The organism is Nonomuraea typhae (assembly GCF_009760925.1).
In the GTDB taxonomy this organism is placed as follows: Bacteria; Actinomycetota; Actinomycetes; order Streptosporangiales; family Streptosporangiaceae; genus Nonomuraea; species Nonomuraea typhae.
In genome coordinates this window covers 226,086-283,756 of the sequence record NZ_VRLV01000009.1, presented here as the reverse complement: position 1 = coordinate 283,756, position 57,671 = coordinate 226,086, and the positions used below count along the sequence as shown (strand labels likewise).

Genomic DNA, 57,671 nt, shown 5'->3' with positions numbered 1-57,671 from the left:
CGGCCGTCGGCTCCAAGTCTCACAAGCGGTGGATGGCGATGGGCCAGATGCAGTTCGAGTATCTGGTGGAACACGGCCTCCAGCCCGAACATCGCATGCTGGAGATCGGCTGCGGCAACCTGCGGGCGGGACACTGGTTCATCGCCTATCTGGAACCCGGCCACTACCACGGTCTCGACATCTCCCCCGACATCCTCATGGCCGCCCAGGACACGCTCACCACCTACAAACTGCAGGACCGCCTGCCGTACCTGACGCCCGTGCGCGACCTGCGCCTGGCCTTCCTGCCGGACGGCCACTTCGACGTGGTGCACGCGCACAGCGTCTTCTCGCATTCCCCGCTCGAGGTCATCGACGAGTGCCTGGCGCACGTGGGCCGGGTGCTGAAGGCGGACGGATGGTTCGACTTCACCTTCGACCGCACCGACGGCAAGGAACACCAGGTGCTGCGGGAGGACTTCTACTACCGCACCGAGACCCTCGTCGCCATGGCCGACCGGCACGGCCTGGACGCCGTCTTCATGACCGACTGGGAGCACCTGCCCCACAAGCAGTCGAAGATCCGGGTGACCCGCCGCTGCTAGCCGTCGTCGGCTTCCTTCGGAGGCGGGGGCTGCCGGCCGGAGACCTTGAGGGTGAGCGCGTGAACCTCGCGGTCGAGTCCTTCGAGCTTGTCCAGCCGTCGTTCCACATGATCGAAGCGGGTCCGCAGCTCGCCATGGTCCAGATCTGCGCCATGGTCATCATGGTGAAGCCCTCTCCATCCGCCTGTCATCGGCCGATGACTGACTGTGACAGACGGAAGGAGGGGCGAGAGGAATCGAACGAGGTTCTGGGGATACCTCAGGGCGGACGACCCAGGTCTGTGGACAGGGTCAGGTCAGCCGGCGGGCCAGCGTGAGCCGCGTGCGGGCGAAGAGCCCGGACAGCGATGCCGCGATCAACGGCAGGACGAGCACCACCACGGCCAGCAGTTCCCACGGGATGACGATCGGACCCGTCACCGCGGGGCCCAGCTTCCAGTCCCCCTGGTACCGGTATCGGTCCATCAGCGACCAGGCGACGGCGACCCCGGTGACCAGGCCCACCACCAGCCCGACCAGTGAGCCCAGCACCGTGATGTACCCGGCCTGCGCAGCGATGACCAAGCGCCTGGTCGCCGCGGGCGCCCCCACGGCCGACATGGTGTCCAGGTCGCGGCGCATGTCGGCGGCGGCCAGGCCGGTGGCGGCCAAGGTGCCGCCCAGGACCAGGACGAGTGCCGCCACGATCAGCGCGTAGACCAGGGGCGAGCTCCTGTCGGTGTAGCCGGTCTCCGCCTCGACGTTGACCCCCCACGACAGCGTCGCCATCTCCTCGTCGAAGGCGATCGGGTCCTCGACGTCGTGGGCGGCGAAGAGGCTGCGGGTCTCGAGCCGGTACCCGGCCGCGGTGAGCGGGCCGGGCGGGAGCAGGACGCCGCTGAGCACGGGGTCGGCGGCACGCGCCTCGACGGCGGGCAGCCGCAGGGGTTTCTCTTCGGTGGTACCGCTGCTGTCCGCGTCGAACACCACCTCCACATGGCCGCCCCGGACGTAGCCGGGCCCGAAGGCGATCGCCTTGCCCGCTGCCAGGGCCGCCTGCGCCTGGGGATCCTTCTTGCCGAGGAACAGCTCGAGCAGATCCGCCCCGCCGATCCGCAGGTCGTAGAAGAAGCGGCCCGGGATGACGCACCCGTCGCAGAAGAGCGGGTGTTGCGCGGTACTGAACCGGCCGATGCGCCCGTCCTTGTCGCGCGCGTTGAGCGCGGGGACGAAGCGAAGCCCCGGCAGCCGGGCGGCCGCGGCGGCGCGCAGGCCGGCCCAGTTCCGTTCGTCCATGGTGGGCGCCGCCAAGGAGATGGTGCCCCTGGGCAGAGGGGCGCGGTATTCCGCCCGCGCCTTGGCTTCCGAACTGGCGGCCCCGACGCCCACGGCGACCAGCATGGCGGTCACCGCCATGACGGCCGCGGCGGCGGAAGCCGTACGGACGCGGTGGCGGGTGGCGTCGCGGACGGACAGGCGCAGCGGGAGCGGCAGCCGTCCGGCCAGGTCCGCGGTGCGGCTGACTAGCCAGGGCATGAGCGCGACCGAGCCGAGCACGGTCAGGACGGCCGCGGTCATGAGCAGTGCGAGGTCCGTCTGGACCGCCAGATAGGTGGCGGCCAGGCCCACGGCGATGAGTAGCCCGCCGAGCAGCGGTTTGCCGGCCCGTTCGCGGGCGCCGTAGCCGTCGTCGCGGCCGGCGAGCACCTCGGCGGGCGCCTGGCGGGCCGCGCGGAACGCGGGGGCCAGCGCGGCGATGACCCCACTGGCCAGGCCGAGCAGCGCGATGCCCGCCACGTACAGCCACGGCACGTCCAGGGGGCCGACGGGGTTGCCGGCCAGCGGAGCCAGGAGCGAGGGGCCCACCGCGCCCCCGACGAGCCCCAGGATCACGCCGATCGCGGCGGCGAGCCCGCCCAGCAGCAGGCCGTCGGCCAGGACGATCGCCCGCAGATGGTACGGCGAGGCGCCCTGGGCGGCGAGGACCGCCAGTTCCCTGCGGCGGCGGCGCAGGGACACCGCGAAGGCGGGGCCGGCCAGCAGGACGGTCTCCAGCACGATCATGACGATGGCGGCGGCGATGCCCACGGTGTTGGTCACCGCCGCCTGCCTGCCGGAGGAGAACATGGAGTCGTAGGGCAGGTCGGCGGGCGGATCGCTGATGACGGCCCGCGAGGCCACGGCGAGGCGCGCCCGGTTCAGTTTCTCCACCTCGGACCACAGGACCGGCCTGCCTGCGTCGAGGAGCCATCCGGCGCCCTTGCCGTCACTGCGGTCGAAGAGGATCGTGCCCGGCTGGGCGGCCACCATCTCGCTCAACCCGGGTTGGAAGGGATGGGCGAGCACGCCGACGACCTTGACCGGCCGGAGCTCGCGGCTGACGGCCAGCGTGTCGCCCAGCCGTACGCCGTCCTCGGCCATTCCGGCGGAGACCGCGACCTCGCCGGGCGCGGCCGGGAAGCGGCCCGCGACCAGCTCGCGCATGCCGCGCGTCATGGGGTCGCGCAGATCCAGCTCCATCGCGCTCACCGTGTGGTAGGAGGCGCCGATGCGGACGGAGACCGAGCCGTTGTCGTAGGGGATCACCCGGCCTTCGGCCAGCGCGGCTATCTGCTCGGCCGACCGAGGGGCGACCCGCTTCTGGGGTTCCGTGACGGCCCCGTAGCCGGCGGCGTTCTGCTGGACGGGCCCGTCGTGGGTGATGAGCTGGGCGTCGGCGGCGCCCAGCCGGGCGATCAGCCCTTCGCGGAAGCTCACGTTGCTCGTCTCGGACCCGGTCAGTAACCCGGTGAAGACGAACACCGGCAGCGCGATCATCAAGATGACCAGCGCGCTGCGGCCCTTGAACCGCAGGGCGTCGCGGCGCGCGACGCGCAGGGCGGCGCGGAAGGCGCTCACCGGGCACTCTCCAGCGGAACCGCGGTCGAGTCGGCGATCTCCCCGTCGCGTAGGAAGACCACCTGGTCGGCCCAGGCCGCGTACCGGGGTTCGTGGGTGACGAGGAGTACGGCGGCGCCCGCGTCGCAGCGGCTGCGCAGGAGCTGGAGGATGTCGTCACCGGTGGCGGTGTCGACGGCGCCGGTGGGCTCGTCGGCCAGCAGCAGGCGGCGCTCGCCGACGAGGGCGCGGGCGATGGCCACCCGCTGGCGCTGGCCGCCGGAGAGCTCTCCGGGGAAGCGTTCGGCGATGTGGTCGAGGCCGACCTCGGCCAGGACGGCGAGGGCTTCTTCCCTGGCGGCCGGCGCGCGGACGCCATCGAGCTCCCGGGGGAGCATGACGTTCTCGGCGGCCGTGAGCGACGGGATGAGGTTGAGGTCCTGGAAGACGTAGCCGACGCTGCGGCGCCGCAGCGCGGCCAGGTCGGACACCTCGGCCAGGTCGCGGCCCTCGATCTCGACCCGGCCCGAGGTGGCCCGGTCGAGGCCGCCGGCGAGGTTGAGCAGGGTGGATTTGCCGGAGCCCGACGGGCCCATCACCGCGACCAGTTCGCCGGCGGAGACCTCGAGGCTCACCCCCTTGAGCGCGTGCACGCCGTCGTGCACGCGGGTCACGTTCTGCAGACTCACCACGGTCATGCCTTCTTCTCCTTGAGCACGGCCTCGCAGTGGTCCAGCCAGCGCTGTTCCGCCTCGGCCTTGAAGATCGTCGAATCGAGCACGAGCCGCTGCGCCAGCCCGTCGGTCTGGGCGCGTTTGGCCCTGGTCAGGTCCTGGAGGGCGCGCATGGTCGCGGTGCGCTGGGCCACGATGACCCTGGCCACGTCCACGTCCTGCGCGGCGACCGCCATCGCCAGTTTGATCACGAGTTCGTCCCGAGGCCGGTCGGACTGGTCGACGGGGGTGCTGAACCATCGCTCCAGCTCCTCCCGACCGGCCTCGGTGATCGTGTAGACGGCCCGGCCCTGGTCGTCGGCGCCGCCGGGTTCCACCAGGCCGTCACGTTCCATGCGCGAGAGCGTCGTGTAGACCTGGCCGATGTTCAGGGGCCAGGTCGCCCCCGTCGACGCCTCGAACTCCTGCTTGAGCTGGTAGCCGTAGCGGGGCCCCCAGCTGAGGAGTGCCAGCATTCCATGTCTGATGGACATAAATACTGAGTATGCATACTCAGTATGTGATCCACAAGAGATACGCGTATTCTGGACAGGAAACGCCTCCCAGGCCGATACTCAGGGAATGAGCTCGACGCATCCCCCGTTCCGCGCGTCCGACGGGGAACGTGATCGCGCGATCGACGAGCTCCGCGACCGCGCCGTCGAGGGACGAATCTCCCACGACACCTTTGTGGGCAGGGTGGATCAGGCGTTGCGCGCCCAGAACCGCTACGAGCTCGACGAACTGGTCGCCGACCTCCCGCGCAAGCCGACCCTCCGGCAGCGGCTGACCGACGTGGTCTCGGCCGTCTCCGACTTCACCACCCGCGTGCAGGCCGCCTGGCGCCGCCCCCGGCTGCCCCGGCTGGCGCTGCCGGACGACGAGCGCGTCCGCTACGTGGTGGGCCGCGGCTCGGCCTGCGACCTGGTGCTCTCCGACCTCACCGTCTCACGGGTGCACGCCGAGTTGCGGCGCGAGGACGACGGCGCGTGGATGCTGGTGGACCTGGGCTCGCTCAACGGCACCCGGCTGAACGGCTGGCGGCTCGTGGGCCCGGCCAAGGTACGCTCGGGCGACGAGATCTCCTTCGGTGACTGCGGCTTCCTGGTGACGTCCGGTCAGCCCACGGTCTAGCCTCCGCCCAATCTCCGCGAAATACGGATATTTGCGGATTGCAGGACCCGTCCGCTGGTCGATGATCCCAACGAGTCCCCCAGCTCTCTTGGAGATCATATGCGGCGCACCTCCGCCTCCCTCGTCGCTGGCGCGCTCGTCGCGGCCGTTGCGTGGGCGTCCACCCCGACCTCACCGGCCACCGCGCTCGACCCCGCCGTGGGCGTGGCCGACCTGGCCACCGACATCAACAAGATCCTCGCCGACTCGCGCCTCACCATCGCCCGCGCGGGCGTCGTGGTGAAGAGCGCCGCCAACGGCGAGGAGTTGTACGCCACCGACGCCGGCAAGCTCCTCACCCCCGCCTCGAACACCAAGTTGTTCACCGCCGCGGCCGCCGCGGAGACGCTCGGCCTGGACTACCGCTTCACCACCGCGGCCCTGCAGTCCGGGCGCAGGGCGGGCGGGGTGCTCCACGGCGACCTGGTCCTGCGCGGCACCGGCGACCCGACCGCGCTCGCCGAGGACTACGACAAACTGGCCGCCGACGTGGCCGCCAAGGGCGTCAAGCTCGTCACCGGCAAACTCGTCACCGACGACACCTGGTTCGACGGCCAGCGCCTGGGCAACGACTGGTCCTGGGACGACGAGACCGCCTACTACGCCGCGCCCATCTCCGCCCTGACCGCCTCCCCGGACCGCGACTACGACGCCGGCTCGATCATCGTCTCCGTGGCCGCCGCGGGCTCCTCCGTCAAGGTCACCACGACCCCGGAAACCGACTACTTCACGATCGTCAACCGGGCGACGGTAGGCAGCGAGACCGACGTCCTCATCGAACGCCGGCACGGCACCAGAACCGTCGTCATCACCGGCACCGTCGCCGACCCCTACGACGAGTGGGTGGCCGTGGACGACCCCACGAACTACGTGGCCACCCTCTTCCGCAAGTCGCTGGCCAAGCACGGCGTGAAGGTCCTCGGCCCGACGACCGCCGCCGCCACCCCCTCCGGCGCCACCGAGCTGGCCAAGCGCGAGTCGATGCCGCTGCGCGAACTGCTCGTGCCGTTCATGAAGCTCAGCAACAACATCCACGCCGAGATCCTCACCAAGGCGATGGGCCGCAAGGCCGCCGGACAGGGCACCTGGTCGGCGGGCCTCAAGGTCATCACCGACTACGCCAGAGCCAACGGCGCCCAGGTGATCAACGTACGCGACGGCTCCGGTCTCTCCCGCCGCGACGGCTTCAGCCCCGCCTCGATCGCCCAGTTCCTGACCTCGGTGCGCGGCAAGCCCTGGTTCCAGGCGTACTACGACTCCCTGCCCGTCGCCGGCGAGCCCGACCGCCTGGTGGGCGGCACCCTGCGCAGCCGCATGCGCGCCACCCCGGCCGCGGGCAACGTCCGCGCCAAGACCGGCTCCCTGACCGGCGTCACCGCCCTGTCGGGCTACGTCACCAGCGCCGACGGCGAACCGCTGGTCTTCGCCATCATGCTGAACCAGTACCTGTCCGGCTCGCCCAAGGACATCGAGGACAAGATCGCCGTCCGGCTGGCCCAGTTCTCCCGCACCACGGCCACGACCACCGACCTGCGCGCCGCGGCCCCGCCTTCCGGCGGTCCCGCCCAGGACCTCGAGTGCTCCTGGCTCAAGCCCGCCACCTGCTGACTCTCCTTCCTGTACGGCGAGCCGCCCGCTTCTCTGTACGGCGAGGCGCCCACTTCTCTGTACGGCGAGCCGCCCGCTTCCCTGTACGGCGAAGCCGTCGGCTTGCCGTACAGAAATCCGGGGCGAAGCTACACGAAGCCCCGGCTAGGGTTGTTCCGCATGACTCACACCGAGATCGAGATCACCGCGGAGCTGGTGCGGGATCTGCTGCGTGACCAGCACCCCGACCTGGCCGATCACCCTGTGCGGCTCGGCGCGCGGGGGTGGGCCAACCAGCTCTGGCGGCTCGGCGACGACCTCGCCGTGCGGTTGCCCTGGGTGGGGGAGATCGCGGATGAGCTGCTGCTCAAGGAGCACACCTGGGTGCCCGCCCTCGCCCCGCGCCTTCCCCTGCCGGTCCCGGTCCCGCAACGCCTCGGCGAGCCCTCGCCGCGCTTTCCCCGGCCCTGGATCGTCACCACCTGGGTGCCGGGCGAGCCCGCCGACCTCGCCCCCGTCACCCGCGGCGCGGACGCCGCCGACGCCCTGGCCGCCTTCCTGACCGCGCTGCACCAGCCCGCCCCCGAAGGGGTGGACACCGACAGCCAAGGCCGCGGAGGGACGCTGGCCGGCTCCTCCACGTGGGTCGCCCAGCAGCTCGCCTCGGCCACCGAACTGGGGCTCGTCCCCGACCCGGACGCCGTCCGCGCGGTCTGGGAAGACGCCGTCGCCGCGCCTGTCTGGGCAGGCCCGGCGCTGTGGCTCCACGGCGACCTGCATCCGGCCAACGTCCTGACCGCGGACGGCACCCTCTGCGGCGTGGTCGACTTCGGTGCCCTGTTCGCCGGCGATCCGGCCTGCGACCTGTCCGCCGCCTGGACGTTGCTGCCGGACGGCGCCGCCGACCGCTTCTACGCCGCCTACCAGCCGGCCCCGGACGCCGCGACCCTGCGGCGCGCCCGCGGATGGGCCGTGATCCGCGCCCTCGTCGGCCTCCACGTCGGCGACGCCGGTGTCCGCGGCCGCCCGGGCGGCAAGGCCACCTGGGGACCACCCGCCGCCGCCACCCTGCGACGCCTCATCGCAACAGCCCCGCCTCACCCCTCTGACCGGCCCCTCTAACCGGCCCCTCTAGCAAGGCCCTCTGACCGGTCCCTCTGACCGGCCCCTCTAGCAAGGCCCTCTGACCGGTCCCTCTGACCGGGCCTTCTAGCCAGCCCTTCTGACCGGCCCTTCTAGCCAGCCCCCCTGCCCAGCTCCCCTGGCCAGCCCCTCTAGCCAGCCCCCCTGGCCAGCCCTCTGACCAGCCCCCTTGGGCCAGCCCCTAGTCAGCCCTTCTGGCCGACCCCCTAACCGGCCCCTAGTCAGCCCTTCTAGCCGGCCCTCTAACCCGCCCTTCTAGCCGGGCGCGGCGGGCCGTTGCGGCGGGTCGTGTGTCCGGCGTGAGAAGCGACCCCCACGATCGGCGCCCGCCCACGGCGGCGGGTGGCGTGGGGGCGGCTTCGCCGTACTGGAGGGGGCTCGGACAGGGCCGTGCGGACGGTCACGACGCGCAGCAGCCTTTGGAGGTTTACGCAGGTGCGAGGGACCTTTGTTACGAATGGGACACCTGGGACTCCAGGTAGTAGGGGATTTTTCGGGACATGCCCGATGTGTGCACACCAGAATGCGGGTTCGAAGCAGCGTCTAACCCCATCGGAGGACAACGTGCGCAGACAGCTCCAGGCACTCGCCTGCCTAGGGAGTCTGGCGGCATTGAGCATCCCCGTCACCGCCGCCCACGCCGCCACCACACCCCGCGACCTGTGCCAGGTCATCGCGGACCGGCCGTACGTGGACGACCAGGGCATGGTTCGCGGTGCTGCCGCGCGCAAGGGCTGCGACGACCCCGCCCGTCTGCGGGTCCGGCTCATGCAGGCCAGGCCGGGCCCCGACCGCGCCCTCAAGAGCGGCTCCAAGGTCATCACCAACGGCCAGCTCGTGGCCGGTCTCCGCTGCACCACCACCCCCCGCACCTTCTACGTGACCGCCGTCGACTCCTCCGGCGAGACCAGCCGGTCGAGGCCCGCCAGGCTGTCCTGCTCGACCAAACCGACCCCCACCCCCACCCCCACCACTCCGACCCCCACTCCGACCGGGTCGCCCACGGCCACGCCGACGCCCACCCCCACGGCCACGCAGCCGGGCGGCGGAGTCGGATCGGCCGTCGAGGAAGAGGTCGTCAGGCTCACCAACGCCGAGCGCACGGCCGGCGGCTGCAAGCCCCTCACCCACGACCCCAAGCTGAACGCCGCAGCCCGCGGCCACTCCAACGACATGGCCGCCAAGAACTACTTCAGCCACACCTCCCAGGACGGCCGTTCCCCCGGTGACCGGATCAAGGCCGCCGGGTTCTCCCCGATCAGCACCTGGGGCGAGAACATCGCCAAGGGCCAGCCCACGGCCGCCTCGGTGGTGAAGGGCTGGATGAACAGCCCCGGCCACAAGGCCAACATCATGAACTGCAACTTCACCCTCATCGGTGTCGGCCACGACGCCAAGGGCCCCATCTGGACCCAGGTCTTCGCCCGTCACTGACCCGTCGGCGCCCTTCGGATCCGAGGGCGCCCCACCACCCCGGCCAAGGGAGCGCCGGGCCTCCTCCTGGCGCTCTGCGCCGGAATCCCACCTCGCCCCGGTGCTCCCCTCCCTGCGGGCCCGCCCTCCGTCCCTACCGCACAGGGACCGGGGGCGGGCCCGCTCGCGCGGTCCGCGTCCCGGACGACCTGCCGCCCTCTCCCCCCTCGGGCGGTACGGCCGGCGGCGCGGACCGCCCCCCTCCCCGCCGTCGAGGCTTGACCCTCACACCGTGGCAGGTCGTTGACTGGCCGGCATGGTGACCTATGCCGGATCCGGCCCGTATTGCTACAGCCACTCCCTGGCGATGATGCTCGGCGCCGCCGCGCCGCCCGTCGGCGTGATCGAGACCCTGACCGGATCGCCCTTCGGCGCCCAGCTCATCGGCGGTACGACCCCCTTCTTCGACCCCTACGCCTGGGACCCGGAGATCGGCCTGGCCGACGCCGCCGAGGCCCTGGGCTGGAGGTGTTCGCGTACCTCGGGCGGCACCCCGGAGGAGGCCCTGGCCCGGCTGTCGGCCCTGGACGGCCCCGCCCTGGCCGGTCCGGTGGACATGCCGCTGCTGGCCTACTCGCCGGAGGAAGGCGGCGACCACTACGTCGTGGTGCTGGGCGTGCGGGACGGCGTCGTCCTGATCCACGATCCCGAGGGCTTCCCCTACGCCACCCTGCCCGTCGCGGACTTCCTCAGGGCTTGGCGGGCTGAGGCGGTCTTCTACGAGCAGGAGGGCTTCGTCCTGCGCACCAATTTCACGAAATTTCGTGATGTAACGTATCGAGACGCCTTGGAGGACTCGTTGCCCGGCGCCGCACGCTGGCTGGCCGGGCGCGACGACCTCCCCGTGCCCCCGGGCACCCTCGGCGGCGCCGAAGCCGTGCACACCCTGGCCGACCAGGTGGAACACGGCCTTGACCGGGCCGTGCGCGGTCTGCTGACCGGGTTCGCCGTCCGCCTCGGCGCCCGGCGCCTGTCCGACGCCGCCACCTGCCTGGACCTGCTCGGCCGGGGCCCGGCGGCGGCCGTCGCCCGCGAGCAGGCCCGCCTGCTGGGCGCCGTCCAGCACCCGCTGAACGCCGGCGACAACCCGGCCGCGGCACGGGCCCTGCGCCTCCTGGCCCCCACCTACGAGCGCCTGCGCGGGGCACTGACCTAACCCATCAACGCCAGCAGATCCCGCAGCAGGACCGACAGCCGCTCCCGATCGGCGGGCGGCAACTGCTCGAACACCTCCCGCTGCGCCGCCAGCCCGGCCGTGACCGCCTCCTCGATCACCTCGAACCCACGCGGCGTGAGCGTGATGACCAGGCCACGCCGGTCGTCGGGGTCGGGTGAGCGGGTGACCAGCCCGGCCTTCTCCAGCCGGTCGAGCCGCCCGGTCATCCCCCCGGAGGTCAACATGAGCGAGGCGGCCAGCGCCTTGGGCGACAGCTGGTACGGCCGGCCCGCCCGCCTCAGCGTGGCCAGCACGTCGAACTCCCCCCGGGTGATCCCGAACCCGTTCTGCACCTTCTCCTGGCGTGCGCCCATGATGTGCGCGATGCGATAGATCCGGCCGAAGGCCGCCATGGCAGGGGTTTCCAGGTCGGGCCGTTCGCGGGCCCACTGCTCGATGATGCGGTCGACGTCGTCCACGGTCCCGATGATAGCTTGCATATAACTAGCTTACAGCTAAGCTACTTACTCATGAGAGACCTTCGCTTCGTCGCGCCCAGCGCGATCGCCCCCATGCTCTGGGGCACCACCTACCTGGTGACCACCGAGTTCCTCCCCGCCGGCCGCCCCCTGCTGGCCGCGGCCGTGCGCGCGCTGCCCGCCGGGCTCCTCCTGATCGCCACCGTGGCCCTGCTCGCCGGACGGCTGGCCGTACCCCGAGGCGCGTGGTGGTGGCGTTCGGCCGTGCTCGGCCTGCTGAACATCGGATTGTTCTTCGCCCTGTTGTTCATCGGCGCCTACCGGCTGCCCGGCGGCGTCGCCGCGGTGCTGGGCGCGCTCGGGCCGTTCGTGGTGGCCGGGCTGGCGTTCGTGCTGTTGCGCGACCGGCCGAGCGGACGGGCGATGATCGGCGCGGTCATCGGCGTGGCCGGAGTCGCCTTGCTCGTGTTGCGTTCGACGGTGGTGCTCGACCCGATCGGCCTGGCCGCCGCCGCGGGCGGCACGCTCGTCATGTCGCTGGGCACCGTGCTCGGCCGCCGCTGGGGCACCCCCGAGGGCTTCGACCGCAAGCCCACCGCCCTGCTCGCCCTCACCGGCTGGCAACTGACCGCCGGCGGGCTCGCGCTGCTGCCGTTCACCTTCCTGGTCGAGGGCGCGCTGCCCGCCTTCACGCTCACGAACCTCGCCGGATACGGCTACCTGACCCTGTTCGGCACCGCTCTGGCCTACTTCCTGTGGTTCCGCGGCGTGACCACGCTCGCGCCCACCCGGATCACCGTGCTGGCGCTGCTCAGCCCGGTGGTGGCCGCCGTTCTCGGCTGGGCCGCCCTGGGGCAGTCGCTGTCGGCGGGCCAGCTCGCCGGCGCCGTCGCGGTTCTGGGAGCCGTCCTCCTGGGAGCCTCGCAGCCCCGGCGCCGCCGCAAGGCCGAGGAGCCGGTCGCGCGTTCAGCCGAGGTCGAGCCTGTTTAGCTCTCTCCGGGAGGAGATGCCCAGCTTGGGATACGCCTTGTACAGGTGGTATTCGATGGTCCGCGGGCTCAGGAACAACTTGGCGCCGATCTCCCTGCTGCTCGCCCCCTCGGCCGCCAGCCGTACCACCTGGAGCTCCTGCGGGGTCAGCCGGTCGAGCAGGGCCGCGGCCGCGGGGGCGCTCGCGGAACCGCCGGCGGCGCGCAGTTCGGCGCGCGCCCGCTCCGCCCATGGGCGGGCACGCAGCCGGTCGAAGGTCTCCAGGGCCGCCTTGAGCAGGTCCCGCGCGTCCGCCCGGCGGCGCGCCCGCCGCAGCCACTCGCCATACAGCAGCTCGGTCCTGGCCCGTTCGAACGGACGGCTCGTCCCCTCGTGCAGGCGTACGGCCCGCGCGAAGTGCGCCTCGTCCTCGGTCAGCAACGCCAGGCAGCGCTCGGCCATCGACAACGCCCACGGCTGCCCACCGGCCGCCGCCCACGCGCGGAACCTGCGCAGCGGCTCGGCGGCCTGCTCCCGCTCATCCGCCCTGACCGCGGCCTCCACCAGATCGCCGGTCGCGCCCATGAGCACCCCGGCATGCCCGCCCGGCCCGCGCCAGGCCGTCAGCAGCCGCTCGAGCGCCTTCTCCGGGCGCCCGAGGCCGAGGTCGAGCAGGGCCACCATCGTGTCCGCGGCGACCCGGCCGGTGCCGGTGGACAGGCCGGTCAGCTCGAGGCAGCGCTCCTCGTCCCCCTCGACGGCGGCGATCCTGGCCACGACCGTGTCGAGCTGCCAGGCTCGCTGCCGCGCACCGGTGTCGCGGGCGATCGCCGCCGCCTCGGCCACCGACGCCTCCGCGTCCCGGTGCGCCCCGGCCACGACCTGCACCTGCGCCAGCACCTGCAGGACGTCGGGCAGCGCGCCCACGAGACCGTAACGGCGGCAGCGCGCCACCTCCTCGCTCGCCCGCGCCAGCGTCGCCGCGTCGTCGCCCATGATCCATCCGTGGTGGACCGCCCGCATGCGCAGCCCGCCGTCCTCGGGCGCCGACTGCCTGAGCAGGCCGACGCCCGTCGCGTAGTCACCGGCGATGAGCGCGGCCAGCCCGCGCACGCCCGGATCCGGCTCGCCCAGCGCGTCCAGGCGCTCCGCGGCCGCCGTCACCGCGTCGGGGACCGCGGCGAACCAGGCGTACTCGGCCGCCGTCCGCAACATGCCCGCCGCCTCTTCACGGGGCAGCCCGCCGGTGGCCGCGTCCACCAGGATGGCCGCCGCGTCCGCCGGGTCCCCTCGCTCGAACTCCACCGCCGCCCGCACCCGCGCCGCCGCGGCCAGCGGCATCCGGGCCGCTGTGGACACGCGGACCTGATCGGCCAGGTCGGCGGCACGATCCACCTCACCGCCCGACAACGCGAGGGCCGCCGCCTCCGCCAGGCGGGCGGCGCGGGCGCCGGGATCCGGGGTGAGCCGGGCGGCCTGGCCGTACAGGGACCCGGCGGTGGCGCAGGCGGTCCGCCGCCTGGCCCGCTCGCCGGCGGCGACCAGTTCCCCGGCGACCGCCTCGTCCGGGGTGAGCGTCATCAGCGGGAGGTGCAGCGCGCGGGTGTCGGGGTCGGTCGCCGTCTCGGCCAGCGCACGGTGCACCGACACCCGCTGGGCCATGGGCATGCCCCGGTAGGCGGCCGTGGCGATCAGCGGATGCCGGAAGGCGATCCCGGTGTCGCTCACCCGGATCAGCCCCGCCCGCTCAGCGGGCTGCAGGTCGCCCAGCCCGACGCCCAGCACCTCCCCCGCGGCCAGGACGGCCCGCGTCCCCGACCCGGCCGACGCGGCGGCCAGCAGAAGCATCGTCTGCGTACGCTCCGGCAACTCCGCGATCCGCTCCAGGAACGCGGCCAGCACCCGATCGGCCACCGGCAACGGCTCGACGCCGCTCCCCTCCCTCGCCACGGCGGCGAACTCCCGCAGGGCCAGCGGATTGCCCTCCGCCTCGGCCAGCACCCTCTCGCGTACGGCCGGCGCCACGCCGTACTCACCCAGCAGGCGCGCCGCGTCGTCCTCGCCCAGCCGGGCCGGCCGTACCTCGGTCAGCCCCGGCGCGGCGAAGCCCTCCTCGCGCCCGGCGAAGACCACGGCCACCCCGTCGGCCCCGAGCCGCCTGGCGGCGAACGTGAGCGCGTCCGCGCTGGCCCGATCCAGCCACTGGGCGTCGTCCACCAGGCAGTACACCGGCTGCTCCTCGGCCAGGTCCGCCAGCAGCGTCAGCACCGCCAGCCCGATCTTGAACCGGTCGGTGGGGTCGTCGGCGGCGGGCCCGCCCAGAACCGACCGCAACGCGAGCGCCTGCGGCTCGGGCAGCCGATCCAGCCGCGCCTGCAGCGGCCACAACAACCCCGCCAGCCCGGCGAAGGCCAGATCGGCCTCCGCCTCGATCCCGGTCACCCTGACCACTCGGAGCCCGGCGGCAGCCGCCCGCTCGGCGGCCCACTCCAGCAGCGCGGACTTCCCGATGCCGGCCTCGCCCCGCACCACCAGCGCGCCGCTGCGCCCCGCCAGCGCCTCCTCGACGAGCTCCGCGAGCGCCGTCTGCTCGGCGCTTCTCCCGTGGAGCACGTGCACCCTCCCAGTACCGGTAGCAGGACCAGAAAACCTACTGATTCGCGGCACGTAACCCCTTCCTACGGTGGTGACCAGCCGTTTGTAAGGAGTTTGACCGTGACTGAAACGCGCGGGCCGAGCCTGGCCCTGCTGGCGTTCGCCAACCTGATCACCAGCCTTGACTTCACCATTGTCTACGTCGCCTTGCCGGACATCGCGAGGGAGGTCGGCTTCACCCCGCATTCCCTGCAGTGGGTGGTCAGCGCCTACGCGGTGCTGTTCGGCGGCTTCCTGCTGCTCGGCGGCCGCCTGGCCGACCTGATCGGCCGCCGCCGGATGTTCGTGGCCGGCATGACCCTGTACGGCGTGGGCTCCCTGCTGGGCGGCCTGGCGCCCTCCCCCGCCCTGCTCATCGTGGCCAGAATGATCCAGGGCCTGGGCGGGGCCATCCTCGCACCGGCCACTCTCTCCCTGGTCAACACCATGTTCCCGGTCGGCAGAGCCCGTACCAGAGCCCTGACCGTCTGGGCCACCGGCGGTGCGGCCGGCCTGAGCCTCGGCTCTCTGCTGGGCGGCGCGCTGACCAACTGGCTGGGCTGGGAATGGGTCTTCTTCGTCAACGTCCCGCTGGCCGCCATCGGCCTCGCCCTCGCCCCCGCCCTGCTGATCGCCGACGGCGCCCGCGCACGCGGCCAGAGCTTCGACCTCCCCGGCGCCCTCACCGGTACGGCCGGCGTCACGCTCCTGGTCTTCGCCATCGCCCAGGGCCCGGAGGCCGGCTGGACCTCCGCCCCGGTGCTCGTCTCCACGCTGCTGGCCGTGATCCTGCTGGGTGTCTTCCTGACCGTGGAGAAGCGCAGCCCCAGCCCCCTGATGCCGCTGCGCCTGTTCGGCAACCGGAGCCTGAGCGCCGCCGCCGTGGTCATCCTGGTGTTCGGGCTCAGCCTGCAGGCGATCCCCTACTTCCTCACCCTGTACTTCCAGGGCGTCCTCGGCTTCACCGCCCTGCAGACGGGCATCGCCTTCCTCGGCCCCACGCTCTCGATCACGCTGGGCAACACCGTCAGCGAGCGCATGATCGGCCGGCTCGGCACCCGTACCACGCTGATCACCGGCCTGCTCGCCGGCGCCGCCGGCAGCGCCCTGCTGGCGCCCGGCATGACCGCGACCGGTTCCTACGTGAGCGTGCTGGCCGGCATCGTCGTCGTCGGCCTCGGCATGGGGCTGATCTACCCGGCCATGTTCAACGCCGCCGGCAGCGGCGTCGCCGGGGCCGAACAGGGCACCGCCTCGGGCATCGCCAACACCGCCCTGCAGGTGGGCTCGGGCGCGGGCCTGGCCGTCCTGGTCGCGGTGGCCAACGCCGGATTGGGCGGGCTGTCGGGCGAGGCGCTGCGCGTGGCCACGGCCGACGGGCTGGGCGTGGCCGCCTACGTCGCGGCCGCCGGGGCGCTGCTCGGCGTGCTCCCGGCCCTCCGCCTGCCCGGCCTCGCCAAGCCGGTGCCCGCCCTGCAGGAGTGATCAGCTGCCTGACCCGAGGCTCCAGGCCCGCGCGGTCTGGTCCCTGCTGCCGCTGACGGCCACCGGGCGGCCGTCGACCAGACCGGCCGCCACCGACCAGATCGCGTCGGAGTGCTTCGCGAACGGCGCGCCCATGGCCTTCCCGGTCGCCAGATCCCACGTCCGCGCCGTCTTGTCCTCACTGCCGCTGACCGCCACGGCCCTGCCGTTCAGGTTGGTCATCGCCACGGACCAGACGGCGCCGGTGTGCCCGGCCAGCGGCGCGCCGGCCTGCGTCCTGGTGGTCAGGTCCCAGACCCGGACGGTCATGTCCTCGCCGCCGGTGACGGCCACGGGCCTGCCCTCCAGGGTGCCCATCGCCACGGAACGCACCCAGCCCGTGTGCCCGGTCATCGGCTCCCCGATGGCTTTGCCCGTGCCCAGGTCCCAGAGCCGCACGGTGCCGTCGTCCCCGGCGGTGACCGCGATCGGCGCGCCGCCGACCTGGCCGGCGGCCACCGCCCACACTGCGGCGGTGTGCCCGGTGAGCGGGGAGCCGACCGGTTTGCCCGTCCGCAGATCCCAGACCCGCGCCGTGCGATCGGCGGAGGCGGTGACCGCGACGTGCAGCCCCCCGATCCGGCCGGTCGCGATCGCCTTGACGTCGCCGGTGTGGCCACGCAGAGTGCGGGAACCTCCGCCGCCGCCGAGGTCCCAGACCCGGGCGGTGTCGTCGTCACTGGCGGTGAGCGCGACCGGCACGCCGTCGAGCTGGTCGAGTACGACCCCGCGCACCCACTCCGTGTGGCCGATCAGCGGCTTGCCCATGGGCTGGGACGTGCGCAGATCCCAGACCCGGGCCGTCTCGTCGTCCGAACCCGTGAGGGCGGCGGGGACGCCGTTGAGCACTCCGATCGCCGCCGCCCGCACGTCGTTGGCGTGCCCGGCCAGCGGACGCCCGATCTCCACCCCGCTGCCGGCGAGCCCGGACCCCGTCACGGGACCCGTCGCGGTGCCGGTCGCGAGGCCCGTCCTCGCCGCTTCAGGACCGCCGCGCGGCTCACCCCTCGGCCACACCACCACCGCCGCACCGACCGCGACGGCCACCACCACCGCCAGGATCGCCCGGAGCGGTACCCGCACTCTCGCCGCCGGCTCCGCGACCTCGAGCGTGCGCGTGCCCCCGCCGGTCAGGGTACGCACCAGGTCGTCGGCCGCGGGCCGCCGCTCCGGCCTCTTGTCCAGGCAGGCCGCCACCAGCGACCGCAAAGGCTCCGGCACCCCGGTCAAGTCCGGCTCTTCGTACAAAAGCGCGTGAATAACCGACGGAACCGACGCCCCGCCGAACGGCCGCCGCCCCGTGGCCGCGAACACCATCGTGGCCGCCCAGCTGAACACGTCCGCCGCCGGCCCCGCCTGATCTCCGCTCAGCTGCTCAGGCGCCACATACCCCGGCGTCCCCAGAGCCCCCGACTGGGTGGGCACATGATCGAGCACCCGCGAAATCCCGAAATCGATCACCACCGGCCCCTCGGGACCCAGGATGACGTTGGCCGGCTTGAAGTCCCGATGCACCACCCCGGCCCGATGGATGGCCGTCAGGGCCGTCGCCGTCGCAACGGCCAGCCTGTCCAGCCCGCCGCCGGCCCGCGGCCCGTCCTGCCTGACGGCCCGCTCCAGGGACTCGCCCCGCACGTACTCACTGACGATGTACGGCCGGTCGTCGTGCATCCCCATGTCCAGCACCCGGGCGGTACAGAACGGCGCCACCCGCCTGGCGAGGTCGACCTGGCGGAAGAACCGGCGGCGCTCCTCCGCATCGTCGGACATCCGGTCGTTGAGCACCTTGACGGCCACCTCGTGACCAGAGGCGTCCTCCGCACGGTAAACGGTCCCCTGCCCACCCTGCCCCAGCACTCCCGTGAGGCGGTACCCGGAGATCCTGCCCAGCTCTTCCCCGGAATTCGGACGCGCCACGGTCCACCTTCTTCACGCCAGCAGGGACCCTACCCAGGGATACTACGATCCGGCCATGCCCGCTGGATGCCTGCTTCAGCGGTCGAACCAGCGCGCCGCAGATGGTGACCACCCGCAACCACCTCGACGGCGACGGCGCCCCAGCGCACGAACGCCCTTCGTGACGACCAGCGGGACAGCAACCAGCCCAGCGGCTTGCACAGTCGCCCGCATGCGCTCGGACTGGATGACCTCTGTCACACGATCATTCTGCTACGTGGCGGATCTTTGCGGCATCCCAGAGCGGATCGCGGAGCGTCCTCGCCGGGCTGTGGACAGCATGTGGCCCAGGGTCAGGGTGCTGAGGCCGAACATCAGGACGCCCAGGGGGACATGCAGCGAGCTCAGGCCCGCGATGCCCAGCGCGACCTGCGCCGAGGCCAGGACGAGGAAACCGGTGGCGTGCAGGATCGGGCGGGGTGTGCCGCCGCCCGGGCGCCAGGCCAGGATGGCGGCGAGCACGTACAGCGCCGTCGATCCCCACATCACGCGTGACCCGAGGTGGTGCAGGTCCGCTCCGAGGGAGGAGGACAGCAGCATCCCGGCGGTGGCCGCCTGGAAGAAGATGCTCAGGGTCTGCGCGGCGACCGCGATCTTCAAGAAGGTGCGGCCGCCGCGCGCTGCCGTCGTCTGGCCGGTCATGGGGTGTGCTCTCCTCGGTGCAGGGTGTGACAGCAGATGAGACGGTGGTCGGGGTTCTTCATCGCAGGGTGAGCGGAGTCTCGGAGGCGACGCGGGTCAGCTTCTCGGGGTTGCGGACGTAATAGAGGCCGGTGATGCGGGCGTCCTCGGCACGGATCGCCAGCACACCGTCGAACTCTCCGTCCAGGCACACGAGGAGTGCCGGGTTGCCGTTGACCACGACGGCCTCGCAGGTGATCGCCGCTTGCACCGTGCCGGAGCGGCCGAGGTAGAAGCCGACCACCTTCTCGGCGCCGACGACCGGCCGCGGCGCGGCCCGCTTCACGCCACCGCCGTCGCTGACCAGGACGACCTCGGGGGCGAGCACATCAAGCAGGCCCTGCAGGTCCCTGGTTTCGAGCGCGCGCCGGAACCTCTGCAGAGCCGCCCGGGCCTGGCCCGGGGAGACCGCCTCGCGTGGGCGGCGGGCATCGACGTGCCGGCGGGCGCGGTGCGCGATCTGGCGGACGGCCACAGTGCTCTTGTCGACGGCGGCGGCGATCTCCTCGTAGCCGACGTCGAAGACCTCGCGCAGCACGAAGACGGCGCGCTCGGTCGGCGAGAGGCTCTCCAGGACGAGCATCAACGCCATCGACACGCTCTCGGCCAGTTCGGCGTCCTCGGCCACGTCCGGCGTGGTGAGCAGCGGCTCAGGCAGCCAGGAGCCGACGTACGTCTCCTTGCGGCGTTTCATCGCGCGCAGCCGGTTGAGCGACTGCCGGGTGGTGATCCGGACGAGGTAGGCACGCCGATCGGACACCTGCCCCAGGTCGACCTCGACCCAGCGCAGCCAGGTTTCCTGCAGGACGTCCTCGGCGTCGGCGGCCGAGCCGAGCATCTCGTAGGCGACGGTGAACAGCAGGTTGCGGTGAGAGACGAACGCCTCGGTGGCGGCGTCCATCCGCCCATCCCCCGGGGGCTGCCCGACGGGGCCCGTCGTCACCTCGCTGTGCTCACTCATCGCCGGCTCCTGCTTGGTTCGCTTCCCACCCTGCTCCGCGCACAAGACACCGGCCCCCGCCGTCGTGTGACACCTGTAGCGGGTGGCATACATCACATCGCCGCGCCGGCACAGAGTCCGGACCGCCGACGCGGGACCTCATGAGGGCGCCCCACCGGATCCCCGGCTCGGCTGAAGACACGGTCTTACCCCCACGCGCGTGGGGGTAAGAGCATGCTTTTAACCCTTCAGCCAGCTCATCATCGGGCGCAGCGTGGCCCCCGTCTTCTCGATCGGGTGCTCGGCCAGTTCCTCGCGGTGGCGGCCGAACTCCTTCTGGCCGCCGTCGAACTCCTCGACCAGCTGCCGGGCGAAGGTGCCGTCCTGGATCTCGGCCAGGATGCGCTTCATCTCCTTCTTGGTCTCCTCGGTCACCACGCGCGAGCCGCGCGTGTAGCCGCCGTACTCGGCGGTGTCGGAGACCGACCAGTACATCTTGGAGATGCCGCCCTCGTACATGAGGTCGACGATGAGCTTCATCTCGTGCAGGCACTCGAAGTAGGCGACCTCGGGCTGGTATCCGGCCTCGATCAGCGTCTCGAAGCCCGCCTTGATCAGCTCGGAGACGCCGCCGCACAGCACGGCCTGCTCGCCGAACAGGTCGGTCTCGGTCTCCTCGGTGAAGGTGGTCTTGAGCGCCCCGGCGCGGGTGCCGCCGATGCCCTTGGCGTACGACAGCGCGAGGTCGAACGCCTTGCCGGAGGCGTCCTTCTCGACCGCGACGAGACACGGCACGCCGCGCCCGGCCTGGTACTGGCGGCGGACCAGGTGGCCGGGGCCCTTCGGGGCGACCATGGCCACGTCGACGCCCTCGGGCGCCTCGATGAGGCCGTAGCGGATGTTGAGGCCGTGGCCGAAGAAGAGCGCGTCGCCCTCCTGCAGGTTCGGCTTGATGTCGTTCTCGTAGATGCCGCGCTGCAGGTGGTCCGGCGCGAGGATCATGATGAGGTCGGCCTCGGCCGCCGCCTCGGCCGGGGTGATCACGCGCAGGCCCTCGGCCTGGGCGAGCTCGCGGCTCTTGGAGGTCTCGGGCAGGCCGACGCGGACGTCGACGCCGGAGTCGCGCAGGGACAGGGCGTGCGCGTGCCCCTGGGAGCCGTACCCGATGACGGCCACGACCCTGCCCTGGATGATGGACAGGTCTGCCTGGTCGTCGTAGAAGATCTCGGTCACGTGCGAAAAACCTTTCAGGCGGTACGGTCCAGTGCCCTGAGGGACCGGTCGGTGATGGAGCGGGCGCCGCGGCCGATGGCCACCATGCCCGATTGAACGAGTTCCTTGATCCCGAACGGCTCGAGGACCTTCACGAAGGCTTCGAGCTTGTCGGGAGTGCCGGTGACCTCGATGGTCACGGCGTCCGCCGCCACGTCGACGCAGCGGGCGCGGAAGAGCTGGACGAGTTCGAGCACGTGCGAGCGGCTTTCGGCGTCGGCCTTGACCTTGATGAGCATGAGCTCGCGCTGCACGGACTGGGTGGTGTCCAGCTCGACGATCTTCAGGACGTTCACGAGCTTGTTGAGCTGCTTGGTGACCTGTTCCAGCGGGAGTTCTTCCACGCTGACCACGATCGTCATACGGGAGATGTCGTCGTGCTCGGTGGGGCCGACGGCGAGGGAGTCGATGTTGAAGCCGCGCCTGCTGAACAGCGAGGAGACGCGGGCGAGCACGCCGGGCTTGTTCTCCACCAGAACGGAGAGCGTGTGTCTGCTCATTAGTCCTCGCTCTCCCAGACCGGGGCCATGTCCCGGGCGATCTTGATGTCGTCGTTGCTGGTGCCGGCCGCGACCATCGGCCAGACCATCGCGTCCTGGTGGACGACGAAGTCGACCACGACCGGCACGTCGTTGATCTCCATGGCCTTCTTGATCGTCGCGTCCACGTCCTCGGGGCGCTCGCATCGCAGGCCGACACAACCATATGCCTCGGCGAGCTTGACGAAGTCGGGGATGCGGCGGGTGGTCTGCAGATCGGTGTTGGAGTAGCGCTGGTCGTAGAAGAGGGTCTGCCACTGGCGGACCATGCCGAGGTTACCGTTGTTGATGACCGCGATCTTGATCGGCACGCCCTCGATGGCGCAGGTGGCGAGTTCCTGGTTGGTCATCTGGAAGCAGCCGTCGCCGTCGATGGCCCACACGGTCGCCTGGGGCTTGCCCATCTTGGCACCCATCGCAGCCGGTACGGCGAAGCCCATGGTGCCCAGGCCGCCGGAGTTGATGAACGTGCCCGGGTTCTCGTAGCCGATGAACTGGGCCGCCCACATCTGGTGCTGACCGACCCCGGCCACGTAGTAGGCGTCGGGCCCGGCGATGGCGCTGAGGCGTTCCATGACGTACTGCGGGGCCAGCGAGCCGTCCTCGAACTCGTCGTAGCCGAGCGGGTAGGTCGTCTTGTAGCCGTTGAGGAGCGTCCACCATTCGGTGTAGTCGCCCTTGCCGGTGTTCTCGACGGCGTTGATGAGGTCGTTGATGACCTCCTTGCAGTCGCCGACGATCGGGACGTCGGCGTGGCGGTTCTTGGAGATCTCGGCCGGGTCGATGTCCGCGTGGACGATCTTGGCGTGGGGGGCGAACGTGGACAGTTGCCCGGTGACCCGGTCGTCGAAGCGCACGCCCAGGCCGATGATCAGGTCGGACTTCTGCAGGGCGCCGACCGCGGAGACGCTGCCGTGCATGCCGGGCATGCCCATGTGCTGGGGATGGCTGTCGGGGAAGGTGCCGCGGGCCATCAGGGTGGTGACGACCGGGATGCCGGTCTGCTCGGCCAGCCGCAGGAGTTCGGCGGAGGCGCCCGCCCGGTGCACACCGCCGCCCACGTACAGGACGGGGCGCTTGGACTCGGCGATGAGCTTGGCGGCCTCGCGGATCTGCTTGGAGTGCGGCCGGGTGACCGGCCGGTAGCCGGGCAGCTGCATGGTCGGCGGCCAGTGGAACTCGGTGTCGGCCTGCAGCGCGTCCTTGGAGATGTCCACCAGGACGGGGCCGGGGCGGCCCGTGGAGGCGATGTGGAACGCCTCCATGATCGTGCGCGGGATCTCCGCGGGATCGGTCACCAGGAAGTTGTGCTTGGTGATCGGCATGGTGATGCCGGAGATGTCGGCTTCCTGGAAGGCGTCCGTGCCGATGGCGCCGCTCGGCACCTGGCCGGTGATGGCCACGATGGGCACCGAGTCCATGTAGGCGTCGGCGATCGGGGTGACCAGGTTGGTCGCCCCGGGGCCGCTGGTGGCCATGCACACCCCGACCCTGCCGGTGGCCTGCGCGTACCCTTCGGCCGCGTGCCCGGCGCCCTGCTCGTGCCGTACGAGCACGTGCCGGACCTTGGTCGAGTCGTAGAGGGGATCGTAGGCGGGGAGGATGGCCCCGCCGGGAATCCCGAACACGGTGTCGACTCCCACGTGCTCCAGCGCCCTGACCAGGGCCTGTGCACCTGTCATCCGTTCGGTCATCGGCTCGTTCCTTAAAGGGCAGACACTTAAGGACATAAAAAATGCCCCTCCCCACCGGGCGGTGGGACTGGGGCGGCGCGCAGGTCGAAGTGCTTCGCTATCGGCCCGCGCGCCGGCGAAGTACTACGAGAATCTCACTGCGAAGCATGGCAACACCTTAGCCGCTCACCAGCCCATAGTGTCAACTTGCTGGACAGTCATCCCAGCATTCGAGATGAACCGCGCCTACAAGGCCGACTGCAGGCTGGTGCGCATCAGGGTGTCGACTCCCCGCGCCGCCATCGGCCGCGCCACCAGGAAGCCCTGGCCGCGCGTGCAACCCATCTCCCGCAGCTTCTCCAGTTGCTCCGGGCGCTCGATGCCCTCGGCCACCACGATCAGGCCGAGGTCATGGCCGAGACGCACGATCGTCCTGGTCAGGAGCGTGAGCGTCTCGTCCCTGCCCAGACCCGAGACGAAGCTGGGGTCGATCTTGATCATGTCCACCGGGAGTTGGCGCAGGAACGCGAGAGAGGCGTAGCCGGTGCCGAAGTCGTCGATGGCCAGCCGTACCCCGAGAGCGCGCAGCTCCGACAGCCGGGAGATCGTCTCCTCGGCGTCCTCCACGAGCATCTCCTCGATCACCTCGAGGGTGAGCGCGGAGGCGGGCAGCCCGCTCTCCTCCAGGGCCTCCGCGACGGTCTCGACGAACCGCGGCGCGGTGATCTGCCGGGCGGACAGGTTCAGCGACAGCCCGATGTCCCAGGAGGAGGCCCGCCAGGCCGCCACCTCGCGGCAGGACTCGCGCAGGATCCACTCGCTCAGCGGCACGATGAGCCCGGTGTCCTCGGCCGGGCCGAGGAAGTGCTCCGGCGCCACGAACGCCGAGCCCCGCCACCAGCGCACCAGCGCCTCCACCGCGGTCACCCGCGAGGTCGCGAGGTCCACGACCGGCTGGTACTCGATCGCGAACTGGTTCTCGATGAGCGCCCGCTGCAGGTCGGCGGCGAGTTCGAGGCGGCGGACCACCTCGGCGTGCATCTGGGCGGCGAAGACCTCCACGCGGCGGCCGCCGAGGTCCTTGGCCCTGGCCATGGCCACGTCGGCGTTGCGCAGCAGGTCGCCCGCGGGCATCTCCTCCTCGGCGAAGGCCACGCCCACGGAGGCGGTCAGCGCCACGTCGCGGTCGGCCACGCGGAAGGGCTCCTGCGAGACCGCGCGCACCAGCCGCTCGGCCACGTCCACCGCGAGCTGCGCCTCGCCGCCGATCTCCATCAGCACCGCGAACTCGTCCCCGCCCCACCGGGCGAGCGTGTCCTCCGGGCGTACGGCTCCGCGCAGCCGCCGGGCCGCCTGGCCGAGCAGGTAGTCGCCGCTGGCGTGGCCCACCGAGTCGTTGACGGAGGTGAACCCGTCGAGGTCGAGGAAGATGACGGCGGTCTGCCCGGAGGCCCGCCCGGCCAGCACCTCGCGGGTGCGCTCCTCGAAGTAGGAGCGGTTGGGCAGCCCGGTGATGCCGTCGTGGAAGGTGAGGTGGGCGACCTGGTTGCGCAGGGCCTCCTCGTCGCTGATGTCGCGGGTGGTGACCAGCAGCACGTCCTCGCCGCCGACGTGCCGGGTGGCGACGGACTCGGTGGGGCGCCAGGTGCCGTCGGCCGCGCGCACCCGGCAGGCGATCAGGCAGGCGCTCGGCTCTGCGGTGTCCTCGTCGAGGCCCATGGCGCGCAGCGAGATCTGGATCCCGGGCAGGTCCTCGGGGTGGATGTAGTCGAAGATCGAGCCGCCGACGATCTCGTCGGGGCGGTAGCCGTACGTGACCTCGACGCCGGCGCCGATCTCGCGCACGGTGCCGTCGTAGTCGCACAGCAGGACCACGTCGCCCGTGCTCTCGGCCAGCTCGCGCAGCTGGCGGTCGCCGAGCGCGACCAGGCCGCGCATGCGCGCGTTGGCGCCGATCAGCACGAACAGGCGCAGCACGAGGATGAGGACGACGGAGGCGGCGACCATCACGACGCCGGTGACGGGATGGTCGCGGGACCCGGCGAGGTGGGCGGCGAGCACGACGGCGGCCGCGGCGACCAGCACCAGCGGGACCAGGGCGAGCAGGTGGGCGACTCCCTGGCCGGTGGCGGGGCGGTCCTCGTCGGACCCGCGCGGCGTGCTCCAGGGCGCCGCCGCCAGCAGCAGGAAGGCGACGGGGACCAGGGCCAGGCTCCAGGTCGGCGGGGTGCCCTCGCCGAGCCTGGCCACGGCGGAGGCCATTTCGGCGACCGTGGTGGTGGCCAGGACCCCGATCCCGGCCAGGCCGAGCGGCAGGCCGGTGCGCGTGCCTCTGGCCACGATGGGGATGCTGACGCAGGTCACCAGCAGGCAGGCCAGCGGTGGCAGCAGCATGAAGGTGAAGCTGGGCGAGCCCTCGGCGTGGACCTGCCGCAGCGCGACGACCCAGCCGATGAGGAAGAGCGCGGCCGTGCAGAGGTAGCCGTCGGTGAGATAGCGGATCGCGGCCTTGGCCGTGGGCAGCCGGCCGGCGGCGATGACCGCGCCTCCGGCCATGAGCACGGATCCGGCCAGCACGAGCAGGTCGGCGAAGCTGAGGATGAAGCTGGAGCTGTCGGCCAGGGGGCGTACGCCGACGCCGGCCGACCACACCACCGCGCCCGCGGCCAGCCAGCGCGAACCGCTGGCCTGCCGCTGCTCGCCGGTGCGGGCCGCGCTCACCAGCAGGGAGAGCGTCGCCAGCAGCGCCGCCGTCACGCCCGCGATCGCGCCGGTCACCCTCGCGGGCCCGCCGGCCGCCAGCGAAACGGCGAACACGGCCACGCCGATTGTCGCGGCGGCCGTCAGCGGCGCCCGTGGGTCACGCCAGCGGATCACAGTCCTTGCCCTCACATCGACAGTGTGTGCGGTGCCGGGTGCGCGGGTGGTGACAACGCCGATGTCGTCACCGATCTGATAACCACACAGACCGAATTGCCCCGAGACCTACCTTGACTGGGAGTCAGGAAGGCCCGGTAGACGACAACCGTACGCACCGAAGGTCACGGACCAGCCACGGTCCGGATTCCTCTCAATACGTGTCGGTAATGACGTTGTTCAGGGGTTCGCCGGCGAGGTACCGCAGCATCTGCGACCGGACCAGCCGCAGCATCCGCCTGCCGGAGGCCGGGGTGCTCCCGGCGACATGCGGCGTGAGGAAGAATCCCGGGGCCGTCCAGAGCGGGTGCCCCTCCGGCAGCGGCTCGGGATCGGTCACGTCGGCGGCCGCCCTGAGCCGGCCCGACCGCAGCTCGTCAACCAGGGCGCCGGTGTCGACCACCCCGCCCCTGGCCGCGTTGACCAGCAGCGCGCCGTCCTTCATCCGGGCCAGGAAGGCGGCGTCCACCATGCCGGCGGTGTCCGCGGTGGCGGGCACCAGCAGCACCACCACGTCGGCATCGGGCAGCAGCCCGGGCAGGTCGTCCATGCCGTGCACCCCGTCACGGGCGGTGCGGGCCACCCGGACCACGTCCACCTCGAACCCGTCCAGCCGCCGCTCCAGCGCGGCCCCGATGGAGCCGTACCCGACGATCAGCACGGTGGAGTCGGCCAGCACGCCGGTGTGGTGGTAGGTCCACTCGCCTCTGCGCTGGGCGTCGGCGAACCCGGGGAACTCCCGCAGGACCGCGATCATCGCCCCGACCGCCCACTCGGCGGTCCCCGCGTCGTGCACGCCGCGCGCGTTGCAGAGCACGGTCCCCTCGGGCATGTTCGGCCGGTACGGTTCCACCCCGGCGGTCACGGTCTGCACGAGGCGCAGCGAGGTCATCTTGGCCAGGGTTCCCTTGACGTCGCGGGGCGTGATGAGCGGCGGAACCCAGACCTCGACCTCCTCCAGCCCATCCGGCATCTCCCCCTTGCCGTCATAAACCTCACATTGGACCCGAGGCAGGTCGGACAGAACCTCAACCATGGCTTCGGAAGGAACCCAGATCTTCATGCGGAGAACCTTACGACTCACGCGCCAGTATGGAAGTCATGAGGAAACTCTGGCTCATCATCCTGATCGCGCTGTCCGGTTGCGCGGCCGGTGGCGCGGTGACGCCCACGGCGAGCGTGCCCGCCCCTCCCCCCGGCCGGCCCAAGGTCATCGCCACCGGGCTGAGCGTGCCCTGGGGCATCGCCTTCCTGCCCGGCGGGGACGCGCTGGTGACCGAGCGCGACAGCGCCCGCGTCCTGCGCGTGACCCCCCAGGGCAAGATCACCGAGCTGGCCAAGATCTCCGAGGCCCGGCCCGGCGGCGAGGGCGGGCTCATGGGCATAGCGGTCAAGGACGACAACGTCGTCCTCTACTACACCGCCATGGAGGACAACCGGATCGTCCGCTACCGCCTGACCGGCGATGCCCTGAGCGAGCCGAAGGTCCTGGTCCAGGGCATTCCCCGAGGCGGCATCCACAACGGCGGCCGGCTCGCCTTCGGCCCCGACGGCTTCCTGTACGCCTCCACCGGCGAGGTCGGCGACCGCCCGCTGGCGCAGGACCCGAAGTCGCTGGGCGGCAAGATCCTGCGCATGAGCCTGGACGGCGCGGCCAAGGTGTTCACGCTCGGCCACCGCAACGTCCAGGGCCTGGCCTGGGATGAGAAGGGCCGGATGTACGCCTCCGAGTTCGGCGCCAACTCCCTCGACGAGATCAACCAGATCGTCGAGGGGCGCAACTACGGGTGGCCCGAGATCGAGGGCAAGGGCGACGACACCGCCTTCACCAACCCGATCGTGACCTGGGGCACCGGCGACGCCTCGCCGTCCGGCATGGCGTACACGGCCGGCTCCCTGTGGGTGGCCGCGCTGCGCGGCACGCGGCTGTGGCAGGTCCCGCTGGATGCCGAGGGCCGGCCCGGCAAGCCGGTGGCGCACTTCGACGGCACGTACGGCCGGCTGCGGGCGGTGGCCGTGGCCCCGGACGGCACGCTCTGGGTGGGCACGAGCAACCACGACGGCCGGGGCTCGCCGGACGACGGCGACGACAAGATCCTGTCGATCAGTCCCCGCTTGTAGCCAGGCAGGTCAGCTGGGCCTGGGGCCGGTACTTCGTGGTCACCTTCTTGTCCCGCTTGACTTCTTTGTCCCCGTCGTAGAAGACGCGGGTCACGTCCACGGTGAAGCCCGGTTGCCCCGTCGTCGGCAGGCAGCCGGGCTGGCCGCTGGTCTGGCGGCGGAAGGCGGTGACGTCGCGGCGCTCGGAGACCACGGGCTCGATCTTGTCGTAGCGCTTGGTGCTCCACAGGGTGACCGTGACCGAGGTGGGCGTGGCGACGGCCTTGATCAGCACGCCGTACTGGGAGTTGTTGACCCACTTGAAGTCGCGGCGGGGGTAGAGGACGGTCACGTCGCGGCCCTCGGGGTAGCGGGGCGCGTAGTAGTCCATGGGTGTGTGCTCGGCGTTCTCGTAGCCGCCGAGGAAGACGGCGTTGTAGAGCGTGGTGGCGAACTGGGATCCGCCGCCGCCCATGACGTTGACCATGCGGCCGCCGACGACCTGGGGGGCTTCGAGGTAGCCGAGCTCGGCGGTCGGCTCGCCCAGGGTCTCGTTGAAGGAGAACGTCTTGCGCGGCTGCACGATCGTGCCGTCGAGTTGCTGGGCCATGCGCTGGATGTTGGTCGCCCGCGCCTGGCAGCAGTCGAAGGGCGTGGTGAATTCGGCCACCATCTCCTTGATCCCGAGCCCGGCCGCCTCCGCGGTGGTCAGCTCGGGCTTGACCGCGGCGAGCGAGACCGCGATGGTCCGGCTGTCGCGCTTGACCAGCACACCGGTGATGTCCGTGGCCAGCCGGCCGGCGTCCACGCCCCTGCCCTGGCGGCCCGGGACGAGCGCGGGTTTGCCGTTCTCGATGGCGAAGGTGGCGTTCTGGGGAAGCTTGGCCAGGTCGACCAGCTTGTCCTGGATGGGCTCGAGCGCCTTCTCCGCGTCGAACTGGGGCTTCAGGACGCCGTTGTCGTCGGGGACGTAGACGAGGTGGGCGGCGATGGCGGCAGGGGTGAGCTGGGCTGTCTTGCCGTCCTTGGTGAGGGTGATCGGCGCGGCCACGGCCCGCCTGGCCTCGGCGAAGGCCCGCCGTACTGTCTCCTCGGTGGTCTTGGGCTTGGCCGGGACCATGTTGAGGGCGACGTTGGCCTGCGAGCGCAGGAAGGCGGTGCTGATGGCCTTGACCGCGGAGTCGCGGTCGAGGAGCAGGCCCTCCTGGGGGAGTACGGCACGCGGGCGCAGGCCGGAGAAGACGACGCGGCCCTCCTTGGGCGCCTTGTCGACCGATTCGGCCAGCCCTTCGACGGTCCTGGCGAGCTGGGCGGCGTCGATGGAGATCTTGGGCTGCAGGTCGGTGGTGCCGGTGAGCGCCCGCCAGACCTCGACCGGGGTGGGGAAGCCGCTGGGGGCCTCGCCGATGGTGGCGACCACGTCGAGTTCGAGGCCGGCCTCGTCGGGCTGGATGGTCTCCTCACGGCCGGCCATGCTGACGGTGACGGGGCGGTCGAGGCGGGCCGACAGCTCGGCGCGGAGCTTGTCGGCGGCCTGGGTGACGGTCAGCCCGCCGATGTCGATGTCGGCCACGCGGGTGCCGCGCAGCACCGAGCCGGACATGACGACCGCGGGCACGAGGTAGGCCAGCAGGCCGAGGACGACTATGACGAGCAGGAGCGTCGGCAGGATGCGGCGGCGCGGCGGGTCGGGGTCGTAGCCGGGCGGCGGGGGCGGCGGCTCCGAGGGGCGGAAGGACGCGGGCGGCTGCGGCGGTCCCTGCATGGGCCAGGGCTGGGGCGGCGGCGCCACGGGCGGCAGACCTGCGGGGGGTTCCTGTTTGGGCTGCTCGGGCTGGCCGTTGGGGCCGAAGATGTCGCGGGAGACTCCGGGCGGCAGGCCCTCCACTTTCGGCTTCTTGCCGGGCAGGGGCAATGGCACCGAGGCGAAAGGGTCGGTCGGTGAATCGATTGGTCCGGCGCGCCGCACGCCTCTATCTCCTCCTGCTCCGCAGCCTCTTCTCAGGCAACAGTAAGGCACGGGTATCCCGATATGTCACGGGAAATGGGTTATCTCGGGCTAACCAATCCAGCGGTAGCGGTGCTCGGGGCGGCCCGCCGTGCCGTACCTGGGCCGGAGCTCGGCCTTGCCCACCACGCACAGGTGCTCGAGGTACCTGCGTGCCGAGACCCGCGACAACCCGGCCAGCTGCGCCGCCTCGGCCGCCGACAGGTCGCCGCCCGCCGCCCGCAGCGTCTCGGCCACCAGGTCGCACGTGGCCGAGGACAGGCCCTTGGGCAGCGGCGTCTTGACCGCGCCGAACATCCGGTCCACCTCGTCCTGGCCCACCTCGGGACCGAGCGCGGTCAGCCGCCGCCGCGCCGTGGCGTACTGCTGCAGCCGATCGGTCAGCGCGGCGGCGGTGAACGGCTTGATGAGGTAGTTGACCGCGCCGCTGCGCATCGCCTCCCTGACCGTGGGCAGGTCACGGGCGGCGCTGATCATCAGCACGTCCACGTCGTGCAGCTCCTTCAGCACCTCCAGCCCGGACAGATCGGGCAGGTAGATGTCGAGCAGCACCAGGTCGGGCCGCAGGTGACGGACCACGCTCAGCGCGTCGTGCCCGGTGTGGGCCACGGCCACGACCTCGAAGCCCGGCACCCGCGCGACGTAGCCGCTGTGGATGCGGGCGACCATGAAGTCGTCGTCGACGACCAGAACACGGATCACGGCAGCAGCGCGGTGAACACCGCTCCCCCCTCGTTGCGTACGTTCACCCAGCCGCCGCGGCGCAAACACGCCTGCCTGGTCAGCGCCAGCCCGAGGCCGCGCTGGCCCGAGCGGGCGGCCTTGGTCGTGAAACCCTCGCGGAAGACCTCCTCGACCAGGCCGGGCGTGATGCCGGGCCCGGAGTCGCCCACGCGCACGTGCAGGCCGTCGGCGTCGGCCCGGACCGAGACCTCGACCGTGCCCGGAGCGCCGTCCAGCGCGTCGATGGCGTTGGCCACCAGGTTGCCCACGACCAGCACCGCGTCCTGCGGGTCGCCCAGCATCCCGTCCGGCACCGCCGAGTCGTCGGCCAGCTCCAGCGTGGCGCCGCGTTCGGCCGCCTCGGCCGACTTGGCCAGCAGCAGCGCGGCCAGCGTCGGGTCCTGCACGCGTTCGCGGATGCCGACGGCGTAGGTGCTGCGGGTGGTGCGGGTGATGAAGGAGACCGCCGCCTCGTGCTCGCCCAGCTCCAGCAGCCCGACGACGGTGTGCATGCGATTGGCGAACTCGTGGGCCTGCGCCCGGAGGGCGTCCGTCGCGCTGCTGGCGTCGTCGAGGTCGCGCGCCAGCCGTACCAGCTCGGTGCGGTCACGCAGCGTGACCACCCAGCCGCGGTGCTGGCCGCGCACGGCGACGGGGGTGCGGTTGAGCACCAGCACGCGCTCGCCGTGCAGCACGATGCGGTCCTCGCCGGGGTCGGCGCCGCCGAGCACGTCGCGCATGCGGCCGGAGACCGGCAGGTCGGACAGGTCGCCGCCCTCGCCGACGTCGCCGAGCAGGTCGCGGGCGGCGTCGTTGACCAGCGTGACCCGGCCGTTCAGGTCGAGGGCGAGCACGCCCTCCTTCACGCCGTGCAGCACGCCCTCGCGCTGTTCCAGCAGCGCGGCGATCTCGCGCGGCTCCAGGCCGAAGGTCTGCCGCCGCACACGGGCCGTGACGAGCGCGGCCGCCAGCAGCCCGGCCAGCAGTACGGCGAAGGCCGTCCACAGCAGCGGCGGCAGGGCGCCGGACAGCTCGCCGACGACCGTGGTCTCCAGCACGCCCACCGAGGTCATGCCGATGACCTCGCCGTACTCGTCGAAGATGGCCGCCTTGCCGCGCACCGTGGTGCCGATGGTGCCGGTCTCGGTGCCGACCCAGGGACGGCCCGACTCGATGACGCCGCTGCCGTCGGTGGACAGCTTCTGGCCGATCAGGTCGGCGTTGGGGTGCGCGTAGCGGGTCTGCTCGCGGTTGGCGATGACCACGTAGTCGGCTCCGGTGGCCTGCTGGACGCTGACGGCGAGCGGCTGCAGCACCTTTTCCGGATTTTTCGTGTTAAAGGCCGCGCGGACCTGCGGCATGCCGGCCACCGACTGGGCGATGGCCAGGGCGCGCTGCTGGTAGCGCGAATCCAACTGGGTACGCGTGTGCCCGAACCACACGGCCGCCGTGCCCACGATGGCGAGCAAGACGATCACCATCTGCAACACGAACAACTGAGTGCCGAGCGAGGCGTTTGTGACCCTCCTCACGCGATAGATGGAAACAAACGCAGGTCACAGCCGGGTCGCGACCAATACGAACAAAAAGACGTCAACTGGAATAAGGCTCGACCGAGGGGGTGACCTGGCTCACCATCCATGTTCACAGAACGTGAAGAGCACCCTTGGAGTGATCATGCGCTTGCGCATACTCGCCGCGCTCGCGGCCCTGTCCGTCGCCGCGCTGTCGGCCTGCGGCAACGCGGGCGGCGGCACCGGCGCAGCGTCGGGCACCCTGAAGATCATGGCACCGGCCAACGCCGGCGGCGGCTGGGACCAGACCTCCCGCACGGCCGAGCAGGCGATCAAACAGGCCGAGCCCTCCCGCAAGGTCGAGGTCTACAACGTGCCCGGCGCCGGCGGCACCATCGGCCTGGCCCAGCTCGCCGGCGAGAAGGGCAACGGCAATCTGCTGATGACGATGGGCCTGGTCATGGTCGGCGCCATCGAGCAGAACAAGTCCAAGGTCACGCTGGCCGACACCACGCCGATCGCCAAGCTGACCGAGGAGTACGAGATCGTCGTCGTGCCCGCCGAGTCCAAGCTCAAGACGCTCGCCGACCTGGTCGCCGCCTGGAAGGCCGACCCGAAGACCGTCTCCATCGCGGGCGGCTCGGCCGGCGGCACCGACCACATCCTGGCCGGCCTCATGGCCAAGGCCGCGGGCGTGGACCCCAAGCAGATCAACTACGTCGCCAACTCCGGCGGCGGTGAGGCGCTCAACCTCCTGCTGGGCAACAAGGCCACGATCGGCATCTCCGGCGTCGGCGAGTTCGCCGAGCAGGTGAAGGCCGGCAAGCTGCGCGCCCTGGGCGTCAGCTCCGCGCAGAAGCTGCCCACCCTCGACGCGCCCACGCTCAAGGAGGGCGGCCTCGACGTCGAGATCGCCAACTGGCGCGGCATGGTCGCCCCCGGCGGCCTGTCGGACGCCGACAAGAAGAACCTGACCGACCTGGTCACCAAGATGCACGGCTCCCAGTCCTGGAAGGACGCGGTCGCCAAGAACGGCTGGATCGACGCCTTCCAGACCGGCCAGCAGTTCGCCGACTACCTCGGCGCCGAGCAGACCCGAGTCAAGGGCATCATCGCCGAGATGGGGCTCGTCTCCTGATGGAGCCCATGCAGAGCAAGAAGCGGGGCTGGTGGCGACCCGAGCTCGGGTTGGCGCTGGCCCTGCTGGCCGTCGGCGTCTTCGTCGTCGTCGGCACGCTGGACGTCTCGGCCGCCGCCTCCGCGGTCGGCATCGGGCCGAGGTTCTTCCCCATGCTGGTCGGCGGCGCGATCACCGTCGTGGGCCTCTTCTACGTCGTCGACGTCCTGCGCGGCGGCCGCGGCGACCCCGAGGAGAGCGAGGACATCGACGCCGACGCCCCCGCCGACCTCAAGCGGGTCGCCCTGGTCGGCGGCGTCTTCCTGGCCTTCACCGCGCTGCTGAACACCCTCGGCTGGATCATCGCCGGCAGCCTGCTGTTCTTCGGCCTGTCCCTGGCGCTGGGCGCCGAGCACAAGATCCGCGCCGCGATCGTGGCCGTGGTCCTGGGCGTCGGCACCTACCTCGCCTTCGTGAACGGCCTCGGCGTGACGCTTCCCGCGGGGATCCTGGGTGGAGTTGGACTGGAATGAACTCGCTGCAACTGCTGCTGGACGGCTTCGCCGCCGCGCTGACCCCGATCAACCTGCTGTACGCGCTGATCGGCGTCACCCTGGGCACCCTCGTCGGCGTGCTGCCCGGCATCGGCCCGGCCATGACGGTCGCGCTGCTGCTGCCGGTGACCTTCACCGTGCCTCCGGCCAGCGCCTTCATCATGTTCGCCGGCATCTACTACGGCGGCATGTACGGCGGCTCCACCACCTCCATCCTGCTCAACACGCCCGGTGAGTCGTCCTCGATGATCACCGCGCTGGAGGGCAACAAGATGGCCAAGCGCGGCCGTGCCGCCCAGGCGCTGGCCACGGCGGCCATCGGCTCGTTCGTCGCGGGCACGCTCGCCACGGGCCTGCTCGTGGTCGCCGCCCCGGCCGTGGTCGCCTTCGCCATCTCCTTCGGCCCCGAGGACTACTTCGCCCTGGCCATCCTGGCCTTCACCGCGGTCTCCTCGGTCCTGTCCCGCTCGGTCGTGCGCGGCCTGGCCTCGCTCGGCTTCGGCCTGGCGATCGGGCTCATCGGCATCGACCAGCAGACCGGGCAGGCCAGGCTCACGCTGGGCATCCCCCAGTTGCTCGACGGCATCGACGTGGTGATCGTCGCCGTCGGCCTGTTCGCGCTGGGTGAGGCGTTGTACGTGGCCTCCCGGCTGCGGCACGTGCCGCCGGAGGTGATCCCGGTCGGCCGGGCCTACCTGGGCAGGACCGACTGGGCGCGCTCCTGGAAGCCGTGGCTGCGCGGCACCGCCCTGGGCTTCCCCTTCGGCGCGCTGCCGGGCGGCGGCGCCGAGATCCCTACCTTCCTGTCCTACGCGACCGAGAAGAAGCTGGCCCGCGGCATCGCCCGAGAGGAGTACGGCAAGGGCGCCATCGAAGGCGTCGCCGGGCCAGAGGCGGCCAACAACGCCTCGGCCGCCGGCACGCTGGTCCCCCTGCTCAGCCTGGGCCTGCCGACCTCGGCCACCGCCGCGATCCTGCTCGCCGCCTTCCAGCAGTACGGCCTGCAGCCCGGCCCCCAGCTCTTCGACCACAACCCCGCCCTGGTGTGGGCCATGATCGCCTCGTTGTTCATCGGCAACGCGATGCTGCTGGTGCTCAACCTGCCCCTGGCGCCGCTCTGGGCGAAGGTCCTGCACGTGCCGCGGCCCTATTTGTACGCCGGGATCGTCATGTTCGCCGCGCTCGGCGTCTACGCGGTCAACGGCTCGACGGTGGACCTGGTCGTGCTCTTCCTTCTCGGCCTGCTCGGCTGGGCCATGCGCCGCTTCGGCCTGCCGGTGGCGCCCGCGGTCATCGGCATGATCCTCGGCCCGATGGCCGAGATCCAGCTCCGCCGCGCCCTGGCCATCGGCGCCGGTGACGTCACCGTGCTGGTCAGGAGCCCGATCGCGATCGTGTTGCTGCTGCTGTCGGCGCTGGCGCTGCTCACCCCGCTGTTCCGCAAGCTGATGGCACGACGCCGCACCGAAGGCGTCACGTCCGCGTCACAGGACGGGTGACCACCCGCCGCCCGGGGCATCACCCCGGTGGTTCTGGGGACGGACGAACGGACCCCGCCGGCTTGTCCACCGGCGGGGCCTCGTCAGGAGGGTCACACGCCCACCGGCACCGGGGCCTCCTTCTTCCCGCCCGGGGTGGTGATCCCGAACCGGGGCGCCACCCAGATCCCGGCCAGCGCCATGACCAGCGTGGCCGCGAAGACGCTCCAGTAGCCGGAGGCCAGGGCGGTGAACAGCGCGCTGGTGATCGCGACCGCCACCACGGAGAAGATCATCTCACCGACCTGCAGCGAGGAGGAGTTGGCGCCCTGCTCGGCGGGAGCCGACAGCTCCAGCGTCAGCACCGAGAGCGTCGGGTAGACCAGCCCGATCCCGAAGCCGCCGACGATCCAGGAGACGTACGCCACCCAGACCGGCACCGGGTCGAAGGCGACCGCGCCCATGAGCAGCAGGCCCAGCGCGATCAGGGAGGTGCCGCCGACCAGGTTCGTCAGCCGGCTGAAGACCTCGCGCCCCTGCAGCCAGGAGGCGAACGACCACGTGAGCGCGCCGCCAGTGAGGGCGAGCCCGGCCTCGACGGTGCTCAGGCCGCGCTGCGTGGTGAGCATCAGCGGGATGATCACTTCGGCGGCGAAGAAGGCGCCGGTGGCCAGGCCGCGCAGGGCCACGACCGACGGCAGGCCCTTGGCGGCCCGCAGGGTACCGGCCGGCAGCAGCCTCGGCAGCGCCAGCGCCAGCACGATCAGGCCGGTGACCAGCAGAGCGGTCTCACCCTTGCTGCCGTACTGCATGAGCCCGGCGCCGACGGCGGTCACCGCGGCCCAGCCGAGCTTGCCCAGCATCCCGGGAGAACTCTCCACCTGCCCGCCGGAGACCGGCTGCCCCGCCAGCCCCCGGTACAGGAACACCGCCGCCACCGCGGTCAGGACCGGCACGCCCAGGAAGACCCAGCGCCAGCCCACCGTCTCCACCACGCCACCGGCGATCGCCGGCCCCACCATGGACGGCACCACCCATGCCGTCGCGAACAAGGAGAAGATCTTCGGGTGCAGGTGCTCGGGGTACACCCTGCCCACCACCACGTACAGGGAGACCTGCACCAACGCCCCGCCGAACCCCTGGACCAGGCGACCGGCGATCAGCATCTCCATGCTCTGCGCGCCTCCGGCCAGCCCGAGACCGCCCGCGAACGCCAGGGCGCCGAACCACAACGGTGCCAGGGGCCCGCGAAGGTCGGCCCACCGGCCGCCCAGCACCGTCCCGATCACACCGGTGGCCATGGCCCCGCTGAAGGCGAGGCCGTACAATTCGAGACCGCCCAGTTCCCGGGCGACCCGCGGCATGGCGACCGTGACCGCCATGTACTCGAAGGCGACGAGAGACACCATCGCCACCAGGCCCGTTGTCAATGCTCTGCGCTTCATGCAGACGAACGTACGGCGGCGCCGCGGCGAGCACATGGTGCCGTGGTCCTAGGACCACCCCGGCCTTTAGTCCGAGTTATCAAATGTCCAGAATGTCGATGGTCAGCGCGTCGCCGAATGCTCCTGGTGCCCGGGTGCGGGCGCCGGGTTCTCGGCCGCTTCGCCGAACTCGGCCTTCATCAGCATCTTCACCTGCCGGCGGCCACCCACGTCGATGAGCAGAGCGACGATCGCGCCCACCTTCTCCTGGTGGCTGAAGTTCGGATCGTCGACGGTGCCGTCCAATGCGGCGATCGTCTTCTTCCGCTCAGCCGCGCTCATCCGATCCAGGCCGTTGAGATAGGTGACCACGCACTCGCGGACCTCCGAGAGCGGCACCTTGCACAGTTGGGGAACGGCGCATCTCCGGACCCAGCGCGATTGCTCGACCGAGCCGATGTCATCGATCTGCTGGTTGATGTAGCCCTGGAGCCGCGCGTAGACCTTGGCAGGGCCGTAATAGCTGTTCTCGGAGCCGCTGCCGAGAATCGCGAGCTGGCTGCGGAGCAGCGCGGGCCCGACCAGGCCGGCGAGGAGCACGGGCCACGGTCCCGTGAACCACTTGAGTCCCTCGAGCGCCGCGCCGAGCAGGACGAACGCCAGCACGGCGGTGGACCCGTCACAGGCGAAGCGGTAACAGATCCAATGGGCGGCCTTGATCGAGGGAGGTTTACGGCGTGCCGCGAAGAGCTCGACACCGGACAGGATGATCGCCAGTCCGGCGGCCGAGACGTGCGGGATCCACGTCCAGCCCATCGTCAGCGCACCACCGATTCACCGAGCAGCCGCCGGAAGCGCGCATACCCGTCGGCGTCGTGGTAGGACTCGATCAGTCCCTTCTCGCGAAGTGAGCGCAACGAGTCGCGCGCCGCGGAGATCGGCAGCCGGGACTGGGCGCTCACCTGCCCCAGGTCATAACTGACGGCTTCCTCCATCGCGTTGAAGACGCGTAGCTCGAGTTCGGTCATCGGCGCCGAACGCCTCTGCTCCATGTCCCGTTCGAGGGACTGCTGCAAGCGCCAGCTGAGCGACTTGCGCAGGAGTTCCTCGGCCGCGTTCACATCGCCCTGCTCGCTGAGCAGCAGGCTGAGGTGGACGGCCGCCAGCGACCGCCAGGGAGAATGCGGGAACTCGAGAGCGCATCCGAAATCCCGCTTCGCCTGGTCCAAGGCACCGGCCCTGCAGCTGTGGAGCCCGGCCAGGAAAGCGGCCCGCCCTTCGTCGCCGGGATCACCCAGATCCTTGAAATGAGGCAGGCTCAGACTGTCGATCAGGAGCTGAAGCAGCGCGGGCCGGCTCAGCTCGCCGTCGCTCACCCTGATGGTCGCCACCAAGGTCTCCAGGTCGACGTTCTCCCGGACCAGGTCGGCGTCGGCCAGAACCGCGCGCAGGCATTCCTCCATCAAGGAGACGGGCATCGAGTCGAGGACGGCGACCCGGTCGGGGTCCAGCCATCGTGCCCAGAGCGGCCACTCGGAGATCCGCGACGCCAGCAGCACCCGGCTCCCGTCCGCCGACCTGACCCAGGTCTTGAGCGCGTCCACGCCGGCTTCCCGATCGGCGGCGGGAAGCTCGTCGATACCGTCGATGATCAGCAGCACCGTCGAGCGCCGCAGCCACCTGCTCGTGGTCAGCGGGGGGATCCCGTAGTCGGTGGAACAGATGTCGGTGAGCCACCGGCGGACCGATGTCCGCTCCGGATCCCATCCGTGCGCGCGCAGGAAGATGGGGATCTGCGGCGAGGAGCCGCCGACGAACGCGTCCGCCAGGGTCCGCGTGAGCTCGTAGAGCAATCGCGTCTTGCCCGAGCCCGCCGCGCCCAGGAGCAGCGTGCACCTGGCCGCGTCCGGCGTGGCCCATCCCTCGCAGAGACGGCTGATGAACGTCCGGCTGGTGTACTCCTGGCCGACACTCGTGGACTCGAGATCCACCGTCAGCACCCGCTCGGGTTCGGGGATCTCCCTGACCGGCAGATCGATGGGAGCGCCGTGGCCCTCCAGCCGCCTGCTCATCTCCGCCTTGATGCGAAGGACGGCGGCATGTTCCTCCTGGGGGCTCAGCACCTTGTCCTTGAGACCGAGGCCGGTGAGCAACAAGCCCGATCCCACCGCGAGGACGCCCACCGCGGAAGCCCACAGTCCGGGAAAGCCGGGAAGGAGATCACCGAGGACGGCGGCGATGGCGGAAAGGACGAATCCCGCCCCACCGGCGGCCATCGTCCAGTGTCGTCTCTCCACTCAGCACATCCCGGTCATGCAACAGCGGATCCCGTATCAGGGTAAGCCGCCGGATTACGCAGGCGTGGGGAGATGCAGTAACGAACCCGTCTCGGCGCCTCCCCTGCGGGCGGGCAGACGAAAGGGCCCCGCCGTATGGCAGGGCCCTCGCGCGGGAAAAGGGGCGGCTACTCCGAGACGCCCAGTTTCTCCAGGATCAGCTCGCGGGCGCGGCCGGCGTCGGCCTTGCCGCGGCTGGCCTTCATGACGCCGCCGACCAGCGCGCCCACCGCGGCGATCTTGCCGGAGCGCACCTTGTCGGCCGCGTCGGCGTTGCCGGCCAGCACCTGGTCGATGATGGCCGACAGCTCGCCCTCGTCGTTGACGATCTGCAGGCCGCGGGCGGCCACGACCTCGTCGGGGGTGCCCTCGCCGGCCAGGACGCCTTCCAGCACCTGGCGGGCCAGCTTGTCGTTGAGGGCGCCCGAGGCGACCAGCTCGGTCACGCGGGCGATGTCCGCGGGCGTGATCGGCAGGTCGGACAGGGCGGTGCCGCTCTCGTTGGCGCGGCGGGCCAGCTCGCCCATCCACCACTTGCGCGCGTCGGCGGCCGGCGCGCCCGCCGCGACCGTCGCCTCGACCAGGTCGATGGCGTCGGCGTTGTGCATCGCCTGCATGTCGAGGTCGGAGACGCCCCACTCGGCCTGCAGCCGCTGACGCCTGACCGACGGCAGCTCGGGCAGCTCGGCCTTGAGCCGGGCCACCCACGCCGGGTCCGGCGCGATGGGCACCAGGTCGGGCTCGGGGAAGTAGCGGTAGTCCTGCGCCTCTTCCTTGGAGCGGCCGGGCGTGGTGGTGCCGGTGTCCTCGTGGAAGTGGCGGGTCTCCTGGAGGATCTTCCCGCCCTCGGCGAGGATCGCGGCCTGCCGCTCGATCTCCGAGCGGACCGCGCGCTCGACGCTGCGCAGCGAGTTGACGTTCTTGGTCTCGGTGCGGGTGCCCCACTCCGCGGCGCCGCGCGGCATCAGCGAGACGTTCACGTCGCAGCGCATGGAACCCTCTTCCATGCGTACGTCGGAGACGCCCAGCGACCGCATGATCTCCCGGAGCTCGGTCGCGTACGCCTTGGCCACCTCGGGAGCCATCCGGTCGGTGCCCGGGATCGGCTTGGTGACGATCTCGACCAGCGGGATGCCGGCGCGGTTGTAGTCGACGATGGAGTAGTCGGCGCCCTGGATGCGGCCGGTGGCGCCGCCCACGTGGGTGGACTTGCCGGTGTCCTCCTCCAGGTGCACCCGCTCGATCTCGATGCGCACCGTCCTGCCGTCGACCTCGACGTCGATGTAGCCGTCGAAGCACAGCGGCTCGTCGTACTGCGAGATCTGGTAGTTCTTCGGCATGTCCGGATAGAAGTAGTTCTTCCGGGCGAAGCGGCACCACTCGGCGATGGAGCAGTTCAGCGCCAGGCCGATGCGGATCGTCGACTCGATCGCCGCCGTGTTGGCCACCGGCAGCGCGCCGGGGAAGGCCAGGCAGGTCGGGCAGACCTGGGTGTTGGGCGCGGCGCCGAAGGCGGTCTTGCAGCCGCAGAACATCTTCGACCGGGTGCCCAGCTCGACGTGCGTCTCCAGGCCCAGCACCGGCTCGAAGCGCGCCAGCGCCTCGTCGAAAGCCATCACGCTCACAGCGACGGAGCCTCCTTCAGCAGCGGGCCGCCCCAGCGGCTCTCCAGGGCCTTCTCCACGGCCGCGGCGACGCGGTAGCAGCGGTCGTCGCCCAGCACCGGAGCCATGATCTGCAGGCCGACCGGCAGGTTGTCCTCGTCGGCCAGGCCGCACGGCACCGAGATGGCCGCGTTGCCCGCGAGGTTCGACGGGATCGTGCACAGGTCGGCGAGGTACATCGCCATCGGGTCGTCGGTGCGCTCGCCCAGCCTGAACGCCGTGGTCGGCGTGGTCGGCGAGATCAGCACGTCCACCTGCTGGTAGGCGGCCTCGAAGTCACGCGAGATGAGCGTGCGGACCTTCTGCGCCTGGCCGTAGTAGGCGTCGTAGTAGCCGCTGGACAGCGCGTAGGTGCCGAGCATGATGCGCCGCTTGACCTCGGGGCCGAACCCGGCCGCCCTAGTCAGCGCCATGACCTCCTCGGCGCTGCGGGTGCCGTCGTCGCCGGCGCGCAGGCCGTACCGCATGGCGTCGAAGCGCGCCAGGTTGGACGAGCACTCCGACGGCGCGATGAGGTAGTAGGCGGGCAGCGCGGTGGTGAACGTCGGGCAGGAGACCTCGACGACCTTGGCGCCCAGCGACTCCAGCAGCTCGACGGCGTCGTGGAAGCGGTTGAGCACGCCCTGCTGGTAGCCCTCGCCGCCGAACTCCTTGACCACGCCGATGCGCATGCCCTGGACGTCACCGTGGCGGGCGGCCTCGACGACGGCGGGCACCGGCGCGTCGATGGAGGTGGAGTCCATCGGGTCGTGGCCGGAGAAGACCTCGTGCAGCAGCGCGGTGTCGAGCACGGTGCGGCCGAACGGGCCCGGGGTGTCGAGCGAGCTGGCGAAGGCGATGACGCCGTAGCGGGAGGAGCCGCCGTAGGTGGGCTTCATGCCGACGATGCCGGTGACCGCGGCGGGCTGCCGGATGGAGCCGCCGGTGTCGGTGCCGGTCGACAGCGGCGCCTCGTAGGCCGCCACCGCCGCCGACGAGCCGCCGGAGGAGCCGCCGGGGGTGCGCTCGAGGTCCCACGGGTTGTGCGAGTCGCCGTAGGCGGAGTTCTCCGTGGAGGAACCCATCGCGAACTCGTCGAGGTTGGTCTTGCCGAGGATGACCAGCCCGGCCGCCCGCAGCCGCGCGGTCACGGTCGCGTCGTACGGCGGGCGCCAGCCCTCCAGGATCTTGGAGGCGGCGGTCGTCGGCATGTCGTGGGTGGAGAAGATGTCCTTGTGCGCGATCGGCACCCCGGCCAGCGGCCCGAGCTTCTCCCCCGCGGCCAGGCGGGCGTCGACCGCCCGCGCCTGGGCCAGCGTGACCTCGCGGTCGACGTGGAGGAAGGCGTTGACCTTGGGCTCGACCTCGGCCATGCGGTCGAGGTGCGCCTGGGCGACCTCGGCGGCGGAGGTCTCGCCGGCGGCGATCAGCGCGCCGAGTTCGGCGGCCGTCTTGCGGATGAGACTCATGCTTCCTCCCCCAGGATGCGCGGAACCCGGAAGCGGTCGTCCTCGACGGCCGGCGCGCCGGCCAGGGCTTGCTCAGGCGTCAGGGACTGTCGCACCTCGTCGGCGCGGAAGACGTTGGTCAGCGGGAGCGCGTGCGACGAAGGCGGCACGTCCTCGGCGGCGACCTCGGCGACCTTCGCGACAGCCTCGATGATCGCATCGAGCTGGGTGGCGTAGTGGTCGAGCTCGTCGTCGGTGAGCGCCATCCTGGACAACCGGGCCAGGTGGGCGACCTCGTCGCGGGTTATGGCGGACATGAGTCGTTGAACCCGTTTCTGGATGGAGTTTGGACACTCACATCCTAGGGTGCCCGGGCAAACGATTAACCCCGGTCAGGCCGTGTGAGCGGCTTCGGCGGCGCGGTAGCCGTACCCGGGGTCGGGGTTGAGGTGTTCGCGCAGCCAGTGGGTGGCGTCGGAGGGGGCCATCGGCTCGCAGAACAGCCAGCCCTGGGCCACGTCGCAGCCCATCTCGGCCAGGCGCAGCGCCGCGTCGTCGGATTCGACGCCTTCGGCGACCGAGCGCAGGCCGAGGGAGCGGACGAGGTCGACGATGGAGCGGACGATGCGCTCGTCGTCCTCGGAGTCGGCCATCCTGGACACAAACGAGGCGTCGATCTTGACTTCGGCGATGGCCAGGCGCTGGAGCCTGATCAGCGAGGAGTAGCCGGTGCCGAAGTCGTCCAGGGCCAGGGGGACGCCGAGCGTGGCCAGGGCCTTGATGGTGTCGTGGGTGTATGCCTGCTCGCCCATCAGGATACGTTCGGTGACCTCGAGCTGGATGGCCTCCGGCGGCAGGCTGTAGCGGGCCAGGCCCACCTCCAGTTGCTCGGGCAGGGCGGAGTCGAGCAGGTCGCGGGCGGAGATGTTGACCGACACCTGGATCTGGAGCCCGGTGTGCCACCAGCGGGCGGCCTGTTCCAGCGCCGCCTCGATGACGAACTCGGTGATCTGCCGCATCAGGTACGACTGCTCGGCCAGGGGGATGAACTCGGCCGGCGGGATCATCCCCAGGACGGGGTGCTGCCAGCGCACCAGGGCCTCGACGCCGTGGACGGCTCCGGTGGCCAGGCCGACCTTGGGCTGGTAGTGCAGGCGCAACTCGCCGTTGTCCACGGCGCGGCGCAGGTCGCCGAGCAGGTGGAGGCGTTCGGGCGAGTTGCGGTCCTTGTCCGGCTGGTAGAGCTCGACGCCGGTCCTGGCCTCCTTCGCCATGTACATGGCGACGTCGGCGCGTTGCATGAGCAGTTCGAAGTCGGGCGCGTGGTCGGGGAAGAGCGCGATGCCGACCGAGCCGTCGAGGTCGAAGGTCATCCCCTCCAGGCGCACCGGCTCGGTGAGGGCGGCGCGCAGGCGGGCGGCGACCTCGCGGGCGGCGTGGGCGTCGCGGATGGAGGGCAGCAGCACGGCGAACTCGTCGCCGCCGAGCCGGGCCACGACGTCGCCGGGCCGTACCGAATGCAGGAGGCGGTGGGCGACCATCTGGAGCAGGCGGTCGCCGACGGGGTGGCCCATCGTGTCGTTGACCTCCTTGAACCGGTCGAGGTCCAGGAGGAACAGGCCGACTCGCTCGCCCTCGCGCGCCTCGGCCAGGGCCTCTTCGGTGCTGACGATGAGCATCTTGCGGTTGGGCAGGCCGGTGAGCTCGTCGTGCATGGCCTGGTGGTCGCGGCGCATGGACAGGGTGGCGGTGAAGTACACCGCGGCCAGCGGGGCGACGAACAGCGGGACGAGGCCGGGCGAATGGCTCATGACGACCACGACCAGCGGGGCCAGGCCGAGCAGCGCGGTGTAGACGAGGCTCTGCGGGCCGACGGTCGAGCGCAGGACGCGGATGACCGAGCGGCGTTCGTGCAGGGCGACGGCGCCGCAGACGAGCGTGGCGCGGGTGACGAAGTAGGCGACGCCGGACAGGGCGATGGGCACCAGGTCGCCTCCGCTCGGGACCCAGGGCAGCGCGGGGGTGGGGACGATGCCGAAGATCCCGAGGACGACTGCGGCGGCGGTCAGCGCGAGCGTGGACTGGCCGACGTTGAAGACGACCCGGTGCCAGGCCTTGCGGGTGACGACCCCGTTCATGACCACGGCGACGGCCTGCATGAGCACGGCGGAGGGCAGCCCGAAGTGCAGCAGCACCGCGAAGGTGAACATCGTCGAGGGGTAGGTGCCGCCCACGGAGGTCGCGGACGAGACCATCACGGGCCTGAGCTCGCCCAGCACCACGAGGACGGCGAGCATCCAGAACAGCGGGGTGCGGGCCAGGTCGGCCAGCTGGGCCGGGTCGATCCTGAACAGGGCCGCGACGAGCGCGGTGAAGCCGATCACGGAGACGCCCGCGAGGAAGGCCCACAGGGGGGTGCCCAGGCGCGGTCCGGTATCGCGGGTGTCGGTTGGGTCAGTCATGAGTAACAGAACCCCCATTAGGTCACTATGGGAGGGTACGACCTTCACCCCACTTCGCGAAACCAAGCGCGTACGCTCGGTCACTTCTCCTTTCCGACATTTATTCACATTCCGACCGGCGCGGAATACTCTTCTAGAACCCCATACGGTCCGCGACCTGCCGCAACACGCCGCGGACCAAGGGCTCCAGGATCTTTCAGTCCTCCGTCTTGACCGCCGCCGCGGCGGCTGCCTCCGGCCCCTCCGACAGCAGGACGCCGAAGCCCGCCTCGTCCAGGATGGGCACGCCGAGTGACACCGCCTTGTCGTACTTCGACCCGGCGTTCTCCCCCACCACCACGAAAGCGGTCTTCTTGGAGACCGAACCGGCCACCTTGCCGCCGCGCGCCTCGATCTCCAGGGCGGCGCTCTCGCGGGTGTGGCCCTCCAACGTCCCGGTGACCACGAGCGTGAGCCCCTCCAGGGTCTTCGGGACGGCCTCGTCCGCCTCGGGCTCCGGATCCTTCATGCGCACGCCCGCCAGCCGCCACTTCTCGACGATCTCGCGGTGCCAGCCGACCTCGAACCACTCCTTGATCGTGGCGGCCATGTTGGGCCCGATGTCCTTGACCTCGGCCAGTTCCTCCGCCGAGGCGTTCATGATGACGTCGATCGAGCGCATCGCCGAGGCCAGCGCGCGAGCGGTCGGCGGCCCCACGTGCCGGATCGACAGCGCCACCAGCACCCGCCACAGCTCCTTGTCCTTGGCCGCCTCCAGCTGCTCGCGCAGGCTCAGCGCGGCCATCGACGGCTCACCGTCGGCGTTGGAGAACAACGAGACGACCTTGGGCTCGCCCGTCTTCTCGTCGATCTTGGGCAGGCCGGTGTCCTGGTCGCGGACGATCGAGCGGATCGGCAGCAGTTTGTCCAGCGTGAGACCGAACAGGTCGGCCTCCGTGCGCAGCACCGGCTCCTGCTCGGCCACCGGCTGAGTGAGCGCGGTCGCCGCCACGTACCCCAGGCCGCCGATGTCGAGCGCGTTACGGCGGGCGGCGAAGAAGACCCGCTCACGCAGCTGCGCCGGGCAGTGCTGCGCGTTCAGGCAGCGCAGGTCGGCGGCGCCCTCCTTCTCGTAGGCCAGCGCGGTGCCGCAGGCCGGGCACTGCGCCGGCATGACGAACTCGCGCTCACTGCCGTCACGCAGCCCGAGCACCGGGCCGACGATCTCCGGGATGACGTCGCCGGCCTTGCGCAGCACCACGGTGTCGCCGATGAGCACGCCCTTGGCCTTCACCACGGCCGCGTTGTGCAGGGTCGCCCGCTCGACCGTCGAACCCGCCACCACGACCGGCTCCATCACCCCGAACGGCGTGACCCGCCCGGTCCTGCCGACACCCACCTGGATGTCGAGCAGCTTGGTGTTGACCTCCTCCGGCGGGTACTTGTAGGCGATCGCCCAGCGCGGCGCCCGCGAGGTGGAGCCCAGCTCGCGCTGGGTGCGGAAGTTGTCCGCCTTCACCACGACGCCGTCGATCTCGTAGGCCGGGTCGTGCCGGTGCACCCGATAGTGCTCGATGAAGTCGTTGATCTCACCGAGATCCGCCACGACCTTGTACAGATCGGAGACCGGTAGCCCGAACGCCCGCAGCCGGTCATAGACCTCCGACTGCGCCGCCGGCTCCGCGGACCCCTCCCAGACCCCGATCCCGTGCACGATCAACCGCAGCGGACGCTGGGCGGTGACGCGCGGATCCTTCTGCCGCAGCGTGCCCGCCGCCGCGTTGCGCGGATTGGCGAACAGCGGCTTGCCCTCCTTGCCCAGCTGCTCGTTCAGCTTGGCGAAGTCCGCAACCGGGATGTACACCTCCCCACGGACCTCCACCAGCGACGGGACGTCGTCCCCCTGCAGCCGGTGCGGCACCCCGGTGATCGTGCGCACGTTCGGGGTCACGTCGTCGCCCGTGCGCCCGTCGCCGCGGGTCGCGCCGCGCTCCAGCTTCCCGTCCCGGTAGACCAGCGCGATCGCCAGCCCGTCGATCTTCAGCTCACAGAGGTACGGCCCGGCCGCCCCCTCGGCCAGCCGCTCCGCCCGCGCGATCCAGGCGGCCATGTCGTCGGCGTTGAAGGCGTTGTCCAGGCTCTCCATCCGCGCCAGATGATCCACCTTCGCGAAGTCACCGGACGGCGGGGCGCCGACCTTCTGCGTGGGCGAATCGGGCGTGCGCAGCGACGGATGGCTCTCCTCCAGCGCGAGCAGCTCGCGGAACCACCCGTCGAACTCGGCGTCGCTGACCGTCGGCTGATCGAGCACGTAATACCGCCAGCGCGCCTCCTCGACCAGTTCGCTCAGTTCCGTATGCCGCTTACGGGCTTCGTCGGGCGCTTCGGCGATCATCCCCGTACTCCCCTCGTTCAACGTTCCGAGAGAACGCTATCCAAGGGAGCTCCGGTCACGAAAAAACGTTGGGATCCCATCCCCTGGGAATGACCCCGGCCGAATGTATCCGCTCGACCTTGGCGCCCATGGAGACGATCTTCTTCGTGGACCGGATGACGAACACGTCGGAATCGGTGCCCGGCCCCCGGTTGACGACCCGGTGGCTGCCCTCGCCCCCGCCCTCGGTCCGGTAGAAGACGGTCAGCCTGGTGTCGAAGCCCGCCCCGCCGTCCTCCAGGGAATACCGGATCGAGTACCGCTTCTTCCCCCTTGTGCGGGGCGAGATTCTGAGCGTCGCGTCCGCCTTCCTGGAAGGGGAGGGAATACCCACCTTGTCACCGGCCGTGGCTTTACTCTCCACCATTGTCCCGCCCCTTCTCACAACCGGCCAGCGCACAGGCAGCAGCGAGCGGCCGATCGATAACTTCGGCTAAATAGCGGAAATCCCACTGATTGACCCCTCCTTGGACGGTACTTGCGACCAAGGAGTAGGTGCCAGGCCCAAAGGCGACGCCTTCTCCGGCCCCCGCCAGCGTGTGAATCCTGCGCGGACCCGAGCGATCCCTGACCAGCCAGACGGCGACCGTCTCATCCAGTGCCGCCGTCGCCGCCACCCGCCCGTCCGCGCTGAGCGCCACCTCGTGCACCGCGCCGCCGTGCCCGCCCATCGACCCGGCCGCCCGCAGCCGCGGGCCCTCCCCTACCTCCCACAGCACCGCCTTCCTGTCCTCGCCGCCGCTCAGCACCAGCCCATCGCGTACGGCCAGCGCCCGCACCTGGCCGGAGTGCCCGTCAACCAGGTCCGCCCGCCGGGGCCGCGCCGGATCACGCAGATCCCACAGCGCGATCCGCCCGTCCTCCCCGCCCACCACCCCGAACCCGGCACCCATCGCCACCGTGAAAGCCGTCGCCCCGGGCAGCCGGGCCTCCGTTCCCTGCGTGCCCCGGCCGTCCGGCGTCCCGATGCCTCCTGGCGCGCCTCCTGGCGCACTTCCTGGCGCACTTCCTGGCGCGCTTCCTTGCGCCGTCCACAGCGCGACGCCGTCGGGACCGCCGATCAGCGCCAGCCGTCCGTCCGGGCTGAGGGCCACCGAGCGCACCCGCATGCCCGCGGCCAGCGAGCGCGTCGTGCCGTCGGGCCCGCGCAGCACGGCCCCTGTCTCCCCGCCGACCAGGGCCGTCCGGCCGTCCGCGCTCAGGGCCACGCCCCCGGCGGCCGATGGGAACGAGGCGACCTGCCCGGACGGTCCCCAGAGGGTGGCGGTCGCCGGGTCCGCCGGGGTGTGGGTGAGCATCGCCGTACCACCGGCCGCGATCTGCACGGCGGACACCGGCAGCACCTGGGCCGCCGGCGGATCCGCATACCGCCAGACGATGGCCGAGGCGTCGCCGCTGCCGGTGAGCAGGCGCCCGCCGGACCCGAACGCGACCCCGGTCACCTCTGCGGTGTGCCCGGCCAGCCGGGCGCGGATCCGCGGCGACCGGGGATCGCCCAGGTTCCAGACGATGGCCGAGTAGTCCTCGCCCGCCGTGGCCAGCATGGTGTCGTCCGGAGAGAAGGCGGCGTCGGCGATGAACCCCTCGTGCCCCGTGAGGTATCCGACCAGCTCCGGCCTGCCCCTCAGGTCCCAGACCCGGTCGCCCACGACCGCCAGCGTGCCGTCCCGGGTGAGCGCCACGCCCGTGCTCGGGTTCGTCTCCGTCTCGGGCACCGGAAGCGCCTCGGACGCGGCTCCTCCCGCGGACAACCGCCACACCCTCCCGGCCCCCGCCGCATCCACCGTCACCAGCGTCTCCCCGCCCGCACTCCCCCGTGCTCGCCCGGACACGGCGAGCCTGGTCACCGGTGGGCCGAATCGGGTCAGCAACCTGGGCTCGCCCCGTACGTCCCAGAGCTCCACACCCCGCGCGGACGCCACCGCCAGCCGCTGCCCTCCGGCGTAGAACTCCGCGTGGTCGGCCGGCTCGCCCAGGGACCCGGCCAGCCGGGGTACGGAGGTGGTCAGGTCCCAGATCTCGGGCGCCGCCTCCTGCCAGGTCACCACCGCCCGGCGGCCGGCGTCGTCGAAGCGGGCCGAGTACAGGGGCCCCTTTCCCGCGGCGGGCAGGGTGGAGAGCCGCACGCGCCGGTCCAGGTCCCAGTAGCCGAGTGTGCCCTGGAAGTCTCCCGCCAGGCCGCGCCCGCCGTCCGGGCTGATGGCTACGGCGTTGACGGAGGCGGTGAAGCCGGTCAGGCGGCCCCGGTAGGCGATGCTCAGGGCGTCGGCGGCCAGCGCGGACTCGGTGATGACGCCGGGTTCGGTGCTGACGGCTTCGATGCCGAGGCGGAGCGCGGCCAACGGGTCGGCCTGCCGTACCACGTCGGCCTGGAAGACGCGGGCACGGGCGTCGGCGATGCGGCGCTCGCGCTCGGCGTCCTGATATTTCAGGACGGCCAGGCCCGAGGCGACCAGCGACACCACCAGCAACCCGCTCAGCACGGACACCAGCGCCACCCGCGCCCGCGCCCGCCGCGCCGCCAGCGCCTCCGAGGCGGCCAGGAAACGGGCCACCAGCGGCCCCGGCACCCGCCCCGACGCCCACGCGCGGGCCAGCTCCAGCCGCCCGCCCTGATACAGCCCCGCCTGGTCGCCCTCCCACGAGCGGGCCGCCTCGACCAGCCGCTGCTCGACCAGCAGCGCGGCCCGATCGGCGTCGATCCAGCCGCGCAGCGCCGGCCAGGCGGTCAGCAGCGCCTCGTGCGTGATGGTGACGGTGTCGCCGTCGAGGGTGAGCAGGCGGGCGTCATCGGCGGCGAACGCCTCGATGACCTCGTCGGCCGGCGCGACCGACGCCCTCCCGGCAGCGGCCGGGGGCGGGAGTTCGGCGGCCAGGTGTGCGCGAGTCACCCTGCGGCGGGTGTCGTCGGTGCCGTCGCCCACGTGCACGAGGCGCAGGAACACCGCCTTGGCGGCCTCGGGCTCGGGCAGGGACGCGAGCACGTCGTCGGCGGTGGCGGCCAGCGCGCCGTGGATGCCTCCGGTCTGCCGGTACCCGGCGACCGTCAGGACCTCGCGCCGCCGCTGCTGCCAGGTGGCCAGGAGGGCGTGGGAGAGCAGCGGCAGCCGTCCCGCCTCGGTGCCCAGGTCACGCAGGAGCAGTTCGGTCAAGCCGGGCTCCAGCGTCAGCCCGGCGGCCGCGGCGGGACGCTCGATCGCGGCCCGCAACTCGCCGGGCGTCATCGGGCCGGCGACGACCTGGCCGCGTTCCAGGGCGGGCCGCAGCGCGGGGTGTTCGGCGCAGCGGCCGAGGAAGTCGGCACGCACCGCCAGCACGGTCAGCCCCGGCCGGGCGCAGAGCGCGGCGGCGGCCTCGAGGTCTTCCTCGATCTGGTCGACGATCAGCACATCCGGCGCACCGGGCGCAGCAGCCCCACCCGGCGCGCCGGGCACCGCCTCGCCCGGCCTGATCACGGCGACGGTGCGGGGAGTGCCCAGGGCGCCTTGGCACACGGCGGGTGCCAGACCGGCCCGTAACAGCGACGACTTGCCCGACCCCGACGGCCCGGTGACGATGAGCGGCGCCGGGTCGGCTTCCAGGGCGGTCAGGCGCCGGATCAGTTCGGCCACCAGCCGCTCCCTGCCGAAGAACAGCGCCGCGTCCGTCTCCCCGAACGCCGCCAGCCCCTTGTAGGGAGCGCCTTCCGGCAGGCCGGACGGCGACAGCCGTACCCCCTCGGCGGTGGCTCCGTGGGCGGGGTTGCGGGCGAGGGCGAGTTCGGCGACGCGGCCGGTGGAGCGGGCGCGCGGGCGCGGGAATCCGGCGGCGGGCAGCGTGCGGCTGAGGTGGCGGTGGATGTGCTGCAGGGTCAGGTACGGCGGGCCGCCAGGATCGCCCTCGTGCAGGAGGCGCAGCAAGGCACCGGAGAAGGCGGTGTATCGGGCGCCTTCCGGGGCGAAGGCGGGTTCGCTGCGGCCGGCGGAGGTGAGCACGTAGGCGCCGGTGATCTCGGTGAGCCCGGCCACCTCGTCCAGGGCGGACATGCCTTCGATGGCCCGGCCGGAGAAGCAGCAGTCCAGGATGACGGCGACCGGCGCGTCCACGTTGTCGAGGAGGTAGCGCCGCACGGTGTCGTACGGCAGAGCCGTATGTTCCAGGTGGAGCGGCCCGGAGCGGGTGACACCGGCGGCGAGGTGGAGCGAGCCACGACGGCTGACCAGGCCGTGGCCCGCGTAGTACACGATCAGCGGGCCGCCCGCGGTCGCCGCTGCCTCCGAGACGGCGGCGCCCAGCTCCAGCGGGCTCGCCAGATCGAGTCCGACCCGGACGTCGGCCAGTCCGCACGTCTCCAGCAACGCTGTGCGCAGGTCGTGGAGGGTGCGGGAGACCGCGGGGAGGTCCGGGAGGTCGGATTCGGGGCGATGCGTGCCCGTGCCGATCAGCAGCGCGCTCGCGCCTGCGAAGTCACCGGCTGTCACGCATCGAGTTCAGCACAATCTCGCGATCGCGCCATGGGTAAGGGCGTACTCAGCCGCCCTGGGCCCAGACGCCGTCCCAGGAGGAGCACTTCCCGGTGATCGCGCGGGAGGTGCCGCGGCAGACTTGGCCCTCGATGGAGAGCATGTAGCCGGTCTTGAGGGAGAAGGCCAGGGGCTTGGCGCCGGAGCAGTTCTTGTACGTCTTGGCCCCGTGGCCGCCGTTCTCCGTGGTCCAGCGGAACTTCAGCCAGGAGCAGCCTTTCGTGCCGGGCGCGTCGTGGAGCTTGCCGGAGACGACGAAGCCGGGCCGGTCGAGCACGACCTTGCCCTTGGCCTTGCCGGCCCGGTCGGCGGAGTAGATCGAGCCCCAGCTCCAGGTCTCCGGGTTGGCCGTGGCCAGGGCGGGGGTGGCCAAGGTCGCGGACGCGAACACAAGGGTCGCGCCCACGGCAATGGTGCGAAACATCATGGTGACGAGGCTAGTCAGCCGCCTTGCATCCCGCTTGCAGGGTCCTCGCGGAGGACCTCGGCGGCCTTGCGGCAGGCGCGCAGCGCGGCCCTGGCGTAGGCGGGCGAGGCGCCGGCCAGCCCGCAGGAGGGTGTCAGGGTGATGCGCCCGGCCAGGTCGCCGGGGGCGAACCCGAGCCGCCGCCACAGCTCCACGGCGGGCTTGGCCACGACGCCGATGTCCGGCAGCCGGGTGTCGGTGCCCGGGATCACGCCCAGCAGGAACACCAGCCCTGCCTCGACGGCCTCCCCCACGGCGTCTTCGTCCCGCCGCCTGATCAGGGAGGCGTCCACGGAGACGCCGCGCACCCCGGCCCGGCGCAGCAGCGCGTAGGGCACGCCGGGCGCGCAACAGTGCACCAGCGGCGCCTCGAACGCCTTCAGCGCCTCCTCGACCCGCCACTCCTCGACCGCCGCCAGCCGGCCGAACCCGGAGGCGGTCGGCACCGTCCCGGCCAGCACGCCCGGCAGACTCGGCTCGTCGAGCTGGACGACCACCTCGCCGGCTCCCGGCAGGCGCCGCCGTACCTCGGCCACGTGGTCGGCCACGCCCTGGGCCAGCGACGCGGTGAGGTCGCGGACCGCGCCCGCGTCGGAGAGCATCCGGTTGCCGTGCCGCAGCTCGATCGCGGCCGCCAGCGTCCACGGCCCGCACACCTGCACCTTGACCGGCCCCTCGAACCCCTGCCCGATCTCCTCCAGCCCGTCGAGATCGCGGCGCAGGTGATCGACGGCCCGCTGGTGGTCGCGCCCGGCACGGTCGGTCAGCCGCCACCCGGACGGCTGCACCTCCACCGGCATGTCGATCAGCAGCGACGCCGTCCGCCCGATCATGTCCGCGCCGACCCCGCGCTGCGGCAGCTCCGGCAGGTACGGCAGGCCGGGCACCTCACCGAAAACCACACGCAACGCCTCCAGGTGATCGTCACCCGGATGCGACCCGACGCCCGTTGCCTCCCACGAAGTCATGGGGCCAAGCCTAGTTAGGCTGAGGACCATGAAGCTCACCAAGTACGGCCACGCCTGCGTCCGTCTGGAGAAGGACGGCAAGGTCCTGGTCATCGACCCGGGGACGTTCACCAAGGACCCGGTCCTCGACGGCGCCGACGCCGTGCTCATCACGCACGCGCACTTCGACCACCTGGACGTCGAGCGCCTGGAGGCCGCCTCGCCCGGCATCGAGCTGTGGACCTGCGGCGAGGTGGCCACCCAGCTGGCCGGTGTGCCGATGAAGGTCCAGGTCGTGCAGCACGGCGACACCTTCACCACCGCCGGGTTCACCGTGCGCGCGTTCGGCGAGTGGCACGCCACCAACCATCCCGACGTGCCGATCGCCAACAACGTCGGCTTCCTGGTGGACGAGGAGGTCTTCTACCCGGGCGACGCGCTGACCGTGCCCGAGGCGGAGTTCGGGACGCTGCTGGTGCCGACCGGCGCGCCGTGGCTCAAGCTGGCCGAGATGGTGGAGTACCTGCGCACGATCCGCCCGGCCAGGGCCTACTCCACGCACGACGGCCTCTACAACGAGGTCGGGCTCGGCCTGGTGGACAACTGGCTGAAGATGGAGGCCGACAAGCAGGGCGCCGACATCCGCCGGCTGCCGATCGGCGCGTCGGTGACGCTCGGCTAGGCGGCGGAGGCGATCGTCGCCGAGCCGATCACGGTCTCCCCGGTGTACAGGACGGCCGCCTGGCCCGCCGCCACACCCGTGGCCGGGCGGTCGAGCGTGATGACCAGCTCGTCGCCGTCCTGCGTGTAGCGGCAGCCGTACACCTCGCCGTGCGCGCGCAGCTGCACGGTGAGGGGTCCGTCGGCGTCGGGGCCGTTCCAGATCGGCCGCTCGCAGCGGACCGTGGTGACCGCCAGCGCCGAGCGCGGGCCCACGGTGACCGTGTTGGAGACCGGCTCGATCGACAGCACGTAGCGGGGCCGTCCGTCGGCGGCGGGGCGGTCGATGTGCAGGCCCTTGCGCTGCCCGACCGTGAACCCGTGGGCACCCTGGTGGGAGCCGACGACCGCGCCCTCCTGGTCGACGATCTGGCCGGGTGCCGAGCCCAGCCGCTTGGCCAGGAAGCCGCGGGTGTCGCCGTCGGCGATGAAGCAGATGTCGTGGCTGTCGGGCTTGTCGGCCACGGTCAGCCCGCGCCGGGCCGCCTCCTCGCGCACCTGCGCCTTGGTGGAGTCGCCGAGGGGGAAGATGGCGTGGCCGAGCTGCTCGCGGGTGAGCACCCCGAGCACGTACGACTGGTCCTTGGCCAGGTCGGGGCTCCTGGAGAGCACGCCGTCGGCAAGTTTGGCGTGGTGCCCGGTGGCCACGGCGTCGAATCCCAGTGCCAGCGCCCGGTCGAGCACCGCGGCGAACTTGATCTTCTCGTTGCACCGCAGGCAGGGGTTGGGCGTGCGGCCCGCGGCGTATTCGGCCACGAAGTCCTCGACCACGTCACGCTGGAAGCGCTCAGCCATGTCCCAGATGTAGAACGGGATCCCGATCACGTCCGCGGCCCGGCGGGCGTCGCGGGAGTCCTCGATCGTGCAGCAGCCCCGGGCGCCGGTGCGGTGCGATTGCGGGTTGGCCGACAGAGCCAGATGCACGCCGGTGACGTCGTGACCGGCCTCGGCGATCCTGGCGGCGGCCACGGCGGAGTCGACGCCGCCCGACATGGCGGCAAGCACGCGAAGTCCCATGACCTAACCAGACTATCCGGAGTTTACGGCGGGCCGTCCGCCACCACCCGCCGATGCCGGCCAACGCCGCCAAACCCCCCATAAGATGACTTTTCACCATGGAAGGACGTCTGCGCTTCGAGTTGCTGGGGCCGGTGCACGTATGGCGGGGATCCGCCCGGCTCCCCGCCGGGCCCCCTCAGCTCCAGCTCGTGCTCGCCGTGCTCGTCCTCGCCGGTGAGCGTCCCGTCAGCACGGATCGGCTGGTCGAGGCCCTCTGGGGAGAGCGTCCGCCGCGCACCGCCCGGGGCGTCGTCAGCACCTACCTGTCCCGCCTGCGCGGCGTGCTGGGCGCCCAGGCGGTCGTCTCCGGCCCCGCCGGGCACGCGCTGACCGAGTCCGCGAGCGACGTGGCCGACTTCACGGACCTCATCCGCCGGAAGGAGTACGGCGAGGCCCTGCGGCTGTGGCGGGGCGAGCCGCTGGCCGGGCTCGACGGCGACTGGGCCGCCGCCCGGCGCGCCCAGCTGAAGGAGTCCATGCTCACGGCCAGGGAAGCCTGGCTGGAGCAACGGCTCGCCCAGGACCGGCACGCCGAGGTGATCACCGAACTGACCGAGTTGTGCGCCGCCTACCCCTTCCGGGAGAACCTCCGCCGCCTGCTGATGCTGGCGCTGCACCGCTCCGGACGGCGGGCCGAGGCGCTGGCGGTGTTCACCGACACCCAGACCTACCTGGTGGAGGAGCTGGGCATCGAGCCGTCGCCGGCGTTGGCCGAGCTCCGCCGTACCATCCTCGACGCCGAGACTCCCCCTGCCGCCCCCTCCGTGCCGGCCGCGGTGCCCGCCCAGCTCCCCGCCGACCTCGCCGACTTCACCGGCCGCGCCGAGCAGGTCGCGCAGATCACCGAGGTCCTCACCCGGCCGGGCACCCTGCCGATCGTCACCGTGTCGGGCGGCGGCGGCGTGGGCAAGACCTCGCTGGCCGTCCACGGCGCCCACCGCGTCCGCGACCGCTTCCCCGACGGCCAGCTCCACGTCGACCTGCGCGGCGCCGGGCCCGACCCGGTCCCGCCCGCCGGGGTGCTCGCCCGGTTCCTGCGGGCGCTCGGCGTCGGGGAACGCCGGATCCCGGAGTCCCTGGCCGACCGCTCGGCGCTGTTCCGCTCGGTCCTTGCCGGGCGGCGGGTGCTGCTCGTGCTGGACAACGCCGCCTCGGCCGCACAGGTCACGCCGCTGCTGCCCGGCGGTGACGGCTGTGCCGTCCTGGTCACCAGCAGGGCCAGGATGACCGACCTGCCGGGGGCGCGCGTCGTCGATCTGGCCGCGCTGGACCCCGCCGAGGCCACCGGCCTGTTCGTCGCGGTCGTGGGCGCGCACCGGGTGCGTCCCGAGCCGGAGGCCGTCGCGGACGTGGTCGCCGCCTGCGGCTACCTCCCGCTGGCCGTGCGCGTCGCCGCCGCCCGCATCGCCTCCCGCCCCTCCTGGCGGATCGCCGACCTGGCGGCACGGCTGGCCGACGAGCGCACCCGGCTGGCGCAGTTGCGGGTCCAGGACACCTCCGTGGAGTCGTCGTTCGCGCTCAGCTACGGACAGCTGTCCGAGCCTCAGGCCAGGGCCTTCCGGCTGCTGGCCGTACCGGAGACGCAGGACGTCCCGCTGGCCGCGGCGCAGGCGCTGCTCGGCCTGGACGAGGACGAGACCGAGGAGCTGTGCGAGAACCTGGTCGACCTGAACCTGCTCCAGTCGCGGGCCCCCGCCCGTTACGGCTACCACGACCTCCTGCGCGTCTATGCCCGCGGCCAGGCCGGCGCCGAGTCCGCGGCGGCCCTCGACCGGCTCATGGACTTCTGCCTGGCCTCCACACGGCGTGCCGTACACCTCCTCAACCCCCAGTCCGTCATCCCGGAGGGCGTGCCCACGACGGCCGAGGGGCTGGACTTCGCCGGCCGCGACGCCGCGGGCGCCTGGATGCGCGGGGAGTGGCCGTGGCTCCTGGCGGCCACGCGGCAGTTCCTCAAGCTGCCCGGCGCGCACCCGCTCGCGCTCACCGAACTGGCCGTGAGCTTCCAGAACGTGCGCGACAACGGCGTGGACGTCGACGCCATCGTGCGGGCGATGCGGGACGCGGCAGGACGCGCCGCCGAGCAGGGCGAACGGCAGGCCGAGACCTGGGCGCGCACGGCGGCCGGGTTCGTGCTGCTCGGCCGCGACCGCCCGCGGGAGGCCGGCGAGGAGATGGACCGCGCCCGGGAACTGCTGGAGGGCAGGCAGGACCCGGTGCTCGAGGTGCGCGTCATCAACTCCCAGGCCATGGCGCGCTGGAACCTCGGCCGGCGCGACGAGGGCCTGGCCATCATGGAGCAGGCCGTCGCGGCCGCGGACGACGCCGCGGAGCAGTTGGGCGTCTACCCGCGGGTGGTCATGCACGCCAACCTGTCGGCCATGCTGCGCGAGCAGGGCCGCACGGACGAGGCGGTGGACCGCGGCCTGCACGCCCTGGCGATCGCCGACCCGGCCGGCGACGTGGACGGCGGCGCCATCACCCGCCTG

43 protein-coding genes (2 of these 43 cut by a window edge) are annotated in these 57,671 nt (G+C 71.8%); 14 read left to right on the top strand and 29 right to left on the bottom strand.

Annotation, left to right across the window (positions count from 1 at the left end; translation table 11 throughout):
- Positions 1 to 584: the 3' portion of a class I SAM-dependent methyltransferase gene (locus FVE25_RS32060; protein ID WP_157250851.1), read on the top strand. 172 nt of this gene lie to the left of the window's left edge; only the last 584 of its 756 coding nucleotides appear in the window; its start codon lies off the left edge, out of view; it ends in the stop codon at positions 582 to 584.
- A 291-nt stretch (positions 585 to 875) separates the two neighbouring features.
- Here the strand turns inward: FVE25_RS32060 and FVE25_RS32055 are convergent, their stop codons facing one another.
- Genes FVE25_RS32055 through FVE25_RS32045 form a run of 3 tightly spaced genes read right to left on the bottom strand, consistent with a single transcriptional unit; the run spans position 876 to position 4,647 of the window.
- Positions 876 to 3,461, bottom strand: coding sequence for an FtsX-like permease family protein (locus FVE25_RS32055; protein WP_157250850.1), 2,586 nt, complete (start codon positions 3,459 to 3,461; stop codon positions 876 to 878).
- The gene (locus FVE25_RS32050) at positions 3,458 to 4,138 is read right to left on the bottom strand and encodes an ABC transporter ATP-binding protein (protein ID WP_157250849.1); all 681 of its coding nucleotides are present in this window, start codon (positions 4,136 to 4,138) and stop codon (positions 3,458 to 3,460) included. The genes FVE25_RS32055 and FVE25_RS32050 overlap by 4 nt, the downstream gene beginning before the upstream one ends.
- Positions 4,135 to 4,647 (bottom strand): PadR family transcriptional regulator, encoded by a 513-nt coding sequence (locus FVE25_RS32045; protein ID WP_157250848.1) that lies wholly within the window; start codon positions 4,645 to 4,647, stop codon positions 4,135 to 4,137. Before FVE25_RS32045 ends, FVE25_RS32050 begins: the two co-directional genes overlap by 4 nt.
- Positions 4,648 to 4,735: 88 nt before the next feature.
- Here FVE25_RS32045 and FVE25_RS32040 point away from each other — a divergent pair, with 88 nt between their 5' ends.
- The 5 genes from FVE25_RS32040 (at position 4,736) to FVE25_RS32020 (ending at position 10,685) form a co-directional block, all read left to right on the top strand.
- Positions 4,736 to 5,287, top strand: coding sequence for an FHA domain-containing protein (locus tag FVE25_RS32040; RefSeq protein WP_157250847.1), 552 nt, complete (start codon positions 4,736 to 4,738; stop codon positions 5,285 to 5,287).
- A gap of 99 nt (positions 5,288 to 5,386) precedes the next feature.
- Positions 5,387 to 6,934 (top strand): D-alanyl-D-alanine carboxypeptidase/D-alanyl-D-alanine endopeptidase, encoded by a 1,548-nt coding sequence (gene dacB, locus FVE25_RS32035; protein WP_157250846.1) that lies wholly within the window; start codon positions 5,387 to 5,389, stop codon positions 6,932 to 6,934.
- A 159-nt stretch (positions 6,935 to 7,093) separates the two neighbouring features.
- Positions 7,094 to 8,035, top strand: coding sequence for a phosphotransferase (locus tag FVE25_RS32030; RefSeq protein ID WP_157250845.1), 942 nt, complete (start codon positions 7,094 to 7,096; stop codon positions 8,033 to 8,035).
- Positions 8,036 to 8,668: 633 nt separating this feature from the next.
- Complete coding sequence (locus FVE25_RS32025) at positions 8,669 to 9,490, top strand: CAP domain-containing protein (RefSeq protein ID WP_219825727.1); 822 nt, start codon at positions 8,669 to 8,671, stop codon at positions 9,488 to 9,490.
- Between the two features lie 295 nt (positions 9,491 to 9,785).
- A complete protein-coding gene (locus tag FVE25_RS32020) occupies positions 9,786 to 10,685 on the top strand; it encodes a cysteine peptidase family C39 domain-containing protein (protein ID WP_157250843.1) in 900 nt (299 codons plus the stop codon).
- Here FVE25_RS32020 and FVE25_RS32015 read toward each other — a convergent pair.
- A complete protein-coding gene (locus FVE25_RS32015) occupies positions 10,682 to 11,164 on the bottom strand; it encodes a MarR family winged helix-turn-helix transcriptional regulator (protein WP_246267733.1) in 483 nt (160 codons plus the stop codon). The two genes, FVE25_RS32020 and FVE25_RS32015, sit on opposite strands and share 4 nt — an antisense overlap.
- A 51-nt stretch (positions 11,165 to 11,215) precedes the next feature.
- Here FVE25_RS32015 and FVE25_RS32010 point away from each other — a divergent pair, with 51 nt between their 5' ends.
- Positions 11,216 to 12,154, top strand: a complete 939-nt coding sequence (locus FVE25_RS32010) for an EamA family transporter (RefSeq protein WP_157250841.1) — start codon at positions 11,216 to 11,218, stop codon at positions 12,152 to 12,154.
- On the opposite strand, the gene FVE25_RS32005 is transcribed toward FVE25_RS32010, so the two are convergent.
- Entirely contained in the window at positions 12,131 to 14,746 is a 2,616-nt protein-coding gene (locus tag FVE25_RS32005) for a helix-turn-helix transcriptional regulator (protein WP_157250840.1), read from the bottom strand. The two genes, FVE25_RS32010 and FVE25_RS32005, sit on opposite strands and share 24 nt — an antisense overlap.
- 102 nt (positions 14,747 to 14,848) lie before the next feature.
- On the opposite strand from FVE25_RS32005, the gene FVE25_RS32000 reads away from it, so the two are divergent.
- Positions 14,849 to 16,252, top strand: a complete 1,404-nt coding sequence (locus FVE25_RS32000) for an MFS transporter (protein ID WP_246267731.1) — start codon at positions 14,849 to 14,851, stop codon at positions 16,250 to 16,252.
- On the opposite strand, the gene FVE25_RS31995 is transcribed toward FVE25_RS32000, so the two are convergent.
- The 8 genes from FVE25_RS31995 to FVE25_RS31960 all read right to left on the bottom strand — a co-directional run bounded on the left by FVE25_RS31995 (position 16,253) and on the right by FVE25_RS31960 (position 27,331).
- Positions 16,253 to 18,208: a serine/threonine-protein kinase gene (locus tag FVE25_RS31995; RefSeq protein ID WP_157250838.1), complete on the bottom strand. Its 1,956-nt coding sequence runs from the start codon at positions 18,206 to 18,208 to the stop codon at positions 16,253 to 16,255. It lies immediately after the preceding gene.
- A gap of 252 nt (positions 18,209 to 18,460) precedes the next feature.
- Positions 18,461 to 18,889, bottom strand: a complete 429-nt coding sequence (locus FVE25_RS31990; protein WP_157250837.1) for a hypothetical protein — start codon at positions 18,887 to 18,889, stop codon at positions 18,461 to 18,463.
- Positions 18,890 to 18,947: 58 nt separating this feature from the next.
- Positions 18,948 to 19,889: an RNA polymerase sigma-70 factor gene (locus FVE25_RS31985; protein ID WP_219825726.1), complete on the bottom strand. Its 942-nt coding sequence runs from the start codon at positions 19,887 to 19,889 to the stop codon at positions 18,948 to 18,950.
- A gap of 219 nt (positions 19,890 to 20,108) precedes the next feature.
- A complete protein-coding gene (ilvC, locus tag FVE25_RS31980; protein ID WP_157250994.1) occupies positions 20,109 to 21,092 on the bottom strand; it encodes a ketol-acid reductoisomerase in 984 nt (327 codons plus the stop codon).
- A gap of 23 nt (positions 21,093 to 21,115) precedes the next feature.
- Entirely contained in the window at positions 21,116 to 21,640 is a 525-nt protein-coding gene (gene ilvN, locus FVE25_RS31975) for an acetolactate synthase small subunit (RefSeq protein WP_157250836.1), read from the bottom strand.
- Positions 21,640 to 23,373, bottom strand: a complete 1,734-nt coding sequence (locus FVE25_RS31970) for an acetolactate synthase large subunit (RefSeq protein ID WP_157250835.1) — start codon at positions 23,371 to 23,373, stop codon at positions 21,640 to 21,642. Before FVE25_RS31970 ends, ilvN begins: the two co-directional genes overlap by 1 nt.
- Positions 23,374 to 23,598: 225 nt before the next feature.
- The gene (locus tag FVE25_RS31965) at positions 23,599 to 26,244 is read right to left on the bottom strand and encodes a putative bifunctional diguanylate cyclase/phosphodiesterase (RefSeq protein ID WP_246267729.1); all 2,646 of its coding nucleotides are present in this window, start codon (positions 26,242 to 26,244) and stop codon (positions 23,599 to 23,601) included.
- Between the two features lie 178 nt (positions 26,245 to 26,422).
- Positions 26,423 to 27,331: a 2-hydroxyacid dehydrogenase gene (locus FVE25_RS31960; RefSeq protein WP_157250834.1), complete on the bottom strand. Its 909-nt coding sequence runs from the start codon at positions 27,329 to 27,331 to the stop codon at positions 26,423 to 26,425.
- A gap of 38 nt (positions 27,332 to 27,369) precedes the next feature.
- Here FVE25_RS31960 and FVE25_RS31955 point away from each other — a divergent pair, with 38 nt between their 5' ends.
- Positions 27,370 to 28,389, top strand: coding sequence for a PQQ-dependent sugar dehydrogenase (locus FVE25_RS31955; RefSeq protein WP_157250833.1), 1,020 nt, complete (start codon positions 27,370 to 27,372; stop codon positions 28,387 to 28,389).
- Here FVE25_RS31955 and FVE25_RS31950 read toward each other — a convergent pair.
- From FVE25_RS31950 to FVE25_RS31940, 3 genes are all read right to left on the bottom strand, one after another.
- Positions 28,373 to 30,289, bottom strand: coding sequence for a VanW family protein (locus FVE25_RS31950; protein ID WP_157250832.1), 1,917 nt, complete (start codon positions 30,287 to 30,289; stop codon positions 28,373 to 28,375). The genes FVE25_RS31955 and FVE25_RS31950 overlap by 17 nt on opposite strands.
- Positions 30,290 to 30,427: 138 nt before the next feature.
- On the bottom strand, positions 30,428 to 31,078 hold the full coding sequence (locus FVE25_RS31945; RefSeq protein WP_157250831.1) for a response regulator: 651 nt from the start codon (positions 31,076 to 31,078) through the stop codon (positions 30,428 to 30,430).
- Entirely contained in the window at positions 31,075 to 32,631 is a 1,557-nt protein-coding gene (locus FVE25_RS31940) for an ATP-binding protein (protein ID WP_246267727.1), read from the bottom strand. The genes FVE25_RS31945 and FVE25_RS31940 overlap by 4 nt, the downstream gene beginning before the upstream one ends.
- A gap of 145 nt (positions 32,632 to 32,776) precedes the next feature.
- Between FVE25_RS31940 and FVE25_RS31935 the strand changes: the two genes are divergently transcribed.
- The 3 genes from FVE25_RS31935 to FVE25_RS31925 are packed head-to-tail and all read left to right on the top strand — an operon-like array spanning position 32,777 to position 35,783.
- Complete coding sequence (locus FVE25_RS31935) at positions 32,777 to 33,751, top strand: Bug family tripartite tricarboxylate transporter substrate binding protein (protein ID WP_157250830.1); 975 nt, start codon at positions 32,777 to 32,779, stop codon at positions 33,749 to 33,751.
- An 8-nt stretch (positions 33,752 to 33,759) separates the two neighbouring features.
- Positions 33,760 to 34,263 carry a tripartite tricarboxylate transporter TctB family protein gene (locus FVE25_RS31930; protein WP_157250829.1) on the top strand — a complete coding sequence of 168 codons (504 nt, stop codon included), beginning with the start codon at positions 33,760 to 33,762 and terminating at the stop codon, positions 34,261 to 34,263.
- Positions 34,260 to 35,783 (top strand): tripartite tricarboxylate transporter permease, encoded by a 1,524-nt coding sequence (locus tag FVE25_RS31925; RefSeq protein WP_157250828.1) that lies wholly within the window; start codon positions 34,260 to 34,262, stop codon positions 35,781 to 35,783. The genes FVE25_RS31930 and FVE25_RS31925 overlap by 4 nt, the downstream gene beginning before the upstream one ends.
- Positions 35,784 to 35,875: 92 nt before the next feature.
- Here the strand turns inward: FVE25_RS31925 and FVE25_RS31920 are convergent, their stop codons facing one another.
- The 12 genes from FVE25_RS31920 to FVE25_RS31865 all read right to left on the bottom strand — a co-directional run bounded on the left by FVE25_RS31920 (position 35,876) and on the right by FVE25_RS31865 (position 53,424).
- Positions 35,876 to 37,207: an MFS transporter gene (locus FVE25_RS31920; RefSeq protein ID WP_246267725.1), complete on the bottom strand. Its 1,332-nt coding sequence runs from the start codon at positions 37,205 to 37,207 to the stop codon at positions 35,876 to 35,878.
- A gap of 102 nt (positions 37,208 to 37,309) precedes the next feature.
- Complete coding sequence (locus FVE25_RS31915; RefSeq protein WP_157250827.1) at positions 37,310 to 38,002, bottom strand: hypothetical protein; 693 nt, start codon at positions 38,000 to 38,002, stop codon at positions 37,310 to 37,312.
- A gap of 2 nt (positions 38,003 to 38,004) precedes the next feature.
- A complete protein-coding gene (locus FVE25_RS31910; RefSeq protein ID WP_157250826.1) occupies positions 38,005 to 39,483 on the bottom strand; it encodes an NACHT domain-containing protein in 1,479 nt (492 codons plus the stop codon).
- Between the two features lie 167 nt (positions 39,484 to 39,650).
- Positions 39,651 to 41,138 carry an Asp-tRNA(Asn)/Glu-tRNA(Gln) amidotransferase subunit GatB gene (gene gatB, locus FVE25_RS31905; protein WP_157250990.1) on the bottom strand — a complete coding sequence of 496 codons (1,488 nt, stop codon included), beginning with the start codon at positions 41,136 to 41,138 and terminating at the stop codon, positions 39,651 to 39,653.
- A 5-nt stretch (positions 41,139 to 41,143) separates the two neighbouring features.
- The gene (gene gatA / locus FVE25_RS31900) at positions 41,144 to 42,634 is read right to left on the bottom strand and encodes an Asp-tRNA(Asn)/Glu-tRNA(Gln) amidotransferase subunit GatA (protein ID WP_157250825.1); all 1,491 of its coding nucleotides are present in this window, start codon (positions 42,632 to 42,634) and stop codon (positions 41,144 to 41,146) included.
- Complete coding sequence (gene gatC / locus FVE25_RS31895) at positions 42,631 to 42,930, bottom strand: Asp-tRNA(Asn)/Glu-tRNA(Gln) amidotransferase subunit GatC (protein WP_157250824.1); 300 nt, start codon at positions 42,928 to 42,930, stop codon at positions 42,631 to 42,633. The genes gatA and gatC overlap by 4 nt, the downstream gene beginning before the upstream one ends.
- Before the next feature lie 75 nt (positions 42,931 to 43,005).
- The gene (locus FVE25_RS31890) at positions 43,006 to 45,075 is read right to left on the bottom strand and encodes a putative bifunctional diguanylate cyclase/phosphodiesterase (RefSeq protein WP_157250823.1); all 2,070 of its coding nucleotides are present in this window, start codon (positions 45,073 to 45,075) and stop codon (positions 43,006 to 43,008) included.
- 196 nt (positions 45,076 to 45,271) lie between these two features.
- Entirely contained in the window at positions 45,272 to 47,449 is a 2,178-nt protein-coding gene (gene ligA / locus FVE25_RS31885; protein WP_157250822.1) for an NAD-dependent DNA ligase LigA, read from the bottom strand.
- A 55-nt stretch (positions 47,450 to 47,504) separates the two neighbouring features.
- Positions 47,505 to 47,855 (bottom strand): hypothetical protein, encoded by a 351-nt coding sequence (locus FVE25_RS31880; protein WP_157250821.1) that lies wholly within the window; start codon positions 47,853 to 47,855, stop codon positions 47,505 to 47,507.
- Positions 47,842 to 51,948 carry a caspase, EACC1-associated type gene (locus FVE25_RS31875; protein ID WP_157250820.1) on the bottom strand — a complete coding sequence of 1,369 codons (4,107 nt, stop codon included), beginning with the start codon at positions 51,946 to 51,948 and terminating at the stop codon, positions 47,842 to 47,844. Before FVE25_RS31875 ends, FVE25_RS31880 begins: the two co-directional genes overlap by 14 nt.
- Before the next feature lie 49 nt (positions 51,949 to 51,997).
- Positions 51,998 to 52,417 (bottom strand): hypothetical protein, encoded by a 420-nt coding sequence (locus tag FVE25_RS31870; protein ID WP_157250819.1) that lies wholly within the window; start codon positions 52,415 to 52,417, stop codon positions 51,998 to 52,000.
- A gap of 14 nt (positions 52,418 to 52,431) precedes the next feature.
- The gene (locus FVE25_RS31865) at positions 52,432 to 53,424 is read right to left on the bottom strand and encodes a methionine synthase (RefSeq protein ID WP_157250818.1); all 993 of its coding nucleotides are present in this window, start codon (positions 53,422 to 53,424) and stop codon (positions 52,432 to 52,434) included.
- 28 nt (positions 53,425 to 53,452) lie between these two features.
- Between FVE25_RS31865 and FVE25_RS31860 the strand changes: the two genes are divergently transcribed.
- Positions 53,453 to 54,085, top strand: a complete 633-nt coding sequence (locus FVE25_RS31860; protein ID WP_157250817.1) for an MBL fold metallo-hydrolase — start codon at positions 53,453 to 53,455, stop codon at positions 54,083 to 54,085.
- On the opposite strand, the gene mnmA is transcribed toward FVE25_RS31860, so the two are convergent.
- Positions 54,082 to 55,140 (bottom strand): tRNA 2-thiouridine(34) synthase MnmA, encoded by a 1,059-nt coding sequence (gene mnmA, locus FVE25_RS31855; protein WP_157250816.1) that lies wholly within the window; start codon positions 55,138 to 55,140, stop codon positions 54,082 to 54,084. The genes FVE25_RS31860 and mnmA overlap by 4 nt on opposite strands.
- A 98-nt stretch (positions 55,141 to 55,238) precedes the next feature.
- On the opposite strand from mnmA, the gene FVE25_RS31850 reads away from it, so the two are divergent.
- Positions 55,239 to 57,671: the 5' portion of an AfsR/SARP family transcriptional regulator gene (locus FVE25_RS31850; protein WP_157250815.1), read on the top strand. It continues 372 nt past the right edge of the window; 2,433 of the gene's 2,805 nt are visible here — the first part of the coding sequence; it begins with the start codon at positions 55,239 to 55,241; its stop codon lies off the right edge, out of view.

What these genes read in the sequence shown, in the direction of transcription:
- FVE25_RS32030 (WP_157250845.1), top strand. Translation starts at nt 7,094, where the DNA reads ATGACTCACACCGAGATCGAGATCACCGCGGAGCTGGTGCGGGATCTG.
- gatA (WP_157250825.1), bottom strand. Translation starts at nt 42,634, where the DNA reads ATGAGTCTCATCCGCAAGACGGCCGCCGAACTCGGCGCGCTGATCGCC.
- FVE25_RS31985 (WP_219825726.1), bottom strand. Translation starts at nt 19,889, where the DNA reads ATGAGTGAGCACAGCGAGGTGACGACGGGCCCCGTCGGGCAGCCCCCG.
- FVE25_RS32020 (WP_157250843.1), top strand. Translation starts at nt 9,786, where the DNA reads ATGGTGACCTATGCCGGATCCGGCCCGTATTGCTACAGCCACTCCCTG.
- FVE25_RS31990 (WP_157250837.1), bottom strand. Translation starts at nt 18,889, where the DNA reads ATGACCGGCCAGACGACGGCAGCGCGCGGCGGCCGCACCTTCTTGAAG.
- FVE25_RS31920 (WP_246267725.1), bottom strand. Translation starts at nt 37,207, where the DNA reads ATGAAGCGCAGAGCATTGACAACGGGCCTGGTGGCGATGGTGTCTCTC.
- FVE25_RS31925 (WP_157250828.1), top strand. Translation starts at nt 34,260, where the DNA reads ATGAACTCGCTGCAACTGCTGCTGGACGGCTTCGCCGCCGCGCTGACC.
- mnmA (WP_157250816.1), bottom strand. Translation starts at nt 55,140, where the DNA reads ATGGGACTTCGCGTGCTTGCCGCCATGTCGGGCGGCGTCGACTCCGCC.
- FVE25_RS32010 (WP_157250841.1), top strand. Translation starts at nt 11,216, where the DNA reads ATGAGAGACCTTCGCTTCGTCGCGCCCAGCGCGATCGCCCCCATGCTC.
- FVE25_RS31970 (WP_157250835.1), bottom strand. Translation starts at nt 23,373, where the DNA reads ATGACCGAACGGATGACAGGTGCACAGGCCCTGGTCAGGGCGCTGGAG.
- FVE25_RS32050 (WP_157250849.1), bottom strand. Translation starts at nt 4,138, where the DNA reads ATGACCGTGGTGAGTCTGCAGAACGTGACCCGCGTGCACGACGGCGTG.
- FVE25_RS31890 (WP_157250823.1), bottom strand. Translation starts at nt 45,075, where the DNA reads ATGACTGACCCAACCGACACCCGCGATACCGGACCGCGCCTGGGCACC.
- FVE25_RS31930 (WP_157250829.1), top strand. Translation starts at nt 33,760, where the DNA reads ATGCAGAGCAAGAAGCGGGGCTGGTGGCGACCCGAGCTCGGGTTGGCG.
- FVE25_RS31955 (WP_157250833.1), top strand. Translation starts at nt 27,370, where the DNA reads ATGAGGAAACTCTGGCTCATCATCCTGATCGCGCTGTCCGGTTGCGCG.
- FVE25_RS31960 (WP_157250834.1), bottom strand. Translation starts at nt 27,331, where the DNA reads ATGAAGATCTGGGTTCCTTCCGAAGCCATGGTTGAGGTTCTGTCCGAC.
- dacB (WP_157250846.1), top strand. Translation starts at nt 5,387, where the DNA reads ATGCGGCGCACCTCCGCCTCCCTCGTCGCTGGCGCGCTCGTCGCGGCC.
- gatC (WP_157250824.1), bottom strand. Translation starts at nt 42,930, where the DNA reads ATGTCCGCCATAACCCGCGACGAGGTCGCCCACCTGGCCCGGTTGTCC.
- ligA (WP_157250822.1), bottom strand. Translation starts at nt 47,449, where the DNA reads ATGATCGCCGAAGCGCCCGACGAAGCCCGTAAGCGGCATACGGAACTG.
- FVE25_RS31915 (WP_157250827.1), bottom strand. Translation starts at nt 38,002, where the DNA reads ATGGGCTGGACGTGGATCCCGCACGTCTCGGCCGCCGGACTGGCGATC.
- gatB (WP_157250990.1), bottom strand. Translation starts at nt 41,138, where the DNA reads ATGGCTTTCGACGAGGCGCTGGCGCGCTTCGAGCCGGTGCTGGGCCTG.
- FVE25_RS32045 (WP_157250848.1), bottom strand. Translation starts at nt 4,647, where the DNA reads ATGTCCATCAGACATGGAATGCTGGCACTCCTCAGCTGGGGGCCCCGC.
- ilvN (WP_157250836.1), bottom strand. Translation starts at nt 21,640, where the DNA reads ATGAGCAGACACACGCTCTCCGTTCTGGTGGAGAACAAGCCCGGCGTG.
- FVE25_RS31870 (WP_157250819.1), bottom strand. Translation starts at nt 52,417, where the DNA reads ATGATGTTTCGCACCATTGCCGTGGGCGCGACCCTTGTGTTCGCGTCC.
- FVE25_RS31860 (WP_157250817.1), top strand. Translation starts at nt 53,453, where the DNA reads ATGAAGCTCACCAAGTACGGCCACGCCTGCGTCCGTCTGGAGAAGGAC.
- FVE25_RS31880 (WP_157250821.1), bottom strand. Translation starts at nt 47,855, where the DNA reads ATGGTGGAGAGTAAAGCCACGGCCGGTGACAAGGTGGGTATTCCCTCC.
- FVE25_RS31865 (WP_157250818.1), bottom strand. Translation starts at nt 53,424, where the DNA reads ATGACTTCGTGGGAGGCAACGGGCGTCGGGTCGCATCCGGGTGACGAT.
- FVE25_RS32040 (WP_157250847.1), top strand. Translation starts at nt 4,736, where the DNA reads ATGAGCTCGACGCATCCCCCGTTCCGCGCGTCCGACGGGGAACGTGAT.
- FVE25_RS31935 (WP_157250830.1), top strand. Translation starts at nt 32,777, where the DNA reads ATGCGCTTGCGCATACTCGCCGCGCTCGCGGCCCTGTCCGTCGCCGCG.